General features: G+C 61.4%; 54 protein-coding genes (1 of these 54 only partly in view). 22 read left to right on the forward strand and 32 right to left on the reverse strand.

Features of this window, described 5'->3' with window-relative positions; all coding sequences use genetic code 11:
• Nucleotides 1–182 precede the first annotated feature (182 nt).
• Entirely contained in the window at nt 183–1,523 is a 1,341-nt protein-coding gene (gene rhlE1 / locus AC07YV_RS20420; protein ID WP_015096940.1) for an RNA helicase RhlE1, read from the reverse strand.
• Between the two features lie 78 nt (nt 1,524–1,601).
• A complete protein-coding gene (gene yedA, locus AC07YV_RS20425) occupies nt 1,602–2,534 on the reverse strand; it encodes a drug/metabolite exporter YedA (RefSeq protein ID WP_102700959.1) in 933 nt (310 codons plus the stop codon).
• A 164-nt stretch (nt 2,535–2,698) separates the two neighbouring features.
• Here yedA and AC07YV_RS20430 point away from each other — a divergent pair, with 164 nt between their 5' ends.
• A complete protein-coding gene (locus AC07YV_RS20430; protein WP_007994028.1) occupies nt 2,699–3,154 on the forward strand; it encodes an Lrp/AsnC family transcriptional regulator in 456 nt (151 codons plus the stop codon).
• A gap of 137 nt (nt 3,155–3,291) precedes the next feature.
• Here the strand turns inward: AC07YV_RS20430 and AC07YV_RS20435 are convergent, their stop codons facing one another.
• The 3 genes from AC07YV_RS20435 to AC07YV_RS20445 form a co-directional block, all read right to left on the reverse strand.
• Nucleotides 3,292–3,897: a 3'-5' exonuclease gene (locus AC07YV_RS20435; RefSeq protein WP_007975805.1), complete on the reverse strand. Its 606-nt coding sequence runs from the start codon at nt 3,895–3,897 to the stop codon at nt 3,292–3,294.
• A 22-nt stretch (nt 3,898–3,919) separates the two neighbouring features.
• Entirely contained in the window at nt 3,920–4,399 is a 480-nt protein-coding gene (locus AC07YV_RS20440) for a LabA-like NYN domain-containing protein (protein WP_015096943.1), read from the reverse strand.
• A gap of 198 nt (nt 4,400–4,597) precedes the next feature.
• The gene (locus AC07YV_RS20445) at nt 4,598–5,374 is read right to left on the reverse strand and encodes a DUF2076 domain-containing protein (RefSeq protein WP_102700957.1); all 777 of its coding nucleotides are present in this window, start codon (nt 5,372–5,374) and stop codon (nt 4,598–4,600) included.
• 178 nt (nt 5,375–5,552) lie between these two features.
• On the opposite strand from AC07YV_RS20445, the gene AC07YV_RS20450 reads away from it, so the two are divergent.
• Both AC07YV_RS20450 and AC07YV_RS20455 read left to right on the forward strand, forming a co-directional pair.
• Complete coding sequence (locus AC07YV_RS20450) at nt 5,553–6,227, forward strand: YciC family protein (RefSeq protein ID WP_102673646.1); 675 nt, start codon at nt 5,553–5,555, stop codon at nt 6,225–6,227.
• A 66-nt stretch (nt 6,228–6,293) separates the two neighbouring features.
• Nucleotides 6,294–7,373, forward strand: a complete 1,080-nt coding sequence (locus AC07YV_RS20455; RefSeq protein WP_102700956.1) for an endonuclease/exonuclease/phosphatase family protein — start codon at nt 6,294–6,296, stop codon at nt 7,371–7,373.
• A 144-nt stretch (nt 7,374–7,517) separates the two neighbouring features.
• Here the strand turns inward: AC07YV_RS20455 and AC07YV_RS20460 are convergent, their stop codons facing one another.
• From AC07YV_RS20460 to AC07YV_RS20480, 5 genes are all read right to left on the reverse strand, one after another.
• On the reverse strand, nt 7,518–8,351 hold the full coding sequence (locus AC07YV_RS20460) for an ABC transporter ATP-binding protein (protein ID WP_102700955.1): 834 nt from the start codon (nt 8,349–8,351) through the stop codon (nt 7,518–7,520).
• On the reverse strand, nt 8,339–9,142 hold the full coding sequence (locus tag AC07YV_RS20465) for an ABC transporter permease (protein WP_007975817.1): 804 nt from the start codon (nt 9,140–9,142) through the stop codon (nt 8,339–8,341). Before AC07YV_RS20465 ends, AC07YV_RS20460 begins: the two co-directional genes overlap by 13 nt.
• Nucleotides 9,143–9,150: 8 nt before the next feature.
• Nucleotides 9,151–10,137: an ABC transporter substrate-binding protein gene (locus AC07YV_RS20470; protein ID WP_102700954.1), complete on the reverse strand. Its 987-nt coding sequence runs from the start codon at nt 10,135–10,137 to the stop codon at nt 9,151–9,153.
• Nucleotides 10,138–10,532: 395 nt separating this feature from the next.
• Nucleotides 10,533–11,903 (reverse strand): aspartate aminotransferase family protein, encoded by a 1,371-nt coding sequence (locus AC07YV_RS20475; RefSeq protein WP_102700953.1) that lies wholly within the window; start codon nt 11,901–11,903, stop codon nt 10,533–10,535.
• A gap of 21 nt (nt 11,904–11,924) precedes the next feature.
• Nucleotides 11,925–13,415, reverse strand: a complete 1,491-nt coding sequence (locus tag AC07YV_RS20480; RefSeq protein ID WP_102700952.1) for an aldehyde dehydrogenase — start codon at nt 13,413–13,415, stop codon at nt 11,925–11,927.
• Nucleotides 13,416–13,641: 226 nt separating this feature from the next.
• On the opposite strand from AC07YV_RS20480, the gene AC07YV_RS20485 reads away from it, so the two are divergent.
• Nucleotides 13,642–14,571, forward strand: a complete 930-nt coding sequence (locus tag AC07YV_RS20485; RefSeq protein WP_102700951.1) for a LysR substrate-binding domain-containing protein — start codon at nt 13,642–13,644, stop codon at nt 14,569–14,571.
• Between the two features lie 90 nt (nt 14,572–14,661).
• Here AC07YV_RS20485 and hrpB read toward each other — a convergent pair whose 3' ends face one another.
• Nucleotides 14,662–17,178, reverse strand: coding sequence for an ATP-dependent helicase HrpB (gene hrpB, locus AC07YV_RS20490; protein WP_102700950.1), 2,517 nt, complete (start codon nt 17,176–17,178; stop codon nt 14,662–14,664).
• A 109-nt stretch (nt 17,179–17,287) separates the two neighbouring features.
• Between hrpB and pmcY the strand changes: the two genes are divergently transcribed.
• Both pmcY and AC07YV_RS20500 read left to right on the forward strand, forming a co-directional pair.
• On the forward strand, nt 17,288–17,707 hold the full coding sequence (gene pmcY, locus AC07YV_RS20495) for a periplasmic Zn2+ metallochaperone PmcY (protein ID WP_007975830.1): 420 nt from the start codon (nt 17,288–17,290) through the stop codon (nt 17,705–17,707).
• A 40-nt stretch (nt 17,708–17,747) separates the two neighbouring features.
• A complete protein-coding gene (locus tag AC07YV_RS20500; protein ID WP_102700949.1) occupies nt 17,748–18,644 on the forward strand; it encodes a cation diffusion facilitator family transporter in 897 nt (298 codons plus the stop codon).
• Here the strand turns inward: AC07YV_RS20500 and AC07YV_RS20505 are convergent.
• Nucleotides 18,638–19,699, reverse strand: coding sequence for a DUF6515 family protein (locus AC07YV_RS20505; protein ID WP_102700948.1), 1,062 nt, complete (start codon nt 19,697–19,699; stop codon nt 18,638–18,640). The two genes, AC07YV_RS20500 and AC07YV_RS20505, sit on opposite strands and share 7 nt — an antisense overlap.
• 438 nt (nt 19,700–20,137) lie before the next feature.
• On the opposite strand from AC07YV_RS20505, the gene AC07YV_RS20510 reads away from it, so the two are divergent.
• The gene (locus AC07YV_RS20510; RefSeq protein ID WP_007937367.1) at nt 20,138–20,617 is read left to right on the forward strand and encodes an Lrp/AsnC family transcriptional regulator; all 480 of its coding nucleotides are present in this window, start codon (nt 20,138–20,140) and stop codon (nt 20,615–20,617) included.
• Between the two features lie 208 nt (nt 20,618–20,825).
• Nucleotides 20,826–21,035 carry a DUF2788 domain-containing protein gene (locus tag AC07YV_RS20515; protein ID WP_007975837.1) on the forward strand — a complete coding sequence of 70 codons (210 nt, stop codon included), beginning with the start codon at nt 20,826–20,828 and terminating at the stop codon, nt 21,033–21,035.
• On the opposite strand, the gene AC07YV_RS20520 is transcribed toward AC07YV_RS20515, so the two are convergent.
• From AC07YV_RS20520 to AC07YV_RS20535, 4 genes are all read right to left on the reverse strand, one after another.
• Nucleotides 21,030–21,668, reverse strand: coding sequence for a pseudouridine synthase (locus AC07YV_RS20520; protein WP_095965705.1), 639 nt, complete (start codon nt 21,666–21,668; stop codon nt 21,030–21,032). The two genes, AC07YV_RS20515 and AC07YV_RS20520, sit on opposite strands and share 6 nt — an antisense overlap.
• Before the next feature lie 71 nt (nt 21,669–21,739).
• A complete protein-coding gene (amn, locus tag AC07YV_RS20525; RefSeq protein WP_172435715.1) occupies nt 21,740–23,239 on the reverse strand; it encodes an AMP nucleosidase in 1,500 nt (499 codons plus the stop codon).
• Between the two features lie 187 nt (nt 23,240–23,426).
• Nucleotides 23,427–25,076, reverse strand: coding sequence for an acyl-CoA dehydrogenase family protein (locus tag AC07YV_RS20530; RefSeq protein WP_102700947.1), 1,650 nt, complete (start codon nt 25,074–25,076; stop codon nt 23,427–23,429).
• Nucleotides 25,077–25,150: 74 nt separating this feature from the next.
• Nucleotides 25,151–27,535 (reverse strand): hybrid sensor histidine kinase/response regulator, encoded by a 2,385-nt coding sequence (locus AC07YV_RS20535; RefSeq protein WP_102700946.1) that lies wholly within the window; start codon nt 27,533–27,535, stop codon nt 25,151–25,153.
• Nucleotides 27,536–27,906: 371 nt separating this feature from the next.
• Between AC07YV_RS20535 and AC07YV_RS20540 the strand changes: the two genes are divergently transcribed.
• The 4 genes from AC07YV_RS20540 (at nt 27,907) to AC07YV_RS20555 (ending at nt 31,432) form a co-directional block, all read left to right on the forward strand.
• Complete coding sequence (locus AC07YV_RS20540; protein ID WP_057713171.1) at nt 27,907–28,704, forward strand: hydroxymethylpyrimidine/phosphomethylpyrimidine kinase; 798 nt, start codon at nt 27,907–27,909, stop codon at nt 28,702–28,704.
• Between the two features lie 31 nt (nt 28,705–28,735).
• Nucleotides 28,736–29,359, forward strand: a complete 624-nt coding sequence (gene thiE / locus AC07YV_RS20545; RefSeq protein WP_102700945.1) for a thiamine phosphate synthase — start codon at nt 28,736–28,738, stop codon at nt 29,357–29,359.
• Between the two features lie 10 nt (nt 29,360–29,369).
• Entirely contained in the window at nt 29,370–30,653 is a 1,284-nt protein-coding gene (gene hemL / locus AC07YV_RS20550) for a glutamate-1-semialdehyde 2,1-aminomutase (protein WP_085726051.1), read from the forward strand.
• Between the two features lie 224 nt (nt 30,654–30,877).
• Nucleotides 30,878–31,432 (forward strand): tetratricopeptide repeat protein, encoded by a 555-nt coding sequence (locus AC07YV_RS20555; RefSeq protein ID WP_007975852.1) that lies wholly within the window; start codon nt 30,878–30,880, stop codon nt 31,430–31,432.
• 128 nt (nt 31,433–31,560) lie between these two features.
• Here AC07YV_RS20555 and AC07YV_RS20560 read toward each other — a convergent pair whose 3' ends face one another.
• A complete protein-coding gene (locus AC07YV_RS20560; protein WP_003185742.1) occupies nt 31,561–31,890 on the reverse strand; it encodes a DUF1820 family protein in 330 nt (109 codons plus the stop codon).
• Between the two features lie 133 nt (nt 31,891–32,023).
• On the opposite strand from AC07YV_RS20560, the gene miaB reads away from it, so the two are divergent.
• The 5 genes from miaB (at nt 32,024) to lnt (ending at nt 37,439) form a co-directional block, all read left to right on the forward strand.
• On the forward strand, nt 32,024–33,352 hold the full coding sequence (gene miaB / locus AC07YV_RS20565; protein ID WP_102700944.1) for a tRNA (N6-isopentenyl adenosine(37)-C2)-methylthiotransferase MiaB: 1,329 nt from the start codon (nt 32,024–32,026) through the stop codon (nt 33,350–33,352).
• Between the two features lie 215 nt (nt 33,353–33,567).
• The gene (locus tag AC07YV_RS20570) at nt 33,568–34,575 is read left to right on the forward strand and encodes a PhoH family protein (RefSeq protein ID WP_102700943.1); all 1,008 of its coding nucleotides are present in this window, start codon (nt 33,568–33,570) and stop codon (nt 34,573–34,575) included.
• On the forward strand, nt 34,568–35,062 hold the full coding sequence (gene ybeY / locus AC07YV_RS20575; RefSeq protein ID WP_015096963.1) for an rRNA maturation RNase YbeY: 495 nt from the start codon (nt 34,568–34,570) through the stop codon (nt 35,060–35,062). The genes AC07YV_RS20570 and ybeY overlap by 8 nt, the downstream gene beginning before the upstream one ends.
• Nucleotides 35,063–35,067: 5 nt before the next feature.
• Nucleotides 35,068–35,907 (forward strand): CorC family transporter, encoded by an 840-nt coding sequence (locus AC07YV_RS20580; protein WP_007975860.1) that lies wholly within the window; start codon nt 35,068–35,070, stop codon nt 35,905–35,907.
• An 8-nt stretch (nt 35,908–35,915) separates the two neighbouring features.
• Nucleotides 35,916–37,439, forward strand: coding sequence for an apolipoprotein N-acyltransferase (gene lnt / locus AC07YV_RS20585; RefSeq protein WP_102700942.1), 1,524 nt, complete (start codon nt 35,916–35,918; stop codon nt 37,437–37,439).
• A gap of 118 nt (nt 37,440–37,557) precedes the next feature.
• On the opposite strand, the gene AC07YV_RS20590 is transcribed toward lnt, so the two are convergent.
• Both AC07YV_RS20590 and AC07YV_RS20595 read right to left on the reverse strand, forming a co-directional pair.
• On the reverse strand, nt 37,558–38,337 hold the full coding sequence (locus AC07YV_RS20590; RefSeq protein WP_102700941.1) for a YdcF family protein: 780 nt from the start codon (nt 38,335–38,337) through the stop codon (nt 37,558–37,560).
• A gap of 104 nt (nt 38,338–38,441) precedes the next feature.
• Nucleotides 38,442–38,762 (reverse strand): hypothetical protein, encoded by a 321-nt coding sequence (locus tag AC07YV_RS20595; RefSeq protein WP_015096967.1) that lies wholly within the window; start codon nt 38,760–38,762, stop codon nt 38,442–38,444.
• 281 nt (nt 38,763–39,043) lie between these two features.
• On the opposite strand from AC07YV_RS20595, the gene leuS reads away from it, so the two are divergent.
• The 5 genes from leuS (at nt 39,044) to AC07YV_RS20620 (ending at nt 45,153) form a co-directional block, all read left to right on the forward strand.
• A complete protein-coding gene (leuS, locus tag AC07YV_RS20600; protein ID WP_102700940.1) occupies nt 39,044–41,650 on the forward strand; it encodes a leucine--tRNA ligase in 2,607 nt (868 codons plus the stop codon).
• Nucleotides 41,651–41,737: 87 nt separating this feature from the next.
• Nucleotides 41,738–42,343 (forward strand): LPS-assembly lipoprotein LptE, encoded by a 606-nt coding sequence (locus AC07YV_RS20605; RefSeq protein ID WP_102700962.1) that lies wholly within the window; start codon nt 41,738–41,740, stop codon nt 42,341–42,343.
• Nucleotides 42,344–42,382: 39 nt separating this feature from the next.
• Nucleotides 42,383–43,420: a DNA polymerase III subunit delta gene (gene holA, locus AC07YV_RS20610; protein WP_102700939.1), complete on the forward strand. Its 1,038-nt coding sequence runs from the start codon at nt 42,383–42,385 to the stop codon at nt 43,418–43,420.
• A 184-nt stretch (nt 43,421–43,604) separates the two neighbouring features.
• Nucleotides 43,605–43,769, forward strand: coding sequence for an alternative ribosome rescue factor ArfA (arfA, locus tag AC07YV_RS20615; protein ID WP_015096971.1), 165 nt, complete (start codon nt 43,605–43,607; stop codon nt 43,767–43,769).
• Between the two features lie 61 nt (nt 43,770–43,830).
• Complete coding sequence (locus AC07YV_RS20620; protein WP_102700938.1) at nt 43,831–45,153, forward strand: lytic murein transglycosylase; 1,323 nt, start codon at nt 43,831–43,833, stop codon at nt 45,151–45,153.
• 95 nt (nt 45,154–45,248) lie between these two features.
• On the opposite strand, the gene AC07YV_RS20625 is transcribed toward AC07YV_RS20620, so the two are convergent.
• The 13 genes from AC07YV_RS20625 to AC07YV_RS20685 all read right to left on the reverse strand — a co-directional run.
• Complete coding sequence (locus AC07YV_RS20625; RefSeq protein WP_102700937.1) at nt 45,249–46,196, reverse strand: S66 peptidase family protein; 948 nt, start codon at nt 46,194–46,196, stop codon at nt 45,249–45,251.
• A 174-nt stretch (nt 46,197–46,370) separates the two neighbouring features.
• Nucleotides 46,371–47,369 (reverse strand): lipoyl synthase, encoded by a 999-nt coding sequence (gene lipA / locus AC07YV_RS20630; RefSeq protein ID WP_162130289.1) that lies wholly within the window; start codon nt 47,367–47,369, stop codon nt 46,371–46,373.
• Between the two features lie 25 nt (nt 47,370–47,394).
• Nucleotides 47,395–48,042 (reverse strand): lipoyl(octanoyl) transferase LipB, encoded by a 648-nt coding sequence (lipB, locus tag AC07YV_RS20635; protein WP_007975880.1) that lies wholly within the window; start codon nt 48,040–48,042, stop codon nt 47,395–47,397.
• Entirely contained in the window at nt 48,042–48,317 is a 276-nt protein-coding gene (locus AC07YV_RS20640; protein ID WP_056855803.1) for a DUF493 domain-containing protein, read from the reverse strand. The genes lipB and AC07YV_RS20640 overlap by 1 nt, the downstream gene beginning before the upstream one ends.
• Nucleotides 48,318–48,400: 83 nt before the next feature.
• A complete protein-coding gene (locus tag AC07YV_RS20645; protein WP_102700936.1) occupies nt 48,401–49,558 on the reverse strand; it encodes a D-alanyl-D-alanine carboxypeptidase family protein in 1,158 nt (385 codons plus the stop codon).
• Between the two features lie 185 nt (nt 49,559–49,743).
• Nucleotides 49,744–50,751 (reverse strand): septal ring lytic transglycosylase RlpA family protein, encoded by a 1,008-nt coding sequence (locus AC07YV_RS20650; protein ID WP_102700935.1) that lies wholly within the window; start codon nt 50,749–50,751, stop codon nt 49,744–49,746.
• The gene (gene mltB / locus AC07YV_RS20655) at nt 50,751–51,761 is read right to left on the reverse strand and encodes a lytic murein transglycosylase B (protein ID WP_102700934.1); all 1,011 of its coding nucleotides are present in this window, start codon (nt 51,759–51,761) and stop codon (nt 50,751–50,753) included. Before mltB ends, AC07YV_RS20650 begins: the two co-directional genes overlap by 1 nt.
• Nucleotides 51,762–51,778: 17 nt before the next feature.
• The gene (rodA, locus tag AC07YV_RS20660) at nt 51,779–52,882 is read right to left on the reverse strand and encodes a rod shape-determining protein RodA (RefSeq protein WP_102700961.1); all 1,104 of its coding nucleotides are present in this window, start codon (nt 52,880–52,882) and stop codon (nt 51,779–51,781) included.
• 31 nt (nt 52,883–52,913) lie between these two features.
• A complete protein-coding gene (gene mrdA / locus AC07YV_RS20665; RefSeq protein WP_102700933.1) occupies nt 52,914–54,809 on the reverse strand; it encodes a penicillin-binding protein 2 in 1,896 nt (631 codons plus the stop codon).
• Between the two features lie 12 nt (nt 54,810–54,821).
• A complete protein-coding gene (rlmH, locus tag AC07YV_RS20670) occupies nt 54,822–55,289 on the reverse strand; it encodes a 23S rRNA (pseudouridine(1915)-N(3))-methyltransferase RlmH (protein WP_007937439.1) in 468 nt (155 codons plus the stop codon).
• Between the two features lie 9 nt (nt 55,290–55,298).
• Nucleotides 55,299–55,793, reverse strand: coding sequence for a ribosome silencing factor (gene rsfS, locus AC07YV_RS20675; protein ID WP_007975896.1), 495 nt, complete (start codon nt 55,791–55,793; stop codon nt 55,299–55,301).
• A gap of 73 nt (nt 55,794–55,866) precedes the next feature.
• Nucleotides 55,867–56,556 (reverse strand): nicotinate-nucleotide adenylyltransferase, encoded by a 690-nt coding sequence (gene nadD / locus AC07YV_RS20680; protein ID WP_007975898.1) that lies wholly within the window; start codon nt 56,554–56,556, stop codon nt 55,867–55,869.
• Nucleotide 56,557: 1 nt separating this feature from the next.
• On the reverse strand, nt 56,558–56,733 hold the 3' end of the coding sequence (locus tag AC07YV_RS20685) for a glutamate-5-semialdehyde dehydrogenase (RefSeq protein ID WP_102700932.1). The gene runs 1,096 nt beyond the window's last position; only the last 176 of its 1,272 coding nucleotides appear in the window; its start codon lies off the right edge, out of view; its stop codon occupies nt 56,558–56,560.

The following is a 56,733-nucleotide window of genomic DNA, read 5'->3' on the forward strand; positions in this document are numbered from 1 at the left end:
ACGCATAGCCAAACACCTCAGATTTGGGCGCCATCATAGCGCCCGATTGAAGTGTCCAAAATCATTAGGCCAGTTCAAGCTCGCTCCCACATTAATCTTCAGTGAACACATAATTTGTGTACGACATGGATCCTGTGGGAGCGAGCTTGCTCGCGATGGCGGTCGAACGGTCGCTGAAGCTATTAAGGCTTGCGCTTACGCGGCCCGGTATTGAACACCGGTACCTTGCGCACCGGCTTGATCGAAGGCTCCGCCGGTGCAACCTCTCCGCTATCCACCCACTTGCCAAGATTGCGTTTACCACCGCCACCACCGGAAGCCTTGGGCTTCTTCGGTTTTTTCGGCTTCTTGACGACCTGACCGCTGGCATCGGTGTCCGGTACGCGGTGCTCCGGTTCGAAGTCCGGCTCGTTCTGCCGCTTCAAGGTCTGGCGGGTCAGCATCTCGATGGCCGACAGCAGATTCACTTCATCGGCGCACACCAGGGAAATCGCCTCGCCGGTCGAGCCCGCGCGGCCGGTACGACCGATGCGATGGATGTAATCCTCGGCGACGATCGGCAAGTCGAAGTTGACCACCAGCGGCAGGTCTTCGATGTCCAGGCCGCGGGCCGCCACGTCGGTAGCGACCAGAATCTGCACTTCACTCGCCTTGAAGCGGTCGAGCGCGCGCTGGCGGGTCGCCTGGGGTTTGTCGCCGTGGATGCCGTCGGCGTTGATGCCCAAGCCCTGGAGTTTTTCCACCAGCGCATCCACGCCGTTGCGGGTCTTGGCGAACACCAGCACCTGCTTCCACTTACCCTTGCGCATCAGGTGCACGAACAGTTCCGGCTTGCGCTTCTTGTCCACCGTTACGATCCATTGTTTGACCGTATTGGCCGCCACGTTGCGCGGGCTGACTTCAATGCTCAGCGGGTCGTTGAGCATCTGCCCGGCCAGCAGGCGGATGTCATCGGAGAAGGTCGCGGAGAACAGCAGCGTCTGACGTTTCTTCGGCAGCGCGCGATAAATGTTCGCCAGCTCCTCGGAAAAGCCCAGGTCGAGCATGCGGTCGGCTTCGTCCAGCACCAGGGTTTGCAGCTGGTTGAACTTCAGCGCGTTCTGGCGGAACAGGTCGAGCAAGCGGCCCGGGGTTGCCACCAGCAGATCGACACCGCTGCGCAGCTTCATCATTTGCGGGTTGATGCTGACGCCGCCGTACACCGCGTAAGTACGCAGCGGCAGGTTTTCGGCGTACTGGCGCACGGCTTCGTGAACCTGCTCGGCCAGCTCGCGGGTCGGTACCAGGATCAACGCGCGGACCGAGTTGGCGGTGACTTTCGGCCCTTCCATGGCCAGCAGTTGCAACAGCGGCAGGGCGAAACCGGCCGTCTTGCCGGTGCCGGTCTGGGCGGCGGCCATCAGGTCTCGACCGGCCAGCACCGCCGGAATGGCTTGCGCCTGAACCGGCGTCGGAGTCTGGTAGCCGAGCGTCTCAAGGGAGCGCAGCAAGGGTTCGATCAGGCCAAGGGTGGCGAAAGTCATGGGAGTACCGTAGGAAAATTCAGCGCGGGTTGTTCAAAACAAGTGTGCAAAACAAGATGCAATGCCGCGCAGTTTACCCTAATTCACTCGGGATTCTGTCGGTACTGCCGACGTCACCACCGGCCGCTCTGGCGCGCGACGCCACTGCGGCAGGCCAATCAAGACCACGGCGCTGATGATCACCGCCATCGCCAGTGCTTCTTCGATGCCGATGGTCTCGCCGACAAACACGATCCCCAGCAACACCGCCACCGCAGGATTGACGTAGGCATAACTGGTAGCCACCGCCGGGCGCACGTGTTTCAACAGGTACATGTAGGCGTTGAAGGCGATGATCGAGCCGAACACGGTCAAGTACGCCAGGGCTGCCCACCCTTCGATGGGCGGCACCTTTTCCAGGTGTTCACCGCTGACTGCGCTGGCAAACAGCAACACGACGCCGCCCACCAGCATTTCCACAGCGCTGGCCATCGCGCCCTGAGGCAACGGCAGGTGTTTGCTCCAAACAGAGCCGAACGCCCAGGTCGCCGCCGCAAAGATCAGCAACGCCGCCCCCAATGGACTCGATTGCAGGTTGGAACCCAGGTTGAGCATGGCAATGCCGATCAGCCCGAGCACAATCCCGGCCCATTCGAGACGGGTATTACGTGCGCCCCAGAAATATCCGCACAGCAAGGTAAACAGCGGCACCGTCGCCACCGCCAATGCGGCGACGCCAGAAGCCACCCCGGTGTGCTCGGCGACACTGACTGCGCCATTGCCACAGGCAAGCAGCAACACGCCAATGACCCCGGCGGCTTTCCACTGTGCCCAGGTCGGTGCCGGCGCCCCGCGCCAGCGCAGGAAGGCGTACATCAAGGTCCCTGCAATGACGAAGCGGATCCCGGCGAGCAGCAGCGGTGGCCAATATTCCACACCGATACGGATCACCAGGTAAGTCGAGCCCCAAATTACGTACAAGGCGAAAAAGGCAGCGATCAAAGGTAAGGGAAAGCGACGAAGGCCGGACATGGGGGCAGCTCACAGGCAAGGACAAGTGAACGGCTATTCTAGAAAGGCTGGCGACGGAAAATAAGTTACAAAACCTGTTTAAAGCGCCAGTACACTTTTCAAAACACGGAGTTCAGCGCTATAAACCATGTTTTCGAAAGTCGACCACTTTCAGGAGTCGCCCCATGGACAAATACGACCGCATGCTGCTCAGCGCCCTGCTGGAAAATGGTCGCGCGTCCTACGCAGACCTGGCGCGCAAGGTCAATCTGTCGGCCCCCGCCGTGGCCGAGCGCGTGGCCAAGCTCGAAGCCAGTGGCGTGATCACCGGCTATCAGGCAAAGGTCGACATGGCCAAGCTCGGCCTGCCGATCCAGTGCGTGATCGAACTGCGCCTGAACCAGCACGGCAACCAGAAGGCCTACGACGACCTGATCAAAATCCCGCAATTGACCGAATGCCATCGGGTGACCGGCGATCCGTGCGTGATCATGCAAGCCGCGGTGGGCTCGATGCCGGAGCTGGAAGAACTGATCAACCGGATCGCCACGTTCGGGTTCAGCAAGACGTCGATCGTGTTGTCCAGTGCGATAGAGAAGCGGGTGCCGTTGGGGCATATCGAAGGCAACGGCAAGCTTTGATCCAACGCGGAACCTGTAGGAGCGAGCCTGCTCGCGATGAACCCGAGAACAGTGCGGGGTGTCAGGTTTCCCGCGTTATCGTTGGCGACCATCGCGAGCAGGCTCGCTCCTACAGGGGACTTGTGGTGAGTTCGGGATCAGCGATAGCGCTTGAGATGTTCACCCACCTTCGCCGCCGGCACCTTCTGCAACTTGCACAGCAAGTCATGGGACAGCTCGCGCAGGCCATGCTTCTGCAGCAACTCTTCCTCCAGGTGCGCCGTCAGGTTGGCCGCCATCTCGGCATCGGCCATGGCCCGGTGGGCCTTGCCGGTGTGCGGCAGGTTGGCAAACGTGGTGAGGGTGCCGAGTTTGTGGTTCGGTGCGGCGGGCATCAGGCGGCGGGCCAACAGCAGCGAGCAGGCAAAGTTCTGCAAGCGGGTGCGCTTGATTCGCCCGAGTTCGAAGTCCCAGAATTTCTGGTCGAACGCGGCGTTGTGCGCGAGCAAGGGTGTGGTGCCGACGAACTCATTCACTTCGTTCATCACCTGCTCCGCCGACGGCGCGGTGCGCAGCATGGCGTTGCTGATGCCGGTGAGCTGCTCGATGAAAGCCGGGACGCGCACGCCGGCATTCATCAGGCTTTGGTAACGCTCGACGATGCGCCCCTGTTCAAGGATCACCACGGCAATTTCCGTGGCCCGGCAGCTGCTGCTCGGGGAGATCCCGGTGGTTTCAAAGTCGATGACTGCGATGCGTTCCAAACCTGGTTCAACTCCGTAAAAATCAATTCTTGAGCAGCAACGCGCCTTCGATCGGCACGTAGCGGCTGGCGGCGCGGATCAGCGAGTTGGCGGTCAGCCCCGGTACGCCGTAGGCCACGGCTTGCACGCCATGCTTGCTGATGATCCGCTCGAGCAGCATGTCGAAATCGCCATCGCCAGAAGCCAGGACGATTTCATCGACATGGTCGGCGGCATCCATGATGTCGAGCGTGATGCCCACGTCCCAGTCACCCTTGGCCGAACCATCGCTGCGCTGGATGTACGGCTTGAGTTTCACGGTGAAACCGAGGTTGCGCAGGATCTGCTGGAACTGCTGCTGTTTGCTGTCGCCACGGTCGATGGCGTAGGCGTAGGCTTCGACGATCTCGCCCTGCTGGCTGATGTCAGCCCACAGCGCGGCATAGTTGAAGTGGCAACCATAAGCCTGACGCACGGTGTAGTAGAGGTTCTGGACATCGGCGAACACTGCGATTTTTTTCACCGGCTTTCCTCAAGGCTGAATCAGGCACCAGGCCCGAAAGGTCGCCCAGTATGCCAGCCCAGAGGATTGTTCCGCGAATAATCGGCTATGTGGCGAGGGAGCTTGCTCCCGTTGGGGTGCGAAGCAGCCCCGTTACTTTGGAGTCCGAGGGGGCCTGCTACGCAGTCCAACGGGAGCAAGCTCCCTCGCAACTGGGTGTCAGACGAAGGAATCGTCGTCGCCGCCGAACAGCGAGTCATCGCTGTAGTCAGCGTCGCTGAAGCCGCCCTGATCGCTGCTCCAGGAATCATTGCCGGCCATGCGCTGGTCATCGCCCCAGCCATTGTTGCCCTGGTCGTTGACCTGGGCCGGCTCTTCCTTGATCACTTCGACGACTTCCGGTTGCTGATTGTGATGGAACAGGCTGCTGATGCCTTGTGCCAGCATCACGCCACCCGCCACGCCAGCGGCGGTTTTCAGCGCACCACCGAGGAAACTGCTGCCGGCCGCTGCCGGTGCTTGCTGCTGCGGGGCATAGCCCTGTTGTGGAAAATTCTGTTGCGGAGCACCGAAGTTCTGCTGTGGTGCTTGCGAACCGAACGACGAGCGTCCCGATTCACGCCAGCCACCGCTCGATGGCGCCGAGCTCTGGGTCGGTGCCGGTTGTGGATCACGGGAAGCGCCGCCAAAGATACTCGACAAAAAGCCACCGCTGCCCGACGCCGGAGCCGGGGTCGCCTGGGCCTTGGCCTGTTGCAGTTCGGCCTGCAATTGCTGGACTTGCCGGGTCAGTTGCTGGTTCTGCTCATCGAGGCTCTTGATCGCTGCCTCCTGCACCAGAATCGCCTGGGTCATGAAATATCCTGCCGCAGGCTGGCGCGTCAGGTGTTCCTTGATCCGCGCCTCGGCCTGGGCGTCGCGCGGGGCTGAGTCCGTTTCGGCCTGTTGCAGCCGGGAAAACAGTCCATCGATCAGGGTTTGTTCTTCGCTGTTCATGGCGACCTCGTAGATTGCCGGGAAAATCGTTGCCTTTATCCAATGAGGATAAGGTGCCCGACCTTAATGGAGGCTGAAACAAACTGTTTCAATGACCTTTACTGAACGTTTACGTTTGCGTCTCCCGGCACTTGATCGGTTAAAGTGGACCACTGCTTCCAACCTGCGATACCAACCGATGAATCCGTTAGATGTGCTGCGCGACTCCCTGTATTTCTTCAAGCGCAATCTGGGCCAGATCGTGCAGCTGTGCCTGCCGCTGGTCATTTTTGAGGCGCTGCTGCAACAAGTGGTCGACCACTCCACCGAACCGGACAGCTTCCCCGGCATCAGCGTGATTGTCGGCTTGCTGGTGTATCCGCTGTACACCGCCGCGCTGATCCTGTTTCTTGATGCTCGCAGCCGGGGCGAGTCGCCGCGCAATCGCGACCTGCTGGCGATGGCGGCGAGCCTGTGGCCGCGTTTCGCCCTGCTGACGGCGCTCAATACCGTGCTGATTCTGTTGGGCCTGTCGCTGTATTTCCTGCCGGGTATCTATCTGATGGTGACCCTGGCGTTTGGCGAATACCTGCTGGTGTTGCGCGGCATGGCGCCGCTGGCGGCCATGAAGGAAAGCCTGCGCATGACCCAAGGTCACTTCCTGCGCATCCTGTTGTGCATTCTGTGTGTGATGGGGCCGCTGTGGCTGCTCAAGGGGGCGACCCTGGCGGTGTACCCCGAACCGCAGAACCCGGTGATCTCGCTGCTGATCGACAGCGCCCACAGTTTCCTGCAGCTGTTTACCAGCGTGGTGCTGTTCCGTCTGTTCATGCTGATCAACCCGTTACCTGAGAGCAATGACAGCTCGCTCTGACGTTAGGCGCGCCCATCGCTCTCGGGTATGCTCGGGAACAATTTTGCAACGCCAATAAGCCGAGCCATGACCCGTCTACTGCGCCACACCCTGCTGGGCCTGCTGATCGTGATCGGCCTGATCGCCGTGATGACCTACAGCCTGACCTGGCGCCCCGACGCCAAAGAAGAGTTGCCCGTCAGTTGCAGTCCCCAGGCACCCACCCTGGTCCCCGGCCAGGCACTGAAAGTGATGACCTGGAACGTCCAGTTCCTGGCCGGCAAGCGTTACGTGTTCTGGAATGACCTGGCCGCCGGTACCGACGAACGCCCCACAACGGAAGACATGGCCTTCAGCCTCGACGAAGTGGCGCGGGTGATTCGCGACGAACAACCGGATGTCGTGCTGTTGCAGGAGCTGGACGACGGCGCCAAGACCAGCGATTACCAGCACCAGTTCAAACTGCTGCAGGAACGGCTCGCCGATTTGTACCCATGCAGTGTCAGCGCCTTCGACTGGAAGGCCGACTTCGTACCGGACCCGCATATCTTCGGCAGCGTCGGCCGGCAACTGGCAACCCTGAGCCGTTACCGGATCGAACATGCCCAACGCCTGCAACTGCCCGTCGCCTCGGGCAATCCGCTCAGCCGCCAATTCAACCCCAGAAACGCCTTGCTGGTGAGCTACTTGCCGTTGAGTGACGGTGGGCAGATGGCGGTGCTCAATACCCATCTGGAACGTGCGACACATGCCGACAACACCTTGCAAAACCAGGTGAACGCCGTGGCCAGGACCCTCGATAAACTCGAAAGCCGTGGCACACCGTGGTTGATCGGCGGGGATTTCAACCTGTTGCCGCTGGGTCAATATCGACGCCTGTCCGATGCACAACGCGCACCCTACTCCGCCGACAGCCCGTTGCACCTGCTGTGGGACAAATACCCGATGATCCCGACCAACAACGAAGCCAGCGGGATCGACCGCGAGCGCTGGCTGACCCACTACCCGAACGACCCCGGGCTGAACGGCCCGGACCGGACCGTCGACTACCTGTTCTACAGTCCGCGGATCAAACGGGTGGAGGCCATGGTGCGGCAGGACGATACGTTGCGTATCTCCGATCACTTGCCGGTGATTGCGCGGTTCCTTCTACCCGCAACACCCTAGCCCCTCATTCAAGTCAGATGCAAAACCTGTGGGAGCGAGCTTGCTCGCGATGGCGTCGTGTCAGTCGACATCATTGTTGAATGACAAATCGCTATCGCGAGCAAGCTCGCTCCCACAGGGATAGTGCATGGGCTGGAATCAGGCTTAATGCACCTCTTCCAGATCGTCATGCAGCAGCCCGAAGATCTCGCGCTTCATCTCGATGAACGAGCGCTCCATGACCATGTCCAGGTTACGCGGACGATCGATCGGCACATCGAGGATCTGCTTGATCCGCCCCGGCCTGGCGCCCATGACATAGACCCGGTCGCCGAGCAGAATCGCCTCGTCGATGTCGTGGGTCACGAACAACACGGTCTTCTTGCTGTTGCCCCACACCCGCAGCAACAACTGCTGCATTTGCAGGCGCGTCTGGCTGTCGAGGGCGCCGAAGGGTTCGTCCATCAGCAGGATCTGCGGGTCGTTGGCCAGCGCGCGGGCGATGGCGACGCGCTGCATCATCCCGCCGGACAGCTGCTTGGCGTAGTTGTCGGCAAAGCCGCTCAGGCCCACTTCATTGACGTAGTAGTCGACAATATCCTTGCGCTGCGCCGCCGGCATGCCGCGCCGCTTGAGGCCGAATTCGACGTTCTGCCGCACGGTCAGCCACGGGAACAGCGTGTAGCTCTGGAACACCATGCCGCGATCCGCGCCGGGGCCCTCCACCTGTTGGCCGCCGACGTAGATCGCCCCCGACGTAGGTTCGGCCAGGCCGGCGGTGAGGTACAGCAGGCTCGACTTGCCGCAGCCCGAAGGGCCTACCAGTACGGCGAACTGCTGGTCCGGGACCTCGAACGACACTTCTTCCAACGCGGTAAAGGTCCCGCCATCCGGCTTCTTGTAACGCAGGCTGACCTTGTCCACCTGCAGCCGAGGCGCGTTCACCGGGGCAGCCTGAGGGGCGAAAAAACGATGAGTGGCGGCGGTTACTGAGCCCATGCGGTAATCCTCAGACGAAGGAAACGGAACAGTTGATCGGTGACCAGGCCCAGCAGGCCGATGATCGCGATGGCGAGGAAAATCACATCCACCTGGAAGCCGCGCATGGCCTTGAGGCTCAGGTAACCCAGGCCACTGGAAGCGGCGACCAGTTCAGCTACCACCAGGTAAGTCCAGGCCCAGCCCATGGTGACGCGCAGGGTATCGAGCACGCCGGGTAGCGAAGCTGGAGCGATCACGTGTAGCACCGCGTCACGACGGTTCGAACCGAGGGTATAGGAGGCGTTGATCAGGTCCTTGGAGATGCCTTTGGACACGTCCGCGATCATCACCAGTTGCTGGAAGAACACGCCGAAAATGATCACCGAGACCCGCTGCTCCAGACCGATGCCGATCCACAGGATGAACAGCGGTACGAACGAAGTCACCGGCAGGTAGCGAATGAAGTTGACCATCGGCTCCAGGAACGCCTGGACGATGCGGAAGCTGCCCATCAACAGCCCCAGCGGCACCGCCACCAGGGACGAGACAATGAAACCGACCATCACCACTTCAACGCTGGCCCACACGTGCTGGCCGAGGGTGCCGTCGCGACCGAGGCGCACGGCGGCCTCGACCACCGCGCCCGGGGTCGGCAGGAACATGCCCGGCACCACACCGCCGTAGGACAACCCGGCCCACAGGCCGACCAACAGCACCCAGGCCAGGCCGCTCGCGCTCCAGATCACCGAGACCGGCAAACCGGTCTTGGGCGTGATGCAGCGGCTCAGCCACGAATTGCGCTTGAACATGCAGCCTCCTAGAGCGGGGTGACGAAGCGGTTGTCGATCAGGTCGTCATTGCTGACGTTGTAGGGCTTGCCTTGCAGCTCGCTGGCGGTCTCGTTGGCCAGTTTGATCAGCGGTGCGCTGTCACCCGGCTTGCCCGGCGAACCCAGCAGCTTTTCGCTCATGGCCTGATCGTAGAAGCGCACGCCCTGGGCGGCCGCTTCCATTTCCTTCGGATCGGCCAGGTAACCGCCGACACCCTTGGCCATGATTTTGTAGGCTTCCTGCGGATGATCCTTGGTGTACTGCACGGCTTTGTACAAACCGGCCACCAGTGCCTTGACGTCTTCCGGCTGTTTCTCGATGACGCTGCAGTTCAGCGCCACCACGTCGACGATCACGCCCGGCGTGCTGCTGCTGTCGATCAGTACCTTGCCCTGCTGCTTGTCGCGCACCATCGACAGGTGCGGCTCCCAGGTCACGGCAGCGGGTACGCGACCGGCGATGAACGCGGTGGCGGCATCGTCGGCCGTCATGTTCTGCACGGTGATGTCGCTCATTTTCATGCCGTTCTTTTTCAGCAGATACGACAACCAGAACTGCGAGGTCGAACCTTCGTTGACCGCAACGGCCTTGCCTTTGAGCTCTTGCAGACTCTTGACGTCCTTGCCCACCAGCACGCCGTCACCACCATGGCTGTCGTCCAGCGCGGCCACGGCCTTGAAGCAGAATTGCGGACGGTACTTGAGCACCTCGTCGATGGTCGACGCCGAGCCGGACAACTCGCCGGACGCTTGTGCGGCCATGTACATCGCCGCTTCTTCGACCACCGGCAATTCGACGGTCAAACCGTTTTCCTTGAAGTAGCCCAGGTCCTGGGCCAGGTACAGGGTGCCGTAGCCGACCCAGGTGGTATGGCCGATGGACAGGGTGCCGGCCTGGGCGCTGGTAGCGACCGTCGCGGCGATGGCGGTGACCGCCAGTGGATGGACAACGCGCGTAAGCAAGGACTTGATCATGGAGCACTCCCAAAGCTGTTGATTTAGTTTTGTCATGGGCAGTACGGCGAGCCCTGAATCAGCTGCAACCTGTGGTCTCTGAGGGACCCTTCGGCGGGCAGCATTCGGCGGGCTGGCGAGATCGATGTTGGCCCAAGGGCGGGATTAGGAAAATGAGGAAATTTGTGGATGCGAGTGATGAAAAAACTGGTTAGCGCGCACCGCCAAAAGGCGGCAATGGCGAGGATGCACAAGGTCAGTGCAAGGCATGAAAAATGTGTCGAATGGTCAATAGCATTCGCGAGCAGGCTCGCTCCCACAGGGGGTCTACGCCGACCCTATTACTGAGATCGACATAAATCCAATGTGGGAGCGAGCCTGCTCGCGAATAAGGTCCGCAGGACCTTCAGGTGATGTCAGAGCCGGCCGTATTCCTGCGCCGTTCGATCCACCGCTTTCAAGGTCTTGGCAATCAACTCGTCAATCTCTTCACGGCTGGCAATCAACGCCGGCGCCATGATCATCCGCCCCAGTGTGGAGCGAATGATCACCCCCTCTTCAAAACCAATCGTACGGCAGCGCCACGCAATGTCGTTCTCGTTGGCAAAACGCTTGCGGCTGTTTTTGTCTTCGGCCAGCTGCAGCGCCGCGACCATGCCGGTACCCTGGATATCGCCCACCAACGGATGCTTACCGAACACTTCGCGCAGGCACTGTTGCAGGTACGGGCCGATGTCGTCCTTGACCCGCGTCACCACGCCTTCATCGCGCAGGGCCTTGAGGTTGGCAATCGCCACCGCCGCCGCCACCGGGTGCCCGGAATAGGTCAGGCCGTGGGCAAACACACCGCCCTGCTCCACCAGCACCGAGGCCATTTTCTTCGACAGGATCAAGCCGCCCATGGGGATATAGCCCGAGGTCAGGCCCTTGGCGATGGACAGGGTGTCCGGCTCGAAACCGAAGTACTCGTGGGCGAACCATTCGCCGGTGCGACCGAAGCCGCCGATCACTTCATCGGCGCACAGCAGCACATCGTACTGGCGGCAGATGCGCTGGATTTCCGGCCAGTAGCTTTCCGGCGGGAAGATCATCCCGCCGGCACCCTGGAACGGCTCGGCGATGAAGCCTGCGACCTTGTCCGCACCCAGTTCGAGAATCTTCGCTTCCAGTTGCCGGGCCGCGCGCAGACCGAATTCCGCCGGCGTCAGGTTGCCCTCGTGAGCGAAGAAGTACGGCTCGTCGATGTGCTCGATGTCCGGAATCATGCCGCCCATTTCGTGCATGAACTTCATGCCGCCCAGTGCCGTCGCGGCCAGGGTCGAACCGTGGTAACCGTTCCAGCGGCCGATCATGATTTTCTTCTCGGGCTTGCCGAGCACCTGCCAGTAACGCCGCACCGTGCGGATCAACACCTCGTTGGCCTCGGAGCCGGAGTTGGTGTAGATCGCGTGGCTGTAGTGACCCGGCAGCAGGCTGAACAGCAGCTCGGACAGCTCGATCACCTGCGGGTGGGTGGTGTGGAAAAACATGTTGTAGTACGGCAGCTGTTCCAGCTGCTGGCTCGCCGCGGCCGCCAGGTCCTTGCGCCCGTAACCGAGGTTGGTGCACCACAGCCCGGACATGCCGTCGAGGTAACGGCGGCCATCGTTGTCCCACAGGTGCAGGCGCTCGCCACGGACCATCACCCGTGGTCCCTCGTCGTTGAGGGCTTTCTGATCGACGAACGCATGGATGTGGTGCGCAGCGTCGGCGGCCTGGTAGTCGCGGGTTTCACGTGGTGTGGTCATCGCCTGTTCTCCGTTTTGTTATCAGCGCAATTGAAACCAGGTGGTCTTCAACTGGGTGTATTTATCGAATGAATGCAGGGACAGGTCGCGGCCGAAACCGGACTGCTTGCCGCCGCCAAAAGGTACGGTCACGTCCAGTGCATCGACGCTGTTGACCGACACCGTACCCGCTCGCAATTGTCGCGCCACGCGGTGGGCGCGGTTGAGGTCGTCGGTCCACAGCGAAGCCGCCAGACCGTAGACGCTGTCGTTGGCCAATTGCAACGCATGGGCCTCGTCGTCGAACGCCGTGACGGCCAGAACCGGGCCGAATACTTCGTCGCGAAACAGCGGCATGTCCGACGTCACGCCGGTAAAGATCGTCGGCTGGATGAAGTTGTCGGAGCCGTTGAAGATCGACTGTCGACCGCCACAGATCCTGGTCGCACCTTGCTGCTCGGCCTGCTGGATGAACTTCATGATGCGCGCGGTCTGACGGCTGTCGACGATGGCACCGGCGGCGCTCGACGGGTCCAGCGGATCGCCCGGCAACCAGCGTTCGGCCTGGGCCTTGAGGCGTTCGACGAACGCGTCATGAATCGAGCGCTGCACCAGCAATCGCGAGTTGGCCGAACAGACTTCGCCCTGATTGAAAAAGATGCCGAACGCGGCTTTTTCGGCAGCCAGATCCAGGTCCTGACAATCGGCGAACACCAGGTTGGCACTCTTGCCGCCGCACTCCAGCCACACCTGTTTCAGGTTCGATTGTGCCGAGTACTGCATGAAATATTTGCCGACCTCAGTGGAGCCGGTGAACACCAGGCAGTCGACGTCCGGGTGCAGGCCGAGGGCCTTGCCGGTTTGCTCGCCCAGGCCCGGCAGTACGTTCAACACACCCGCAGGCACACCAGCCTCAAGCGCCAGCTCCGCCAGACGCAAGGCCGAAAACGGCGACTGCTCGGCCGGCTTGAGAATCACCGAGTTACCCGCGGCCAGGGCCGGGGCGAGTTTCCACGCGGCCATGTCCAGCGGAAAATTCCACGGCACCACGGCAGCCACCACGCCAAGGGCTTCGCGGGTGATGGTCGCCAGCACGTTCTGCGCGCTCGGTGCGACCTGGTCGTAGAGTTTGTCGAGGCTTTCGGCGTACCAGCGGAACACCCCGGCGGCACCCGGCACATCGATGTTGTAGGCGTCCGTGACGGGCTTGCCCATGTTCAGCGAATCGAGCAGCGCCAGTTCTTCACGGTTTTCGAGGATCAAGTCGGCCAGGCGCAGCAGCACTTGTTTACGTTCAGTCGGCGAACGTGCCGACCAGGTGCCGGCTTCAAACACTTGCCGCGCATTGCGCACCGCCGCGTTCACATCTTCCTCGCCACAGGCTGCGACATTGGCCAGGCATTGCCCGGTGGCGGGGTTGATCGCGGCGAAAGTCTGCCCCGACTGCGCCGCACGGCGCTGGCCATCGATCACAGCCTGGTCGGGAAACCGCAGGGAAGCGGCCTTGCGTTGCCAATACTCAAGCTCGAACACGATCGGATGCTCCAGAGGACATTCTTGTGTATTGGATAGTCGCTCAGGCCCGAGCGGTGGAAAACCAGTAAAAATGTGTTCGCAGGCCAAGAAAAAACTACGTAGCCAATCTCCCTTCTGGCGCAGCATGTGGTTATTGTTCAACCACAACAAATCGCTACCCGAGCGGATAGGGGTGGCGCGCAAATTGCCTGGATGCCTGATTCGTTCTCCCCCGAGGTTTGCTGTGGCTGCCTACAATCTGCGTCAACTGAAATACTTCATCACCACCGTCGAGTGCGGCAGCGTCGCCGAGGCCTCGCGCAAGCTGTACATCGCCCAGCCGTCGATCTCCACGGCCATCAAAGGGCTGGAAGACAGCTTCGGTGTGCAACTGCTGATTCGCCATCACGCCCAGGGCGTGTCATTGACGCCCAGCGGTGCACGCTTCTACCGCAAGGCCCAGGAACTGCTGCGCATGGCCAAGGAGTTCGAGCAGAACGCCCTGGCCGACAACGATGTGGTGTCCGGGCAGATCGATATCGGCTGCTTCGAAACCGTCGCGCCGCTGTACCTGCCGCAATTGATCGCCGGGTTTTCGGCGTTGTACCCGGGGGTGGAAATCCGCATCCGCGACGGCGAACAGCAAGAACTGGTGCAGGGCCTGACCTCCGGTGCCTTCGATCTGGCGATCCTCTATGAGCACGATCTCGACGGCACCATCGCAACCGAACCCTTGATGCCGGCGCAACGGCCTTACGCGCTGCTACCGGCCGATCACCGTTTTGCCCAGCAGGCACAAGTCTCACTGCGGGACCTGTGCCTGGAGCCGATGATTCTTTTGGACGTGCAGCCGAGCCGGACCTATTTCGTCAGCCTGTTCGAAGAGCTGGACCTGACCCCGCGCATTGCCTTCAGCTCGCCATCGATCGAGATGGTTCGCGGCATGGTTGGACAGGGGTTCGGCTTCTCGATCCTGGTGACCAAGCCGCATTCGGAGTGCACCTACGACGGGCAGAAAGTGGTGTGCGTCGACATCGCCGAAGACGTAACGGGCTCCGGGCTGGTGGCGGCCTGGCTCAAGCGCGGGCAACTGACCAAACCGGCGCAGTTGTTTGCCGACTATTGCCGCGAACAACTCACGGCGAAATCCGAACGATCACACCGCCCTCTGTAGGAGCTGCCGCAGGCTGCGATCTTTTGCTCTTGAAAAAATCAAGATCAAAAGATCGCAGCCTGCGGCAGCTCCTACGTAATCGCGATGCGATTACTTCCTCGGCTTGATCCGCGCAGTCGCTTCGGCCACCAGCGGATCATCCGGCCAGTAATGCTTGGGATAACGTCCCTTCAAATCCTTCTTCACTTCGGCGTAGGTGCTGCGCCAGAAGTTCGCCAGGTCCTGCGTCACCTGCACCGGCCGCCGCGCCGGGGACAACAGATGCAGCTTGACCACTTGCCGCCCTCCGGCGATGCGCGGGGTTTCGGCCAGGCCGAACAACTCCTGCAGCCGCACCGCCAGAATCGGCGGCTGTTCGCTGTAGTCCAGGCGAATCGATGAGCCCGACGGCACACTCAAATGATGCGGCGCCAGCTCGTCGAGTCGCTGCGGCAACGGCCACGGCAGCAAGTTGTGGACGATGCTCGACAGGTCCAGATTGGCGAAGTGACTGAGACGCGAAACCTTGCCCAGATACGGCATCAGCCAGTGTTCCAGGCTTTTGAGCAACGCTGCATCGCTGACATCCGGCCACTCGCTCTCGCCCTTGCCGGCGAGGTCCAGTTGCCGCAACAACGCGACCCGCGCCTGCCACTGACGCAGTTCCGGGGTCCACGGCAACAGCTCCAGGCCTTTGCGTCGCACCAGGTTCACCAGTGCCTGGCTGCGGGCAGTTTCGTCGAGGCCGGTGAGCGGTTCACGGCTGAGGATCAATTCGCCAACCTTGCGCTGACGCTCGGCCCGCAGCACGCCCTCGCGCTCGTCCCAATCCAGTTGATCGACACAGCGAACCTGCTCGGCCAGCACTGAGTCGAACAGCGCCGGATCGAAATCCGTCGCCAGGTAAATCCGCTCTTCACGTTGCCCCTGGCGACTGCCTAGATCGGCGATCACCAGCCACGGTTGCTTCATCAGGCTGTCGGCCTCGGCGAACAGCGCGGCACGTCCGTTGGCCAAGCGATATTCCGCACCACCGGCGCGCCGTTGTTGGGCGACGCGGTCGGGATAGGCCAACGCCAGCAATGCACCGAGCCAGCGCGGGTGATCAGGATCGCTGACCGGCTCCGAGGCTTTGCCGCGCAAGTAACCACGGTATTGCCGCGCCAGTTGCCGTGCGCGTTGCACGCCACCCTGCGCGCCACGTGCGGCGCGTTCTTCGCCAGACAGCAATACCAGGCGGCTGTGCAAGTCCGCCCCGGCGCCACGCAAGATATCGCGCTCGCCGAGCAGTGCGGCGACGTCGCAAGCCATATCCGCCAGTCCCAGCGCCTGGCCGCGCAACAGCAAATGCGCGATACGCGGATGGGCCGGCAGTTCGGCCATGGCCTGGCCGTGACGGGTCAGCGCTTCGCCGTCCAGTGCGCCCAGGCGTTCGAGCAGATCCTGAGCCTGTGCATAAGCAGCGGCCGGTGGCACGTCAAGCCACACCAGTTGCCCGGGTGTCACACCCCAGCGCGCCAATTGCAGGGCCAGCCCGGCAAGGTCCGCCGAGAGGATTTCCGCGCTGCCATAAGCCGCCAGTTGCTCGTGCTGGTCCTGGGACCACAGGCGATAACAAACACCGGGCTCCAGACGCCCGGCCCGGCCCGCACGCTGGGTCGCACTGGCCTTGGAAATGCGCTGGGTGTCGAGACGGGTCATGCCGCTGCCCGGGTCGAAACGCGGCACCCGCGCCAGCCCGGCATCGATCACCACGCGCACGCCGTCGATGGTCAAACTGGTTTCGGCGATGTTGGTGGCCAGCACCACTTTGCGCTTGCCCGGCGGCGCCGGATCGATCGCCGCCCGTTGCGCCGTCAGGTCCAGTTCACCGTGCAACGGACACAGCAGAACCTGTGGGTTGTCACCCAAGGCATCGGCCAATTGCTGATGCACGCGGCGGATTTCCGCTTGCCCCGGCAGAAACACCAGCACGCTGCCGGTCTCGTCGTTCAAGGCTTCGAGGAGGGTCTGCACCAGGCGCGGCTCGATGAATTCACCGGCCTGGAACGGCCGGCCCCAGCGCATCGCCACTGGGTACATGCGTCCTTCGCTGCGCAGGATCGGCGCGTCGTCGAGCAACCCGGCCAAGCGTTCGCCTTCAAGCGTGGCGGACATCAAGAGGATTTTCAGCGGCTGGTCGTCACGGAACAGTTCGCGGCCATTGAGGCTCAGGGCCAAGGCCAGGTCAGCATCGAGGCTGCGCTCGTGGAATTCGTCGAAGATCAGCAGGCCAACGCCTTCCAGCGCCGGGTCATCCTGCAGGCGCCGGGTGAGTATGCCTTCGGTGACCACTTCGATTCGGGTATTGGGGCCGACCTTGCTGTCGAGGCGAATGCGATAGCCCACGGTTTCGCCGACCTTTTCCCCCAGCTCACTGGCCAGCCGCTCCGCCGCTGCGCGTGCGGCCAAGCGGCGGGGTTCGAGCATCAGGATGGTCTGCCCGGTGAGCCACGGCTCGTTGAGCAAGGCCAAGGGTACGCGGGTGGTTTTACCGGCACCGGGCGGTGCTTCGAGCACGGCTTCGTGGCGTGTAGCGAGGGCTTCACGCAGGGCGGGTAAAACTTCATCGATCGGCAAAGAAATCATGCTGGCTCCAAAACAGAGGGCCGAGTATAACGGCGAACTGCCAGGCGTTCGTCAGGGTCTTAATTCATACCGACGACGTTTCGTTTCGAGATTACCCAGGAGATTTCATATGCGTGCTCCCTTTCGCCTGATTGGCGGTGTTCTGGTCGCAACCCTGCTGACTCAAGTGACCGCCTGCGGGTCGATTTTCTATCCCGATCGCCGTGGCCAGATCGAAGGCAAGATCGACCCGGCCATCGCCGCGCTCGATGCCGTGGGCCTGCTGTTCTACATCATCCCCGGCCTGATCGCGTTTGCCGTGGACTTCGCCACCGGCGCGATTTATTTCGAGCCGGGCAAGACCGCCCAGGTCGATCCGCAAAAACTCAAGGACGCCATCGGCCCCGACGGCCAGGTCGATAACCGCAAGTTGCAGACTATTCTGGAAAGCGAGCTGGGCCGCAGCTTCCCGCTGGACGATCCACGCCTGATCCAGAGCAAAGGCAGCGCCCAACAACTGGCGATGTTCGGCCTGCAACCGGCCGCGTAATCCCTGCGCACGAAGGACTCTTCAAGGAACGATGACCACTATGACCTCCAGCTCCGAACACGCCCGCCTGCTGCGGCTGGCGACCCGTGCCTCGGTGGCGGTGGCGTGCACGTTGATCATCGCCAAAGCCATCGCCTGGTGGCTGAGCGGCTCGGTGAGCATGCTCGCCGGGCTTACCGACTCGGCACTCGACGGCGTCACGTCATTGCTCAACCTGCTGGCGGTGCATTACGCCCTGCGCCCCGCCGACAATGATCATCGCTACGGGCACGGCAAGGCCGAGTCGTTGGCGGGCATGGCCCAGGCGTTGTTCATTGGCGGCAGTGCGGTACTGATTGCGTTGCAGGCCTATGATCGGCTCAAACACCCCGAACCGGTCGGCGCGCCGTGGATCAGTATCGGCGTGATTGTGTTCTCCCTCGTACTGACCCTGGGGTTGTTGATGTTTCAACATCGGGTGGTCAAGGCCACCGGCTCCAACGCGGTGCGCGCCGACTCCCTGCACTACCGTTCGGACCTGCTGCTCAACGGCAGCATTCTGATCGCGCTGGTGCTGGCCGGGTTTGGACTGCATCAGGTCGACCCCTGGTTCGGTCTGGGAATCGCTGCCTACATTCTGTGGAGCGCAGTGCAGATCGCCCGGGAGAGCTTTGCGGTGTTGATGGATGAAGAACTGCCGCAGGAGGTCAGCCAGCACATGCTGGAATTGGCGTGCAGCGTGCCCGGCGTGCTGGGTGCCCATGACCTGCGCACGCGGATCTCCGGCAACCAGTGGTTTGTGCAATTGCATCTGGAACTGCCGGGGGAATTGACGCTGTCAGTGGCCCACGGCATCAGCGATCAGGCTGCCGCGGCCATTCACGACGCCTACCCGCGAGCCGAAGTGCTGGTGCACGCCGACCCGCAGGAAGTGGTGAAAACCGCTCGGACTCAGTAGTTCACCTGATAACCACGACTGCTCAGGCAACTGCCCTGGGCCTGCCGGTAGGCTTGCACCACCGACGGGTCTGGCTGGTAGGTGGCGGTACGTGGATCGAAACCACTCTGCTGCACCGCGTATTGATAACACTCGTAGCCATCGCGATTGACCTGCTCCGGCGACTGGCCGTTGGCCGGGTACGCCTCCACGTCATAACCATTGCTGGCGGCCAGTGGTGGCGACTGTGGTTGGCCAACCGGCGGCTCGACCACGACGTAATCCCGGGTGCTCTCCTGATAGGCGTAATACGAACCGGCCGCGAGGAACAGCAGCGCCCCGCCGATCCACACCTGCTCGGCATAATCAGGAAGGTAGCTGACGCGAATCCCGCGGGGTGGCACTACCACCTCATAACGCGGGCCCAGCGGGCGATACCAGTAGCCACCGGAATAGTAGTAATCCATGCCACGGTAAGGCACGCGGAAGTTACGCTCGGGGAAGCGGTCGATCAGCTGGCCGGGGCGATACCTGGGACCTGGCCCCCAGCCGTTACCGTGTCCGCTCGGGCGTCCGTCCCAGTGATTGTCATTGGTCGGCGCACCGACATAGCCCTTCCAGCGCTGATTGTAATCGTTGCGATGCGGCTGATCCTGATAGTCACCGCGCCGCGGCGGCTGGGTCTGGCGCACGGTGTCCGGGCGCGGCTGGATCGGCATGTCAGTGGCCGGTGCCTGCGGCGGTGGCGGCGGTGAGCGAACCGGGCTGTTGAAATCCGGCGCTGGACGGGGCTGCCGCTGGCTATTGTTCTGATGTTGATTCTGGCCGTTGTGCTCGTACTGGCGGTTGTCGTTGTTCTGCGCACGCGGCGGGTTCTGTGGCGGGCCGTTCTGCGGGCGTGGCTGGTTGTTGCCACCATGGCCCTGACTACCCCCCTGGTTACCACCCTGATGCCCATCCTGGCCGTGCTGCCCGCCATCATGGCCACGGTTTTGCTGCTCATCGGCCAGCGTTTGCGCAGTGACACTGACACACAGCAAACCAACACCGGCCAAACGCCAGAAGCGCGATTTCATGCTTATCCTCATTGCGGGTCAGGGCCTGTACGTAAGACTGGGAAAGCAGTGGCCGGTTCTGCGACAGGTTATCAGTCACGAAACTTATTTATTGAGGCCAGGAGGGTCAAATTCCACGCAAGAAAAAGGGGAGACCCGTCGGCCTCCCCTTGGAGAACTTCGTCCTGGCTCAACGCTTGTGGCGCCGGCTCACCTCACGCCGTCTTCTGGACAGTGTGTAGCTCGGGGGCCGGCACATCCCCGGTGGGGGTGGCGACCGCGGCGGGCCTGATTGGGCGAGCCGCACTGGACTGTTTGTCCGAGCAGTGATTCTGGTGATAAGAATAGGCCGCAAGCGCCGACAGAGGATTGCGAAGATTGCTCAATTAAACACCACTTGCGCAATTTTTAACCCCGGATACATAATCCGCCGCAATAGTTACGACAAAGGACTGATTGATGAGCAAGCTCGATCGTTACGACCTGAGTATTTTGGCGGAATTGCAGCGCGACGCACGCATCTCCAACCAGGAGTTGGCCGAGCGCATCGGTCTGTCGCCTTCGCCGTGCTCGCGGCGGGTCAAGCAACTGGAAGACGACGGCTACATTTCCCGTCAGGTCGCCCTGCTCGACCGCAAAATGCTCGGCCTGAGCCTGACGGCCTACGTGCTGATCGGTATGGACCGTCATACGCCGGAACGTTTCGAGAACTTCGAAGCAGCCATTCGCACCTTGCCCCAAGTGCTCGAATGCAGCCTGGTGACCGGGATGGATGCCGACTATCAACTCAAGGTCGTGGTGCCGGACATGGATCACTACCAGAAACTGCTGCTCGGGCATCTGACCCGGATTGAAGGCGTGACCAGCGTGCGTTCGAGTTTTGTGCTGAACCAGGTGCTCAACAGCACCGAACTGCCTTTGACTCACCTGCGCAGTTAAGACACCCCACCCTGTAGGAGCTGCCGAAGGCTGCGATCTTTTGATCTTGATTTTTTTAAGATCAAAAGATCGCAGCCTGCGGCAGCTCCTACAGGACGGACCGGGCGACGAATGACTGCGACACACCGACGCAGGTCAATACTGCACGCAGCCAGCGAGGCGTATACTCCCCGCGCCCTTTTAGCCTCGCCCGCGCTGGAGATGTTCGATGGATCCTGCAGTCTTTGAAGAGTGGATGATGACCGGCCTGGTCACGATCCTGATCATTTTCATGGGTTTCATCGTCTGGGATCTGGCGAAGAAGTCCAAGGCCGGGCGCTTTGGCTCGTTCATCCTGTTCTTCGTCCTGGGCCTGGGCGTGGCCGCGTTCATCATCAAGAGCGTGGTGATCGGCCTGATCGAATCCGGCGCCTTATAAGCGCGCCGGTACTTCTTTCCACTGACCCTGATCGAGCCCTTCGATCGTCCAGTCACCGATTCTGACCCGCACCAGACGCAAGGTCGGCAAACCGACCGCAGCGGTCATGCGCCGCACCTGCCGGTTGCGCCCTTCGCGAATCACCAACTCCAGCCAACTGGTCGGCACGCTTTTGCGAAAGCGCACCGGCGGATTGCGCGGCCATAGCTCGGGCTCGTCCAGTTGCCGCGCCTCGGCGGGCAAGGTCATGCCATCGTTCAATTCAACGCCGTCACGCAGACGCTGCAACTGCTCGGCGCTCGGCTCGCCCTCGACCTGCACCCAATAGGTCTTGGCCAGTTTGTGCTTCGGGTCGGCGATCCGTGCCTGAAGCTGGCCGTCGTTGGTCAACAGCAACAAGCCTTCGCTGTCGCGATCCAGCCGTCCCGCCGGATAGATTCCCGGTACATCGATGTAGTCCTTGAGCGTCGCGCGCCCTTCGCCGTCGCTGAATTGCGTCAGCACATCGAAGGGTTTGTTGAACAGGATCAGCTTCGGCTCGGCCGGTGGTGCCTTGGCGACACGGCGCGGGGCTGCAGGCGACGGTTTCGTGCCAGGGCGGCGGGAAACGGGACGTTGAGGAGGACGAGACATGAGAAAGGAAACATCTAACGGTCAGGGCTGCCAATGCTAGTGCCCCAACCGTCAAATGACCATGACAACCGTTAGCGGAACGGTGGCTCGTCGAAGCTGCGCAGTTTGCGCGAGTGCAGTGAGTTGAGCTCGGTGCGCAACAGATCCACCGCCTCGATACCGATTTTCAAGTGCTGGCTGACCGCGCGCTCATAGAAGGCGTTGGCCGAGCCCGGCAACTTGATTTCGCTGTGCAGCGGTTTGTCCGAGACGCAGAGCAGCGTGCCGTACGGCACCCGCAAACGATAACCCTGGGCAGCGATGGTGCCACTTTCCATGTCCACCGCCACAGCGCGGGACAGGTTGATCAGCGGCCGTTCCTGCGCCCAGCGCAGCTCCCAGTTACGGTCGTCGTAGGTCAGCACGGTGCCGGTGCGCAGGCGCTTTTTCAGCTCGTCACCCTTCTCGCCGGTGATGTTGGCCGCCGCCTGCTGAAGCGCAAGCTGCACTTCGGCCAGGGCCGGAATCGGAATGTTCGGCGGCACGACCCGGTCGAGAATGCCGTCGCGGCGCATGTAGGCGTGGGCCAGCACGTAGTCGCCAATCGTCTGCGACTGACGCAGGCCGCCGCAGTGGCCGATCATCAGCCAGCAATGCGGACGCAGAACGGCGAGATGGTCGGTGATGTTCTTGGCGTTGGACGGGCCGACACCGATGTTGACCAGGGTCACGCCGTGGCCGTCACTGGCGATCAGGTGATAGGCCGGCATCTGGTAACGGTGCCAGACCACGCCGGCGGCAATCGCCGACGCTTCGCCGTGATCCATGCTCTTTTCGATGATCACGTTACCCGGCAGCACCATGCGCACGAAGCGCGGGTCCTGGCGCAACTGTTCCAGGCCGTGGACGATGAACTGGTCGACATAGCGGTGGTAGTTGGTCAACAGAATCCACGGCTGCACATGGCGCCAGTCGCTGCCGGTGTAATGCACCAGTCGGCGCAGGGAGAAATCCACCCGTGCGGCATCGAAAAGGGCCAGCGGTAGCGGATCGGTGTTTTCCCAGTCGTATAAACCGTCGGCAATGCCGTCGGTCGCGGCCGACAGGTCGGTACTCGGGAATACCCGCGCCAGCACGGCGGCGGTGACGCCGGAACCTCCCAGCTCATCGCCCTGCTCGACCACATACGGATACGGGATGTTCTGCTGGCTGACACCGACTTCCACCGTGACGGTGAAGTCGTGCATCAACGGAACCAGTTGTTCCAGCAGGTACTTACGGAAAGCCGACGGATGGGTGACGGTGACGCTGTAGGTGCCCGGCAGCTGGACCTTGGCATAGGCACGGGTGGTCTGCGGGACTTCGCCCTGACAGTGGTAGGTCAGGCGCAGCTCGGGATAACGGAACAACGCCCGCTGCTCGGCATCAGGCTCGACGCGATCCTTGAGGTAACGCTTGAGCGCCTGACTCAGCGCGGTGGTTGCACGATTGTGCAAGAGTGCGAGCCGATCCACGGCTTGCTCGGCGGTTTGAACGACAATAAAAGCTTCGGTCACGATCAGCATCCTGTGTTCTGACTTGCAGACCTTCATCTTGCCTGCATCGTCGCTTCACGGGAACAGTGATTACTACACAAACCCCGGGGCGCGCCGCCGATCAAATGTGGGAGCGGGCTTGCTCGCGAAAGCGGCCAGTCAGTCACATCAAGGTTGAATGTGAAACCGTATTCGCGAGCAAGCCCGCTCCCACATTGGCCCAGTGGTGACCTCGCACCTGGGATCAGAAACCTTGCGGGGTCGAACGGGCGACAATGGCTTCCACATCCAACCCACGTGGCAACGCGCCGTACACTCGCCCGCCACCGTCCAGGCGACTGGCGATGAAGGCATCACTGACCACCGAATTCCCGGCTTCCAGCAGCAACTTGGCCTGCAATCCCAAGGCAATGTCTTCAGTCAGTTGCCGGGCGCGGTACTGGATGTCGCTGGTGTCCTTGAAGGCTGCCTGCAATTGCTGGATGTGCGCGGCAAGGCGCTTGTCGCCATGGCCGTCGCCCAACTCGCTGAACAGTGCATCGAGAACACCCGGTTCTTTTGACAGGGCACGCAACACGTCCAGGCACTGCACGTTGCCGGATCCTTCCCACGTCGAATTCACCGGCGCCTCGCGGTAAAGCCGCGGCAGAATGCTGTCTTCGACATAACCCGCGCCGCCCATGCATTCGGCGGCTTCATTGATCATCGCCGGCGCGCGCTTGCAGATCCAGTACTTGCCCACCGCCGTTACCAACCGGGCGAACCTGGCTTCCTGCGAATCATCCAGATGATCCAGCGCCCGGCCCATGCGCAGGCTCAAGGCCAGGGCGGCTTCGCTTTCCAGCGCCAGGTCCGCTAGCACGTTCTGCATCAACGGCTGTTCGCTGAGCACTTTGCCGCCGACCGAACGATGAGCGCAATGATGACTGGCCTGGGTCAGCGCCTGACGCATCAGCGAACTGGAACCGACCATGCAATCGAAGCGGGTCATGGCGACCATCTCGATGATCGTCGGAACGCCACGCCCCTCTTCACCGACCATCCACGCCAGTGCGCCGCGGAACTCCACTTCGCTGGAAGCGTTGGAACAATTGCCGAGCTTGTTCTTCAGGCGCTGGATGTAGAACTGATTGCGTGTGTCGTCCGGGCGATGGCGCGGCAGCAGGAAACAGGTCAGGCCCTTGTCGGTCTGCGCCAGTGTCAGGAAGGCGTCGCACATCGGCGCCGAGCAAAACCATTTGTGCCCCACCAACTCATAGGCCTGGCCCGGACCGCTGGCTCCAACCGGATACGCCTTGGTGGTATTGGCCCGCACATCGGTGCCACCCTGTTTCTCGGTCATGGCCATGCCAATGGTGACCCCGGCCTTGTGGGCCATGCCGACGTTGCGCGGGTCGTATTCGGTGGCGAGGATTTTCGGCAACCACTTTTGCGCCAGGTCCGGTTGCAGACGCATGGCCGGAACGCTGGCGAAGGTCATGGTCAACGGGCAGCCGCTGCCGGCTTCGGCCTGGCTGTGCAGATACGACATGCTGGCGCGGGCCACATGAGCGCCGTCCTGCGGGTGCGCCCAGGGCAACGAGGTCAGGCCGTGCTCGACTGCCGTGCGCATCAGTTGGTGATAGGCCGGATGAAATTCCACCAGATCGATGCGATGACCAAAGCGGTCATGACTGTTGAACACCGGCTTGTTCTGATTGGCGAGGAACCCGGCTTCCATCAACGGGCCACCGGCCAGCGCCCCGTAAGCGTCGATCCGCGATTCGGCCCAACCGGCCCCGAACCGTCGCGACCATTCCTGCAACGGCAAGTCGATGCGGTACAGGTTGGCGCCGTCCAGTGACGGTGGCTGGTTGGTGACTTCGTGGGTTTCGGCAAACTGATGCAGGTTCATGACTGGGCTCCTTTGGTCGGCCAAGGGACTTCAGTTAAGCACCGCCCCTCAGCCGAACAAAGTGTCATATCCGCCTAACTGTCGGCGCTTTCGCCCTGTTGCGAGCAGAGCACCCGACGGTAGAGCGCGGCCTGCAAGTCTTCGAATTTCACCGGTTTGCTCAGGTAATCAATCAATGCGCCGGTCGGGCAGCGTTCACGGTCACCCCCCAGGGCGATCATGAACAACGGCAGCTCGCCATAGCCCGGCAACGCACGGATCCGGCAGCACAGCGACTCACCGTCCTGACGCGGCAACTGGCAATCGACCAGCACCGCGTCAAACACTTCGCGTTGCAGAAGATCGAGCGCGACATCGGCTCCGTCGGCCGTACGCACGCGGAAACCCAGCTTGAGCAACATGCCGCGCATCACCAACTGGCTGATGCTGTTGTCATCCACCAACAACACGGCACAATCCTGAGGCAGGCGCAGGCGCGGAAAATCCCGGGTCATCAACGGCGTCACCGGACGTTCGGCCACCGGCAGCCCGACTTCCACATCCAGCTGAAACCGGCTCCCGCGTCCTGGCTCGGAGCGATGCGTCAGGCGTCCACCGAGCAATTCGACCAACTGTCGGCAAATCGCCAGGCCAACACCCAGACCACCGTATTCACGGGTCATCGAGCCATCGACCTGGAAGAACCGTTGATACATCGTGGCCTCTCCCAGATCGGTGAAGCCAATGCCCGTGTCGATCACCGCAAAGCTCAACGCCAATCGGTCGGGCTCAATGGCCTTGCCGGTCACCCGCAAGGCCAGGCCGCCGATCCGGGTGAACTTGATGGCGTTGTCCAGCAGGCACTCCAGGCATTGCGCGATCTTGGTGTTGTCGCCGTGCACGCGATCCGGCACGCCGGATGCGATGTCGACCTTGAAGTCCAGCGACTTGCTCGAAGCGTTGCCCTCGAACTGCGTGCGCAGTGCCTCGACCATGCCGCGCAAGCTGAAGGTGTCGGCCGAGGCCTGGAGTTTGCCGGCCTGCAGTTCGGTGAGGGTCAGGATGCCGTTGACCATGCGCATCATGTCCCGCGCCGACCCCGAAGCCGTCTGCTGATACTGCTCAAGCTCCGGGTCCATTTCGACCGTCTGCATCAGTTCCAGGGAACCGATCACACCGTTCATGGGCGTGCGCAATTCGTGGGTCAGGGTGGCCAGGAATTCGTCCTTGAGCTTGTTACTGCGAGCCAGTTGCTGGTTGAGGATTTCAAGCTTCTGGCCGGCGTCGAATAGCGTTTGCGCCTGCTGCTCGCGCATGTCGTTGATGCGGTCGGCCAGGGCCAGGGACAACAACGCCACTTCGATGGCCGAGCCGATCTGGCTGGAATACATGGTCAGGAACACATTCGGCAGGTATCCCAGCACCATCAACGTATTGACGATGCCACCGAGCAAAAACGCCGACCAGGCAATGATGAAATACCGCGCGACGCGCAGGCCCCGCAGCCAGGCAAAGATCCCGGCGGCAAAAATCACCACCGTGAACGTCAGCGCCAGGGCCGTGGCCAGGCGCAACGCCAGGGCGTAGCTGGTCATCAAAGACAGGCCGACCACCAGCGCACCGAAGGCAACCAGCGCCAGCAACAAGCGGTCGAGCCAGCGACTGTGGGTAGCCATTTGCAGGAAGCTGCGGGCGAACTGACTGCCGAACAGGCCCGCGCAGCCGATGAAAAACGGCGTCGCGGCGTTGGCCCACCAAGGGTTGTCCGGCCAGAAATACTGCACCGCCGCGCCGTTGACCGACAGCTGATACAAGCCGAACGAGGCGATATAGAAGATGTAGTAGAGGTAACTGGTGTCGCGCACACTCAGGTAGATGAACAGGTTGTAGACCAGCATCCCCAGCAACACGCCGTAGATCAGCCCCAGTACGTAGAGGCGCACGGGCTGCTCTTCGAGGTAGGCGGTGCTCGACCACAAGGTTACCGGTGCCTGGATCGAGCCTTCGCTTTGCAATCGCAGGAATAGTGTTTCGGCCTGCTCAGCTTTGAACGTCAGGTCGAACAGATAGTTGTTCTGACGAATCTCGCGGCTGGCGAAGGGCAAGGCATCGCCGGTCTGCCTGACCAACTGATAGTTGCCGGCCGCATCGGGCAAATAGAGATCGAGATGATCGAGGGGTGGATAGGCCAGTTCCAGCAGCCAGGTCCGTTGCGCCACCGGATCGGTCGGGCGGTAATGCAGGTCGATTTTCAGCCAGAACACCGAGCGCGAGTACCCGGCGTTGAGCGTGTCTTTGTTGTGCGCCTTGAAGTTGCCGGCCGCCGCTTGCGCGCGGATATCCGCGATGGTTGCCTGACCACCCGCGTCCTCATAGACCTGCAGGGTTCGGCCCAAGGGGAGGCTCTGAGTGAACTCATCGAACTCGACGGCGTTTGCCAGGAGGGGCAAACACAACAGCAACATCAGCAAATAGCGCATTGAAGCCCCAGCGTGGCCTGTCCGGTTCTGTCAGGAAGCCCCCCATTCCTTTTGAGCAGACGTAAAACCGGTATCACCTGTTATTGGTTTGGATCCACTCTAGCATAGCCGTTGATGGCCATTAAACACCATTGAAATTTTTCATGAAAAGGCTCTAGGACGGGCGTTCCGGCGAAGATTATTGAGATAGAGCTGTTTGTTTTTTTGCAAAAGATCAAAAGATCGCAGCCTTCGGCAGCTCCTACAAGAAGGGCGGATCAACGCAAACCTGTAGGAGCTGCCGAAGGTTGCGATCTTTTGCCTTTTTCCACACCTCACACCAACGTGCACGCACACCCGAAAAACGTTGTTTGGTGGTAAGCTCGCGCACCATGAATATCTACAGCTCTCGCCCCGTTGTCCTCTGTCTCTCCGGCCACGACCCAAGTGGTGGCGCCGGCTTGCAGGCAGATATCGAAGCCCTGCTCGCTCAGGGTTGCCATGCGGCTCCGGCCGTCACCGCCCTGACCGTGCAAGACACCGTCAATGTCACTGACTTCCGCGTCCTCGACCGTGAGTGGGTACTGGCCCAGGCCAATGCCGTGCTCAACGATTCCGAAGTCGCGGCGGTCAAACTGGGCATGCTCGGTTCCCTGGAAATGGTCGACACCGTGGTCGAACTGCTTTCGGCGCACCCGCATTTGCCAGTGGTATGCGACCCGGTGCTGCGCGCCGGCGGCGGCGGACGCCTGGGCAAGGACGAAGTCGGCTACGCCATGCGCGAACGCCTGCTGCCCTTGTCGATCATTGCCACCCCCAACCTTCCCGAAGCCCGGATCCTCGCCGAACTGCCCGAAGGCACCGCGGACGAGTGCGCTGAAAAACTCTTGCCGTTCGTCAAACACCTGCTGATCACCGGCGGCCATGGCGACGAAACCGAAATCCACAATCGCCTGTACAGTCGCGACGGCCTGCGCGAGACCTTTACCTGCCAGCGCCTGCCCGGCAGTTATCACGGTTCCGGCTGCACCCTGGCCAGCGCGCTGGCCGGTCGTCTGGCCCAGGGTGAAAACCTCGCCAGCGCCGTGCAGACCGCGCTTAACTACACATGGCGCACCCTGCGTGACGCCGAGCAGCTGGGCAAAGGCCAGTTTGTGCCGCGCCGCCTGCCGCTGGATTTCTGTTCGTAACTTCCATTTGTAATGCGGTGAGGCTTGTCCGATGAAACTACGTGGCCTGTACGCCATTACCGACAGCCATTTGCTGGACGGTAAGTTGCTCAAGTACGTGGAGGCGGCGCTGGAAGGCGGCGTCACCTTGCTGCAGTACCGCGACAAAAGCAGCGACGAGGCCCGCCGCCTGCGTGAAGCCGAAGCCTTGCGCGAGCTGTGCGAACGCTACAAGACCCAGCTGATCATCAACGATGATGCCGAACTGGCCGCGCGCCTCAATGTGGGCGTGCACCTGGGCCAGACCGATGGCCCACTGTCACCGACCCGCGCCCTGCTCGGTTCCAAAGCCATCATCGGCTCGACTTGCCACGCGCAACTCGAACTGGCCGAACAAGCGACAAAAGAAGGCGCCAGTTACGTCGCCTTCGGTCGTTTCTTCAATTCCAACACCAAGCCCGGCGCACCGACCTGCAGCCTCGAACTGCTCGATCAGGCGCGCCAGCAACTGCACTTGCCGATCTGCGCGATCGGCGGCATCACCCTGGACAACGCCGCCCCGCTGGTGGCCCATGGGGTCGATCTGCTGGCCGTGGTGCATGGCCTGTTCGGCGCCGAGAGCACGGCTGAAGTCACCCGCCGTGCCCGCGCCTTTAACGAATTACTTAAAATCTGAGAGCCCGATCATGTCTCGTTCCGAAACGCTGTTTGCCAATGCCCAGAAACACATTCCCGGTGGCGTGAACTCGCCGGTTCGCGCGTTCAAGAGCGTCGGCGGCACGCCGTTGTTCTTCAAGCACGCCGAAGGCGCCTACGTCACCGACGAAGACAACAAGCGCTATGTGGATTACGTCGGCTCCTGGGGCCCGATGATCCTCGGCCACAGCCACCCGGATGTGCTGGACGCGGTGCGCAAGCAGCTGGAGCACGGCCTGTCCTACGGCGCGCCGACCGAGATGGAAACGCAGATGGCCGACCTGGTCTGCTCCCTCGTGCCGTCGATGGAAATGGTGCGCATGGTCAGCTCCGGCACCGAAGCGACCATGAGCGCCATTCGCCTGGCCCGCGGCTTCACCGGCCGCGACAGCATCATCAAGTTCGAAGGCTGCTACCACGGTCACTCCGACAGCCTGCTGGTCAAGGCCGGCTCGGGCGCACTGACCCAGGGCGTACCGAGCTCGGCCGGCGTACCGGCGGCATTCGCCAAACACACCCTGACCCTGCCGTTCAACGACATCGACGCCGTTGAATCCATGCTCGCCGAAGTCGGCCAGGACGTGGCCTGCATCATCGTCGAGCCAGTGGCCGGCAACATGAACTGCGTGCCGCCGGCACCGGGTTTCCTCGAAGGCCTGCGGACCCTGTGCGACAAGCACGGCGTGGTGCTGATTTTCGACGAAGTGATGACCGGTTTCCGCGTCGCCCTCGGCGGTGCCCAGGCGTACTACGGCGTGACGCCGGACCTGACCACCTTCGGCAAGATCATCGGTGGCGGCATGCCGGTCGGCTGCTTCGGCGGCAAGCGTGAAATCATGCAGCGCATCGCCCCGCTGGGTCCGGTCTACCAGGCCGGCACGCTGTCCGGCAACCCGCTGGCGATGGCCGCCGGCCTGACCACCCTGCGCCTGATCAGCCGTCCGGGCTTCCACGCCGAGCTGACCGACTACACCACTCGCCTGCTCGACGGCCTGCAACAGCGCGCCGATGCGGCGGGCATTCCGTTCGTGACCACACAAGCCGGCGGCATGTTCGGCCTGTACTTCAGCGGCGCCGACGACATCGTCACTTTTGATGACGTGATGGCCAGTGACGCCGCCCTGTTCGGCCGCTTCTTCCACCTGATGCTCGAAGGTGGCGTGTACCTGGCACCGAGTGCCTTCGAAGCCGGTTTCACTTCGATCGCCCACGGCGAAGCCGAACTGAAACTGACCCTGGACGCCGCCGAGCGTGCCTTCGCTGCCTTGAAATAACGCTGTAGCGCTGACGTTGGCCATTGCCAGCGTCAGCTTTCACCTACACGCCCGCCTGCATTCCTACACTTTCAGCAAAAATCCTCCGCAAAACGGGAGATATATTTCCCGCGCAGCAGAAAAACGAGTAAAGACTTTGTAAGGTTGGCCCTGCTTATTTCATAATGCGCGCTTATTGGATCCCTCGATGGGTCCGCGCGCCCTTCAGAGGTAAGTCGATTCCCATGAACCGCACCGGCCGCACCCTTGCACTGGGCTGCCTGTTGCTTCTTCAGCCCCTGCTCGCGCACGCACAAGCAGGCGGCAACTCGTTGTTGATCCCAGCGATGGGTCGCTGCACCCTCAATACCCAGCCGCAAGACCTGGAACAGGCGATCGCCGCCTGCCAGAAAGCGTCGGATGAAGGGGATGCGCAAGCGCAATACGAGTTGGGTGAGTTCTACTACGAAGGCAAAAACGCACCGCGCGACCTCAATCAAGCCCTGAGCTATTTCGAAAAGGCCTCGCTGCAAGGCCACGCCCAGGCGCAATTCAAGCTCGGTACCATGTTCTTCCACGGCGAAGGTGTACCGGCCAATAACGTTCAGGCGTATATCCTGCTGAAGATGGCGGCGGTCAACGGCGCCGAAGATGCACTGGACACCGCTGACGAAGTCACCGAAAAAATGCCCCGCGAAGAACTGGAAGTTGCCACCCAGGTGCTCGGGCAAATTTTCCGTAAGTATCTGATGGAGCTGCAGAGCGCCGATGGGCGTACGCCTTTCGCGCCGCTTCCCTGATTTTTGCGTGATCTGACTGGCCCCATCGCGAGCAAGCTCGCTCCCACAGTTAACCGAGTTTTCTCATGGAAATACGGTCAAATGTGGGAGCGAGCTTGCTCGCGATAGGGGCGACTCGATCTTGAGCCTTACTTCTCAGGCATCGGCATCGGAAACGGCATGACATTGCCGACCGCGCCGCGGGCTTCGCTGATTTTCGGGGTCCCCAGACGCTCGACTTCGTCGATACGCACGATCGAATGCATCGGCACAAAACTGCGCACCACGCCTTCGAACTGAGCCTTGAGCTTTTCTTCGCTCGGATCGACTACCACTTGCGTGCGCTCGCCAAAGACGAACTCTTCCACTTCCAGAAAGCCCCACAGATCACTTTGATAGATCTGCTTGGCGTACATTTCGAACACCTGGCCCTGGTTGAGGAAAATCACCTTGTAGATTGGAGCTTCACGTTTGGTCATGGTGGGCGGGTAACACATCGGGGTAAAAATGAGGGCGCAAACTATAGCACAGCCGTCGGACGCGCAATGGTAGGAACCACGGGACATGTTCCCTATAATGCGCGGTTCTTTGAATCACGTGATGACTCTTTCCATGGCCAAGAAGCTTTACATCGAAACCCACGGTTGCCAGATGAACGAGTACGACAGCTCGCGCATGGTCGATCTGCTGGGCGAACATCAGGCCCTGGAAGTCACCGCGCGCGCTGAAGACGCCGACGTCATCCTGCTCAACACCTGCTCGATCCGCGAACGTGCGCAGGACCGCGTCTACTCCCAGCTCGGGCGCTGGCGCGAACTGAAGCTGGCCAACCCGGACATGGTGATCGCCGTCGGCGGTTGCGTGGCCAGCCAGGAAGGTGCGGCCATCCGCGATCGCGCACCGTACGTCGACGTGGTGTTCGGCCCGCAAACCCTGCACCGCCTGCCGGAAATGATCGACGCCGCGCGCATCACCAGGCTGCCGCAAGTCGACGTCTCGTTCCCGGAAATCGAAAAGTTCGACCATTTGCCCGAGCCGCGCATCGACGGCCCGAGCGCTTACGTGTCGGTGATGGAAGGCTGCAGCAAGTACTGCACGTTCTGCGTGGTGCCCTACACCCGCGGCGAAGAAGTCAGCCGACCGTTCGACGACGTGATTGCCGAGATCATTCACCTGGCCGAAAACGGCGTGCGCGAAGTGACACTGCTGGGGCAAAACGTCAACGGTTATCGCGGCCTCACCCATGACGGGCGCCTGGCGGATCTGGCCGAGCTGATCCGCGTGGTTGCCGCCGTCGATGGCATCGACCGCATCCGCTACACCACGTCGCATCCGCTGGAGTTCTCCGACAGCCTGATCCAGGCCCACGCCGATGTGCCGGAACTGGTCAAGCACCTGCACTTGCCAGTGCAGTCGGGCTCGGACCGCATCCTCGCGGCGATGAAGCGCAACCACACCGCACTGGAATACAAATCCAAACTGCGCAAGCTGCGCGCCGCCGTGCCGGGCATCTGCATCAGCTCGGACTTCATCGTCGGCTTCCCGGGCGAGACCGAGAAAGACTTCGAACAGACCATGAAGCTGATTGCCGACGTCGGTTTCGACTTTTCCTACTCGTTCGTCTATAGCCAACGCCCGGGCACTCCGGCCGCCGACCTGGCCGATGACACGCCGGAAGAACTGAAAAAAGAGCGCCTGAATGCCCTGCAACATCGCCTGAACCAGCAAGGTTTCGAGATCAGCCGACAAATGGTCGGTTCGATCCAGCGGATCCTGGTGACCGATTACTCGAAAAAAGACCCGGGCGAGCTGCAAGGCCGGACCGAGAATAACCGTATCGTCAACTTCCGCTGCGACAATCCGACCCTGATCGGCCAGTTCGCGGACGTGCACATCGATGCCGCGCAGCCGCATTCGCTGCGGGGTTCGCTGATCCAATAACACCGAATATCCCTGTGGGAGCGGGCTTGCTCGCGAAGGCGGTCTGTCAGCACCATTGATGTCGACTGACACTCCGTCTTCGCGAGCAAGCCCGCTCCCACAGGTACAGCGCCAGAGGCGGGAATCGGGTTGCCTCATTTAAGAGCTTTCGCACCCAGCCCTCTGGCGTTATCCTTGATTTCATCTCAATTGCCCCAGGGCGGCTAAATACGACCTTGAACGCACCCATAGAACCACATCGTTTCATCCTCGAGCCTTTTGAAGCTCGCCGCTTCGCCAATCTGTGCGGGCAATTCGACGAGCATTTGCGCTTGATCGAACAACGCCTGACCATCGAGATCCGCAATCGCGGCAATCAGTTCGAGCTGATCGGCGAGCCCAAACACACCACCTCCGCGGAAAACCTCCTGCGCCGCCTGTACCGGGAAACCAAGGGTACCGAGCTGTCGCCGGACATGGTGCACCTGTTCCTGCAGGAATCTGCCGTGGAACAGCTGGACAACCACTCCCCCGCCGAACCGTCCGTGGCGCTGCGCACCAAGAAAGGCATGATTCGCCCCCGCGGCTTGAATCAGCTGCGCTACGTGAAAGAAATCCTCGGCAACGACATCAACTTCGGCATTGGTCCGGCCGGTACCGGCAAGACCTATCTGGCCGTCGCCTGCGCGGTGGATGCACTGGAGCGCGAGCAGATTCGCCGCATCCTGCTGGTGCGCCCGGCGGTCGAAGCGGGTGAAAAGCTCGGCTTCCTGCCCGGCGACCTGTCGCAGAAAATCGACCCGTACCTGCGCCCGCTCTACGACGCGCTCTACGAAATGCTCGGCTTCGAATACGTCGCCAAGCTGATCGAGCGCCAGGTGATCGAAGTCGCGCCGCTGGCCTACATGCGCGGCCGTACGCTGAACAACAGCTTCATCATTCTCGACGAAAGCCAGAACACCACGGTCGAGCAAATGAAGATGTTCCTGACCCGGATCGGCTTCGGTTCCACGGCCGTCATCACTGGGGACATCACCCAGGTCGACCTGCCACGCGGCACCAAGTCCGGCCTGCACCATGTGATTGAAGTGCTCAAGGAAGTGCCGGGGATCAGCTTCACCCATTTCCAGCCCAAGGACGTCGTGCGCCATCCGCTGGTACAGCGCATCGTTGAAGCCTACGAGCGCTTCGAAACCCGTGCGGCCGATGAAGCAACCGCCAAGGATAGCCGCCGCGATGCTTGAGCTTGACCTGCAAATCGCTACCCAAGCCCCTGCCCCCAGCGAAGCCGAGTTCCGCCAGTGGTGCGAACTGGCTTTGCGCCAGCGCAGCGCCGACTCGGAGATGACCATTCGCCTGGTCGACGAAGCCGAAGGACGCGAGCTGAACCACACCTGGCGGCAAAAGGATTACGCAACTAACGTCTTGTCATTCCCGGCCGATGTGCCGGATGAGTTCCTCGACATCCCGCTGCTGGGCGATCTGGTGATCTGCGTCGCCGTGGTCGAGCGTGAAGCCGCCGAACAAGGTAAGCAACTCAAGGCCCATTGGGCACACCTGGTGATTCACGGCTGCTTGCATCTGCTCGGTTACGACCATATTGATGACGACGAAGCCGAAGAGATGGAAGCACTGGAACGAACGTTGCTTGCAGAACTGGGCTTTCCCGATCCGTATGCGGACGACGAAACCGATTTATCCCCCACAGAAACAACAAAGGATTCAGAGTAATCGCTATGAGCGAAGATCGATCGAGCAACGGGCAGAAGTCATGGCTGGGTAAGCTCACCCAGGCTTTTGCCCACGAGCCGAAAAACCGCCAGGAGCTGCTGGAGCTGCTGCGCGATGCACACCAGAACAAACTGTTGGACAGCGAAGCGCTGGCCATCGTCGAAGGCGCCATCCAGGTGGCTGACTTGCAGGTGCGGGACATCATGGTCCCGCGCTCGCAAATGGTCAGCATCAAGGCGAACCAGACACCCCGCGAGTTCCTGCCTGCCGTGGTCGACTCGGCCCACTCCCGCTACCCGGTCATCGGCGAAAGCCACGATGACGTGATGGGCGTGTTGCTGGCCAAGGACTTGCTGCCGTTGATCCTCAAGGAGAACGGCGACAGCTTCAACATCAAGGATCTGCTGCGTCCAGCCACCTTCGTGCCGGAATCCAAGCGCCTTAACGTGCTGCTGCGCGAGTTTCGCGCCAACCACAACCACATGGCCATCGTCATCGACGAGTACGGTGGCGTGGCAGGCCTGGTCACCATCGAAGACGTGCTGGAACAAATCGTCGGCGACATCGAAGACGAACACGATGTCGAAGAAGACAGCTACATCAAGCCGCTGCCGAGCGGTGATTTCCTGATCAAGGCCCTGACACCGATCGAGAACTTCAACGAGTTTTTCGACAGCGAGTTCTCCGACGATGAATTCGACACCGTTGGCGGTCTGGTGATGAGTGCGTTCGGGCACCTGCCAAAACGTAACGAAATCACTGAAATCGGCCCATACCGCTTCCGCATCCTGAACGCCGACAGCCGTCGGATTCACTTGCTTCGCCTGACGCCCATTGCTCGCTAAGGATTGAAATGCGCTGGACAACCCGCCCCGGCTGGCCCGGTAACCTGCTGGCCGTGGCGGCCGGTGCAATCACCACCCTGGCCCTGGCGCCGTTCGATATCTGGCCACTGGCACTGCTCGCCGTCGGTCTGTTCTATGCCGGCCTGCGCGAACTGAGCCCACGTCAAGCCTTGGGTCGCGGCTGGTGTTTCGGTTTCGGCCTGTTCGGTGCCGGCACCAGCTGGATCTACTACAGCATTCACCACTTCGGCGGCGCTTCGGTAATGCTGGCCGGTTTCCTGATGCTGCTTTTCACGGCGGCGATTGCCTGGTTCTTTGCCCTGCCCGCCTGGATTTGGGCGCGCTGGCTGCGCCGCAATGAGGCGCCACTGGCCGACGCCCTGGCCTTCGCTGCGCTGTGGGTCGCCCAGGAAGCCTTCCGCGGCTGGTTCCTGACCGGTTTCCCGTGGCTGTATTCCGGTTACAGCCAGCTCGACGGCCCGCTGGCCGGGCTCGCGCCCCTCGGTGGGATGTGGCTGATTTCCTTTATCCTGGCGCTGACAGCGGCGCTGATCTACAACGGCTTGCGCCTGGTTCGCACGGGACGCAAAGGCTTCATCGCTGCCGGTGTATTGCTGCTGGTCGGCCCATGGCTGGTCGGCATGGCGCTCAAGCACCACGCCTGGACCAGCCCTTCGGGCCCGCCACTGAGCGTCGCCGCCATTCAGGGCAACATCGAACAAAGCATGAAGTGGGATCCGGCGCAGCTCAACGCGCAGTTGGCGCTGTACCGCGACATGAGCTTCAGCTCCAAACGCGTCGATTTGCTCATCTGGCCGGAAACGGCGATCCCGGTGCTCAAGGAGTCCGCCGAGGGCTACCTGAACATGATGGGCAACTTCGCGGCCGAACGTAAATCGGCGTTGATCACCGGTGTCCCGGTCCGCATGGAGGTACGCCACGAGAAGCGTTTCTTCAATGGCATCACCGTGACCGGTGAAGGCGACGGCACTTACCTGAAGCAAAAACTGGTGCCCTTTGGTGAATATGTTCCCTTGCAGGACATCCTGCGCGGGCTGATCGCCTTCTTCGACCTGCCAATGTCGGACTTCGCTCGCGGCCCGGCTGACCAGCCGCTGCTGCAGGCCAAGGGTTATCAGATCGCGCCGTTCATCTGCTATGAGGTGGTTTATCCGGAGTTCGCCGCCAGCCTTGCCGCTCGCAGCGACCTGTTGCTGACCATCAGCAACGACACCTGGTTCGGCACCTCCATTGGCCCGCTGCAACACCTGCAGATGGCACAGATGCGCGCACTCGAAGCCGGCCGCTGGATGATCCGCGCCACCAATAACGGCGTGTCCGGCCTGATCAACCCGTTCGGTCAGATCACCGATCAGATCCCGCAGTTTGAACGCGGCATTCTGTATGGCGAAGTGGTGCCGATGCACAACCTGACGCCGTACCTGGAATGGCGTTCATGGCCATTGCTCATTCTCTGCGTGTTGTTGTTTGGCTGGGCACTGATTGCGAGCCGGATGGCTAAAACCGTTTAAAAGCTTCGCGAGCAAGCCCGCTCCCACATTTGATCGGCGTCTTACACAAATACTGTGACCGACTTAGATCCAGTGTGGGAGCGGGCTTGCTCGCGAAGGCGGCATCACAGGCACCGCATCAATCAGTGCCGACATCACCTCGATAGAACAACGAATAACCGACCTGCCCCACCGCCTCGTTCATCAACTGCCCGTTCTGCCAGATTGCCTTGAACTCCGGCATCCAGCCACCCAGAGGTCGCGCGTTATCGCCGCCCAGAAACCCTACCGGCGCCGGCACCACCTCGAAACCGGCCTTGCGGAAACTCCAGGCCGCCCGTGGCATATGCCAGGCCTGAGTCACGAGCACCACACGCTTGATGCCCTGGGGAAGCAACACCTCGGCGCTGAACTGCGCATTTTCCCAGGTCGTGCGGCTGCGCCCTTCCTGCCAGCGCACGCTCAAGCCGAAATCGTCACGCAAGGCGTCAGCCATCATCTGCGCCTCGCTGGGCGGCGTGCCGTAATGCAGGCCGCCGCTGGTCAGTACCGGCAACCCGGAAGCCTTGGCCAGTCGCGCGGCAAAGCGCTGGCGCTCCAGACCGACGCCCGTGGGCTGGTCGGCGCCCCAGGCCACATCACCGCGCTCGCGCCCCGAACCAAGGACCACGATCGCGTCCGCACGCTGCCCCAGGACTGCCCATTCATCGCGGGCCAGCGGTGGCTCCCGCTCGAGCAGGCCGGCACCCCACTGCACAACCACCGGCAGGCTCATCAGCCAGAAACCACCCAGTCCCAGAGCAAAGCACACACCGGCAAGCCTCGGCCTTGAGCGGCGCAACCACCAGGCAAGCAAAAGCAGCAGCAATAGAATGCCGGGCGGCAATAGAAGTTGTTTTACGAAATAACGGAACGGCATCGAGCATCTCCTGGAGATGCCCGAAGCCTAAGTGGGTTGGCGCAATGCGACAATCAATATGGAAGGACTATGCTTCAAAAACTCATGGAGCATGGCACCGTGTCCTATTTGAACTGCAAAGACCGGACCTTTACCGCGTCTCTGCCGGGAACCTTGTCCTTGAGCCAGATGATTTTGGCTGAACGTGGTGCGTCGAGTTGCTTTACCGCTTCTGACAAGCATCCGTGCGTCTCACGCTCACTGCGATCCAGATACGCCTTGACCAGTGCAAACTCTGCGGGGCTCAGGCCTCGCAGTTCCAGCTCCAGAGGGCGTTCGTCGCGCAACCGGCCAGCGGTCCTTGCCGCTTCCAGGGCCAAGGCCAAACGATCGATCAGCCTTTCGTATAGCTCCGGTTTTGTAGCTTTTTGCTGTGACTCAACCATCCCTCACCTCATTGGAAGATATGACCTACTCCCCAGTTAGAGCTTAGCTTCCATGAACAAACCGGCTGAACGCCGCGACCAACGGCCCTCGCAGCGGTTTTCGCAGGACGTGTGGCAACAATCAGGGTTTCCCTCGGTAGAGCGCGGTCATGTATGCTACGGCGCTTCCTGTAACTCCACTTCCAGCTCGGCTGGCCAGCGAAAACGCCAATGAGGCGGCTTCAACGTCCAGCGTTGCATTGAAGAGGATTAGGCCACCCCTATTCAGTTCAAAAGTAGCCATGCACGAACAATATCAGCCCCGTGAAATCGAAGCCGCCGCCCAGTCGTTCTGGGACGAGCAAAAGTCCTTTGAAGTCAGTGAACAGCCAGGCAAGGAGACTTACTACTGCCTGTCGATGTTCCCTTACCCCAGCGGCAAGCTACACATGGGGCACGTGCGCAACTACACCATCGGCGACGTGATCTCCCGCTACCAGCGCATGCAGGGCAAGAACGTTCTGCAACCGATGGGTTGGGACGCCTTCGGCATGCCGGCGGAAAACGCCGCGATGAAGAACAACGTAGCGCCCGCCAAGTGGACCTACGAAAACATCGCCTACATGAAAAACCAGCTGCGCAGCCTGGGCCTGGCGGTGGACTGGTCGCGCGAAGTGACCACCTGCAAGCCCGATTACTACCGCTGGGAACAATGGCTGTTCACCCGCCTGTTCGAAAAAGGTGTGATCTACAAGAAAAGCGGCACCGTGAACTGGGACCCGGTCGACCAGACCGTCCTGGCCAACGAACAGGTGATCGACGGTCGCGGCTGGCGTTCCGGCGCGCTGATCGAGAAGCGCGAAATCCCGATGTACTACTTCAAGATCACTGCCTACGCGGATGAACTGCTGGAGAGCCTCGACGAACTGACTGGCTGGCCTGAACAGGTCAAGACCATGCAGCGCAACTGGATCGGCAAGTCCCGCGGCATGGAAGTGCAGTTCCCGTACAACGTCGACTCCATCGGCGAAACCGGTGCACTGAAAGTCTTCACCACCCGTCCGGACACTTTAATGGGAGCGACTTATGTCGCCGTGGCCGCCGAACACCACCTGGCCACCCTCGCGGCACAGAACAATCCCGAGCTGCAAGCGTTCATCGCTGAATGCAAGGGCGGCAGCGTGGCTGAAGCCGACGTCGCCACCCAGGAGAAAAAAGGCCTGCCGACCGGCCTGTTCGTCGAGCACCCGCTGACCGGCGAAAAGCTGCCGGTCTGGGTCGCCAACTATGTGCTGATGCATTACGGCGACGGCGCGGTGATGGCAGTTCCGGCCCACGACGAGCGCGATTTCGAATTCGCCCACAAATACAACCTGCCGGTCAAATCGGTCGTGCGCACCAGCTCCGGTGACAGCAACCCGGCGCCATGGCAAGACGCCTACGGCGAGCACGGCACGCTGATCAATTCCGGCGAGTTCGACGGCCTCGACTTCGCGGGCGCCTTCGACGCCATCGAAGTCGCGCTGATCAAGAAAGAACTGGGCGCCTCGCGTACCCAGTTCCGCCTGCGCGACTGGGGCATCAGCCGCCAGCGCTACTGGGGCTGCCCGATCCCGATCATCCACTGCACCACCTGCGGTGACGTGCCGGTACCGGAAGATCAACTGCCGGTCGTGCTGCCGGAAGACGTGGTGCCGGATGGCGCCGGTTCACCACTGGCGCGCATGCCCGAGTTCTACGAGTGCAGCTGCCCTAAATGCGGCGCGCCGGCCAAGCGTGAAACCGACACCATGGACACCTTCGTCGAGTCCTCGTGGTACTACGCCCGCTACGCCTCGCCACACTTCGAAGGCGGCCTGGTGGAAAAATCGGCGGCCGACCACTGGCTGCCGGTTGACCAGTACATCGGCGGTATCGAACACGCGATTCTTCACCTGCTGTACGCGCGCTTCTTCCACAAGCTGATGCGCGACGAAGGCCTGGTGAGCTCCAACGAGCCGTTCAAGAACCTGCTGACCCAGGGCATGGTGATCGCCGAGACTTACTATCGCCGCGAAGCCAATGGCGCCTACACCTGGTTCAACCCGGCGGACGTCGAGCTCGAGCGTGACAGCAAGGCCAAGGTCATCAGCGCCAAGTTGAAAGCTGACGGCCTGCCGGTGGAAATCGGCGGCACCGAGAAGATGGCCAAGTCGAAGAACAACGGCGTCGACCCACAGTCGATGATTGACCAGTTCGGTGCAGACACCTGCCGCCTGTTCATGATGTTCGCCTCGCCACCTGACATGAGCGCGGAATGGTCCGACTCCGGCGTAGAGGGCTCGCACCGATTCCTCAAGCGCGTCTGGCGTCTGGCTCAAGCACACGTCACTCAGGGCCTGCCGGGCAAACTGGACGTCGCCAGCCTGAATGACGAGCAGAAAGCCGTTCGTCGCTCGATCCACCTGGCCATCAAGCAGGCCAGCCAGGACGTCGGCCAAAACCACAAATTCAACACCGCCATCGCCCAGGTGATGACGCTGATGAACGTGCTGGAGAAAGCCGCACAAGGCACCGAACAGGATCGCGCGCTGGTTCAGGAAGGCCTGGAAACCGTGACCCTGCTGCTCGCCCCGATCACACCGCACATCAGCCACGAGCTGTGGCATCAACTGGGCCACGCTGATCCTGTGATCGACGCCGGTTGGCCGGTGCAGGACGACAGCGCACTGGTGCAGGACAGCCTGACGCTCGTCATCCAGGTCAACGGCAAGCTGCGTGGTCAGATCGAAATGCCGGCCAGTGCCAGCCGTGAAGAAGTCGAAGCCGCCGCCCGCGCCAACGAGAACGTCCTGCGCTTCGTCGACGGTCTGACCATTCGTAAAGTGATCGTAGTGCCCGGGAAACTGGTCAATATCGTCGCCAGCTAATTGGATCAGGCGCCAGGTGAGCCTGGCGCCGAGTAAAACCTTTCGGGCCGCTTGATCGGCCCACATGGTTTCAAGGGGAGCAACAAGATGATCAAACGCAATCTGCTGGTGATGGGCCTCGCGGTTCTGCTGAGCGCCTGCGGTTTCCAGCTGCGCGGCACCGGCACCAACCAACTGGCGATCAAGGAACTCGACCTGAGCGCCCGTAACGCTTATGGCGAAACCGTGACCCAGTTGCGTCGCGTACTGGAAGGTAGCGGCGTCAAAGTCTATACCGGCGCACCGTACAAACTGGTGCTGACCAATGAGCAGGAAAGCCAGCGCATCCTCAGCTACGCAGGCGCCAGCAGTACCGGCGAGTACCAGCTCACCACCGTGCTGAGCTACGACATCCGTGGTAGCGGTGATCTGCCATTGTTGAGCGACAAGCTTGAAGTGCAGAAAGTCTTTATGCACGACGGCAGCAATCTGGTGGGGTCCGACCAGGAAGCCGCAACAGCCCGTGCGGAAGGCCGCCGGGAAATGGTTCAACGCATGATGCTGCGTCTGGAGCAACTGACCCCGGGCCAACTGGATCAGTTGCAGCAGACTGCCGAAGCCAAGGCCAAGGCTGACGCCGCGGCACTGGAAGCGGCAAAAAAGGCTGAAGCGGAAACCCCGCGTCAGTCGCCTGTCGAACTGCCGCAGCAGTAAGACTTACGGGGCGCTCAGGCGCCCCGTTCGCCCTTTCTTATGAAGCTCGCCCCCGCCCAACTCGCCAAACACCTGCAAGGCGCCCTTGCGCCCGTCTACATCATCAGCGGCGATGACCCGCTGCTGTGCCAAGAAGCGGCCGACGCCATCCGCACGACTGCCCGTCAGCAGGGATTCGATGAACGCCAGGTGTTTGCCGCCGACGCCAATTTCGACTGGGGGACCTTGCTGCAAGCCGGTGCCAGCATGTCATTGTTCGCCGAAAAGCGCCTGCTGGAGCTGCGCCTGCCTTCCGGCAAGCCCGGCGACAAAGGCGCCGCCGCGCTTATCGAGTACTGCTCGCGTCCGGCCGACGACACCGTGCTGCTGATCAGCTTGCCGAAACTCGATGGCAGCGCACAGAAAACCAAGTGGGGCAAAGCGCTGGTCGAAGGACAGCAGACCCAGTTCGTGCAGATCTGGCCAGTCGATGTCGCCCAGTTGCCCAGCTGGATCCGCCAACGCCTGTCCCAGGCCGGGCTGTCCGCCAGCCAGGACGCCGTTGAGCTGATCGCAGCACGGGTCGAGGGCAACCTGCTGGCCGCCGCCCAGGAAATCGAAAAGCTCAAACTGATGGCCGAAGGGGGACAGATTACCGTTGAAACCGTGCAGGCGGCAGTGGCCGACAGTGCGCGCTTCGACGTCTTTGGCCTGACCGATGCGGTGCTCAATGGTGAAGCAGCCCATGCATTACGCATGCTTGAAGGCTTGCGCGGCGAAGGCGTCGAGCCGCCGGTGATTCTCTGGGCCCTGGCCCGGGAGCTGCGCCTGCTGGCCAATATTTCCCTGCAATACAGCCAGGGGACGCCGCTGGACAAGGCCTTCAGCCAGGCCAAGCCCCCGGTCTGGGACAAACGTAAACCGTTGATGAGCAAAGCCCTGCAACGCTACTCGGCACAACGCTGGGCGCAACTGCTGCTGGAAGCGCAACGCATCGACGCGCAGATCAAGGGCCAGGCGGCGGGTTCGCCGTGGATGAGCTTGAGCCGGTTGACGTTGTTGATGGCCGGCCAGAGATTGTCGTTGCCCGCCGAGTAAATCAAAAGATCGCAGCCTGCGGCAGCTCCTACAAGTGAACGCAATCCCCTGTAGGAGCTGCCGCAGGCTGCGATCTTTTGATCTTTCTTCCCACAAACCCGACCGACCTCTGCCCTATAGACAGAACCCCGACTTCGGCAGATTATTTCCCCCCGCAAAACCCACCTACCCGTGAGACCCGACCATGAGCAAAAAGCCATCAACGCATGGCCCCAACAAGGCCAAATCCATCATCGCCCAGCCATTGTTCCGCAGCCGCCAGGAACGTCCCGCCAAGGGCAAAGGCAGTTACCGCCGCGAAGCCTTCCAGTCTGACAACTGGGAGGCTTCTTACTTTCTGGCTGCGTAAAGCAGAACACCCCTTCAACATGTTAAGGTCTGTACCTGATTCGTACTCCCTGGACCCGTGCATGCCCTTTTGTCTTCCCCGTCGTTGGCACCTACGCCAATTGATCGCTGCCTCCAGCCTTGTTTTGCTTGTCGCCTGTGCGGAAAAACCGACCGCAGCCGACGCTCAGCCGCTTCAGACGCTTCCTGTCGCCACCGCCCCAGCGGTTGTTCCGCCTGTGGTTCCGACGGGTGAGAACCTCGACATCCAGCCAACCCAGACCTTCGCCGAATGGCAGGCAGGTTTCCGCAAGGATGCCCTGGCCGCGGGTATCCGAGCCGATCTGTTTGATCGCGCTTTCGCCAATGTCAGCTTCGACCCCAGCGTGATTAGTGCCGACCGCAGCCAACCGGAATTCGCAAAACCGGTGTGGGAATACCTCGATGGCGCCCTGTCGCCGCTGCGGGTACGTAAAGGCCAGTCGCTGGTCAACCAGTACGCCGACGTCCTGCAAAGCATCGAACAGCGTTATGGCGTTGATCGTCAGGCGCTGGTAGCTGTGTGGGGCATGGAAAGCAACTTTGGCCAGTTCCAGGGCAACAAGTCGGTGATCAACTCGCTGGCGACCCTGGCCTACGAAGGCCGTCGCCCCGGTTTCGCCCACGCGCAATTGATTGCTGCCCTGCAAATCCTGCAACAAGGCGATATCGAGCCCGAGAAGATGCTGGGATCCTGGGCCGGCGCCATGGGCCAGACCCAGTTCATCCCGACCACCTACAACACCCATGCCGTGGACTTCGATGGTGACGGGCGTCGCGATATCTGGAGCAGCTCGGCCGATGCCCTGGCGTCTACCGCGCACTACCTGCAGAGTTCTGGCTGGCAGAGAGGCCAGCCATGGGGCTTTGAAGTCCAGCTGCCGAGCGGGTTCAACTACCTGCTGGCCGACGGCACGATTCGCAAGAGCGTCGCTGAATGGCGGCAACTGGGCATTACCCTGCCCAACGGTGGCCAGGTCCCGGCCGACTCCGAGCAGTTGTCCGCCGCCCTGCTGCTGCCGGCCGGTTACCGTGGCCCGGCGTTCCTGGTGCTCGATAACTTCCGGGCAATCCTCAAGTACAACAACTCGTCGTCCTACGCCCTGGGGGTGAGCTTGTTGTCCGAACGCTTCAATGGTGCGGGCTTGATCAGTGGCACATGGCCAAAGGATGACCTGCCACTGAGCCGTACCGAGCGGATCGAGCTGCAAAACCTGTTGAGCGCACAAAACTACGACGCCGGCACCGCCGACGGGATCATCGGCGCCAACACCCGCAAGGCGATCCGCAGCGCCCAGCAGTCGTTTGGCTGGCCAGCGGATGGGTATCCGACGCACAAGTTGCTGGAAGGGTTGCGTAACCGCTAAAAGCAAAAGATCGCAGCCTTCGGCAGCTCCTACGGGTGTACACAAAACCCCGTAGGAGCTGCCGCAGGCTGCGATCTTTTCGAGATGTTCGCGTCTTACCTGATTACCACATCCTGCTCCAACATCAATTCCTGATTCCCCGCATCCAGCCTGACCAACGCCCCCATGGGCAGCGTCAGATTCGGGTCGCAATGCCCACTTCGCCACCCGGACAACACCGGAATCTTCAATGGCGCGAAGGTCTGTTTGAGCAACCTGTCCAGCGCGGCCACCTCCACCCCCGCCACATCCCCGACCAACACGCCGCGCAGCTTGTGCAACGTGCCTGCCAGCCGCAGTTGGGTCAGCAACCGGTCGATGCGATACAGCGGCTCGTTGATGTCCTCGATCAACAGAATGACGCCCTCCGCATCAATCTCGTAGGGCGTACCCATGGTCGCGGCGATCATGGCCAGATTGCCACCGAGCAAGCGCCCATGAGCGACGCCCGGCTCGATCGTGGTCAGCGGGTAGGCCACCGGATGAGCCAGCACCGAGCCCGCCCTCACCTGCCCGCGCAGCATGTTGAAAAAGGAAGACTCCGTTGGTATTTGCTTGCCACCCAGCAGGTCGGCGTTGAGCAACGGGCCATGAAATGTCACGAAGCCGGCATAACGACTGATTGCCAAATGCACGGCAGTGATGTCGCTGTAGCCGATGAATGGCTTGGCGTTGTCGCGCAGCAATTGGAAATCGACGCGATCAAGCAACCGGGGGGTGCCGTAACCTCCGCGCAGGCAGATGATGGCATCGACTTCACGATCCGCGAACGCAGCGTGCAGGTCATTGAGCCTCACGTCGTCGCTGCCGGCCAGGTAGCCATCTTTCTCGTAGACCCCGGGAAACACTTTCAGTGAGTAGCCTCGGGCACACATCCATTGCACCGCCTTGTCGGTGTCCAGCGTCGCGGGACCGGCGGGTGCGATAACGCCGATCCTGCCTTCCGACGGCAGTGCCGGGACGGGAGCATGAGGGCAAAGGGTGTGGGTCGGTCGAGCGGTCATCCGTGAATCTCCCTGGGTGAGAACTTCAGCACACAGTAGTCAGGAACGGGGACAAACTGAAGAGGGTCAGTCGCCCCGCAGGTTGCAGGAAAAAGCGGCCAGCGCCGTAGGCCAGGCAAAAAAACGCCCGCAAGGCTGAATACCGTGCGGGCGTTTTTCATTTCCGTGCGCAGATCAGGACGACATCAGCTCGGCCTTGACCAGCTTGGCCTGCTCGTCGGCGTGATACGAGGAGCGCACCAACGGACCCGAGGCAACGTTCTTGAAGCCCATCTTGTAACCTTCCTCGGCGAACCAGGCGAAGGTGTCCGGGTGCACGAAGCGTTGCACCGGCAAGTGGCTGCGGGACGGTTGCAGGTACTGGCCCAGGGTCAGCATGTCGATGTCGTGCTCGCGCATGCGCTTCATGACTTCGATGACTTCTTCGTCGGTCTCGCCCAGGCCCAGCATCAAGCCGGATTTGGTCGGAATGTGCGGCATCATCTGCTTGAAGCGTTGCAGCAGGGTCAGCGACCACTGGTAGTCCGAACCCGGACGCGCAGCCTTGTACAGGCGCGGCACGGTTTCCAGGTTGTGGTTGAACACATCCGGCGGCTCGGCGGCAGTGATTTCCAGGGCGATGTCCATGCGGCCACGGTAGTCCGGAACCAGGGTTTCGAGCTGCACGTTCGGCGACAGCTTGCGGATTTCGCGGATGCAGTCGGCAAAGTGCTGGGCACCACCGTCGCGCAGGTCGTCGCGGTCCACCGAGGTGATCACCACGTACTTCAGGCGCAGGTCGGCAATGGCGATGGCCAGGCTTTCCGGTTCGTTGACGTCCAGTGGCTTCGGACGGCCGTGGCCGACGTCGCAGAACGGGCAACGACGGGTGCAGATGTCACCCATGATCATGAAGGTCGCGGTGCCGCCCGAGAAGCATTCGCCCAGGTTCGGGCAGGACGCTTCTTCACACACGCTGTGCAGCTTGTGCTTGCGCAGCAGGGCCTTGATGCGGTCGACTTCCGGCGAAACCGGGATGCGCACACGAATCCAGTCCGGCTTCTTCGGCAGTTCGGTAGTCGGAATGATCTTCACCGGGATGCGTGCAACCTTTTCGGCGCCGCGCAGCTTGACGCCGGCTTCAACCTTGGGACGCGGGGCCGGGCGCTCGGTGACATCGAGCGTCGGGATCATGGTTTGCACTGCATCAGTAGTCATATCAGTCGATTCCGCCCGTGAGGGTCGTCTGCTCAGCATAGTCGAGGTGTTTGACGAGCTGCGCGCGCAGCCGGGCACTTACCTCGGCAAATTCAATCGATCCTGCGTGATCGCTCAGCTGGGTCATCGCCAGCCCGGCGTAGCCGCAGGGATTAATCCGTCGAAACGGTTCCAGGTTCATGTCCACGTTCAAGGCCAGGCCATGAAAGGAACAGCCATGGCGGATCCGCAGACCCAGGGAGGCGATTTTCGCCCCGTCGACGTAGACACCCGGTGCATCGGGCTTGGCCGCGGCGGTGACACCGTAACTGGCCAACAGCTCGATCAGGCATTGCTCCATCCGGCTGACCAGATCGCGCACGCCAAACCCGAGCCTGCGTACGTCCAGCAGCAGATAAGCCACCAACTGACCGGGGCCGTGGTAGGTCACCTGCCCCCCACGGTCGACCTGCACCACCGGAATGTCACCGGGAAGCAGCAGGTGTTCGGCCTTGCCGGCCTGGCCCTGGGTGAACACCGCCGGGTGTTCCACCAGCCAGACCTCGTCGGCAACATCAGTGCCGCGTTCGTTGGTAAAGCGTTGCATGGCATGCCAGACCGGCTCGTAAGCCATCTGGCCGAGCTCGCGAAAGCCCAGCGTGCCGGACATCACAGCACCATGTGCACGAAACCGGTGGCCCGCAGTTCGCTGTTGATGTTGTACAGCTGGTCCTGGTCGGTCGCGACGATGTGCAACTGAATGGTGGTGTATTTGCCGTTGCTACTCTGGCGCTCGTCAACACGCTCATCGTTGATCTTGGCGTGCTTGCGGACGATGTCGATGATCTTGTCCTTGTTGCCCACGCCGGTGTCGCTGATCACCTTGACTGGATAATCAGTGGCAGGGAATTCGATCTTTGGCGCCTTTACTTCGGTATCGGTCATGGCGTAACGGCCTCGTAAGCGTAAGCCGTGGCGACGGCAAAGCCCCGCGCCGGATCAGCACGGGGCCTTGCAGGAGCACACTATCAGTTGAACAAGCCGTAGAAGAATAGACGGATGCTATCCCACATGCGACGGAAGATACCACCCTCTTCGACGCCATCCAGAGCGATCAGGTCGGCGCTGTGCACCACCTTGTCTTCCAGTTTGACTTCCACTTTACCGATCACGTCGCCCTTGGCGATTGGCGCAATCAGTTGCGGGTTCATGGTCATGCTGGCGGCGAGCTTTTTCAGCTGGCCTTTCGGCAGGGTCATGGTCAGGTCTTCAGCCAGACCGGCCTTGACCTGGTTGGTGGCGCCTTTCCAGACAGGTGCCTGGGCCAACTCGGTACCCTTCTGGTAGAAAGTCTGGGTTTCGAAGAAACGGAAACCGTAGGTCAGCAACTTCTGGGTTTCGGCGGCACGGGCCACTTCGCTGTTGGTGCCGAACACCACGGCGATCAGACGCATGCCATCACGTACGGCCGAGGACACCATGCAGTAGCCGGCTTCGTCGGTGTGACCGGTCTTCAAGCCGTCGACGGTCTTGTCGCGCCACAGCAGCAGGTTACGGTTGGGTTGCTTGATGCCGTTCCAGAAGAACTCTTTCTGCGAGTAGATCGCGTAGTGAGCCGGGTCTTCGTGGATGATCGCGCGGGCCAGCACAGCCATGTCGTGAGCCGACGAATAGTGCTCAGGATTCGGCAGACCGGTCGGGTTCATGAAGTGGCTGTTGGTCATGCCCAGGTCGCCAACGGTTTTGTTCATCATGTCGGCGAAGGCGTCTTCGCTGCCGGCGATGTGCTCGGAGAGCGCGACGCTGGCGTCGTTGCCCGACTGGATGATGATGCCGTGCAGCAGGTCGCTGACGGTGACTTGCGAACCCACCTTGATGAACATCCGCGAACCACCGGTGCGCCAGGCGTTTTCGCTGACAGTCACCGGGTCGTTTTCACCGATCTGGCCACGACGGATTTCCAGGGTCGCAATGTACGCGGTCATCAGCTTGGTCAGGCTGGCCGGTGGCAGACGCTGGTCACCATTGTTTTCGACCAGCACGTTGCCGCTGCTGGCATCCATGAGCACGTAGGCCTTGGCGGCCAATTGTGGTGGCGAAGGCATCATCTCGACCGCAAATGCAGCGGGTGAGAGAAGCAGCGGTACTAACAGGAACAGGCGTTTGGCAAAGGTGGTGATGTTCATCCGTCTCTCGAAATCGCTAATGGAAACTGCCCGAAGGCAAAACTAATCAGATGACTTTCTAACGAGTCATCGCGTGTTCAGTTGCTCACTCCAATCACCCTTTGCCGGGCTTTTGTTCTTCGAAGAGCCAACAACCTGGTTCACCCCCCAAAACCGCAGATGAACCGTCAATCAAGTCCTACGTATTACTCAGTCACAACGCTCGGCGAACCGAGATTGGCCAGGCGCACACTGTTCTGCACCTGCTGGATTTCACCCGGCGATCCGATCGGGCCCAGGCGAACCCGATGCAGGGTTTGCTGATTGCGCACGATCGAGCTGATGAACACCGGAGCGCTCACCATCCCGCTGAGCTTGGATCTCAGGAGTTCTGCAGCGTCCGGGTTGGCGAACGCGCCCACCTGCAGATACTGGCCAGAGGCTGGTACAGAAGCGTTTTTTTTTGCATCGAGCTGAACCGGCACGACCGCAGCGGCGTGTTGCTGCGGCGGAGGTGTCCATTGCTCGACGGTGCCGGCCGAAGCCGTGATCACCGGGGCGCTATTCTGCGCGACTTTCGGTTCGTTGAGCATTAATGGTGCCGGACGGCCTTTGGCCGCCCAATACGCCTGTGGATCGATGCCTTCGACCTTGACCCGTGCCGTGCCGGTTTCGGCGTAACCGAGCTTCTTCGCGGCAGCGTAGGACAAGTCGATGATCCGGTCCGAGTAGAACGGACCGCGGTCGTTGACTCGCAGGATCACGCTCTTGTTGTTGTCCAGGTTGGTCACCCGGACGTAACTCGGCAGTGGCAATGTCTTGTGCGCGGCACTCATGCCGTACAGGTCATACACTTCGCCGTTGGCGGTGTTCTGACCGTGGAACTTGGTGCCGTACCAGGACGCCGTACCCGACTGCACGTAGGTCTTGGATTCTTGCAGCGGGAAGTAAGTCTTCCCCAGCACAGTGTACGGGTTGGCCTTGTACGGGCCGGTGTGCAGGGTCGGCGTGGCGTCCGGGATACGCGAAACATCGACGTCCCACCATGGCGCGCCATCCTTGTGGGCGCGGTTGATGTCCAGCCCCGGCGTCGTGCGCACGGTGGTGGTGGGCTTCTGGGCCGGCGCACGGCTGGTCGAACAACTGGCGACCAGCACTGCCAGCGCGGCGCATGCCATCAGCTTCAGGGGTTTATTGATAGGCAATGCCCGCATTACTTGACGCCCCGTGCTTGGACCAGCTGTTCAGACAGTTGATGTACGGCCATGGCGTACATCACGCTGCGGTTATAACGCGTGATCGCGTAAAAATTCTTCAGGCCCATCCAGTACTCGGGGCCATTGTCGCCTTCCAGGCGGAAAGCAGTAACCGGCATATCATCGCGCAGCGCATCATGACTTGACCACCCCAGGGCTCGCAACTCCCCGACGGTTTTCGTCGGTTCGATGCCTGCGGTCAAACCTTCGTCAACCTGATCGCCACGGACATCGGCGCGGCTGACCACCGGTTCGCCGGCGACCCAGCCATGACGCTTGAAGTAACTGGCGACACTGCCGATGGCATCGTCCGGGTTGGTCCAGATGTTGATATGGCCATCACCGTCGAAATCGACCGCATAGGCGCGGAAACTGCTCGGCATGAATTGCGGCAAGCCCATTGCGCCAGCGTAGGAGCCTTTGAGCGTCAACGGATCGACCTGCTCTTCGCGGGCCAGCAGCAGGAACTCACGCAATTCCTTGCGGAAAAACTCGGCACGGGGAGGATAGTCGAAACCCAGGGTCGACAAGGCATCGATCACCCGGAAATTTCCGGTATTACGGCCGAAAAAGGTTTCAACGCCGATGATCGAGACAATCACCTGGGCCGGCACGCCGTATTCCTGCTCGGCACGGGCCAGCACCGCTTCGTGCTGACGCCAGAAGTCCACCCCGCGGGCGATGCGCGCATCGGTGATGAACATCGGGCGATACTCGCTCCACTGCTTGACCCGTTCGGCGGGTTTCGAGATGGCGTCCAGAATCGACTGCTTGCGCTCGGCTTCGCGGAACACGCCCATCAATTGTTCACCGGCGAAACCGTAGTCGCGGGTCATTTCACCGACGAATTCGGCCACCTGGGGTGAGCCTTCGTAGTCGCCGGCCAACGCGTCCTGCACGCTGCCAAGGATGCTTACCAGGCCGACCCATGGCGCAAATCGAGTCGCCCAGCCACGCATTACTTGCATTGAAAATTTCACCTTATTCAAACCTGCGCGATCCACTTGCGATGGGTATGGATCGACATCAAAACCCCAAACGCTGACAGCAGCGTCACCAGCGAAGTTCCTCCGTAGCTAATGAACGGCAACGGCACCCCCACCACCGGCAACAGGCCACTGACCATACCGATGTTGACGAAAACATAAACAAAAAACGTCATGGTCAGGCTGCCCGCGAGCAACTTGCCGAACAATGTCTGCGCCTGGGCGGTAATCACCAGGCCGCGGCCGATCAACAGCAGGTAGATCAGCAGCAGCGCACAGATCCCTACCAGGCCGAACTCTTCACCCAGCACGGCAATGATGAAGTCGGTATGGCTTTCCGGCAGGAAGTCCAGGTGCGACTGGGTGCCCAGCAACCACCCTTTGCCGAACACACCACCGGAGCCGATGGCGGCCTTGGACTGGATGATGTTCCAGCCCGTGCCGAGCGGATCGCTCTCCGGGTCGAGGAATGTCAGGATTCGCTGCTTCTGGTAGTCGTGCATGATGAAGAACCACATGGCAACCGCCACGGGAACGGCGGCAGCCAGCACGCTGAGGATCCAGCGCCAGCGCAAGCCCCCCATGAACAGCACGAAAGCGCCGCCGGCCAGGATCAGCAGCGAAGTGCCAAGGTCCGGTTGCCGCACGATCAGAATGAACGGCACGCCGATCAGCATCAGGCTGACGCCCACATGCTTGAGCTGGGGCGGCAAGGTGCGTTTGGACAAATACCAGGCGATAGTCGCTGGCATCAGGATCTTCATGAACTCCGAGGGCTGGAAGCGGATCACCCCGGGAATGTTGATCCAGCGGGTGGCGCCCATGGCGTTGTGGCCCATGATGTCCACCACCAGCAACAGCATCACCCCAACCACGTAGCCCAGCGGCACCCAGCGCGCCATGAAGCGCGGCTCGAACTGGGCGATGACGATCATCGACACCAGGCCGATGCCGAACGAAGTCGCCTGCTTGCCCAGTAGATCCCAGCTCTTGCCACTGGCCGAATACAGCACGAACAGGCTGCCGGCGGCGAGGGTCAGCAGCAGGATCAGCAGCGGGCCGTCGATGTGCAGGCGTTGCAGCAGCGTCGCACGGCGACGCATCACATCCTCACTGGAGAGCATGCGATCGAAGTTATTCATCACGGGCGGTAGCCTCTGCACTGATAGGGCTGGCGTATTCGGGCTTCAACCGACCGTCCTGGTCCAGGAGCCAGGCATCCATGACTTGACGCACCACTGGCGCAGCGACACCGGAACCGGACTCGCCGTTCTCGACCATCACCGACACCACGATTTTCGGATCGTCGGCCGGCGCGAAGCCGACGAACAAGGCGTGGTCGCGATGGCGCTCCTGAACCTTGGAACGGTCATACTTCTCACCCTGTTTGATCGCGACCACCTGGGCCGTACCCGACTTGCCGGCGATTCGGTATTGCGCACCGATCGAGGCTTTGCGCGCCGTACCACGGGCACCATGCATAACCTGCTGCATGCCGTGGTTGACCTTGGTCCAGTCCGACGGGTCGCGCAGGATGATGTCCGGCATCGGATTCTCATCCACCGGCTTCACACCCTCGATGGTCTTGGCCAGGTGTGGACGATTCCAGATGCCTTTGTTGGCCACCAGCGCGGTGGCCTGGGCCAACTGCAACGGAGTCGACTGCATATAGCCCTGGCCGATCCCCAGAATCAGCGTCTCGCCCGGGAACCATGCCTGGCGACGGGTCGCACGCTTCCATTCGCGGGACGGCATCAGCCCCGGCGACTCTTCGAACATGTCCAGGGAGACTTTCTGGCCAATGCCGAACTTGGTCATGTACGCCGACAGCCGATCGATCCCCAGCTTGTGCGCCAGGTCATAGAAGTAGGTGTCGTTGGAACGCATGATCGCTGTGTCGAGGTCGACAAAGCCGTCGCCGGTGCGGTTCCAGTTACGGTATTTGTGATCGTAGTTGGGCAGCATGTAGTAACCGGGGTCGAACACTCGGGTCGATGCCGTCACCACGCCGGCATCCAGACCGGCAATCGCCACCGCGGGCTTGATGGTCGAGCCCGGCGGGTACAGGCCACGCAGCACTCGGTTGAACAGCGGCCGGTCGATGGAGTCGCGCAGCTCGGAATAGGCCTTGAAGCTGATGCCGGTGACGAACAGGTTCGGGTCGAAACTCGGCTGACTGACCATCGCCAGCACTTCGCCGGTTTTCGGGTCCAGCGCGACCACCGCCCCACGACGACCACCGAGCGCAGCTTCGGCGGCCTCCTGCAATTTGATGTCCAGGCTCAGGACGATGTCCTTGCCGGGAATCGGATCGGTACGCTTGAGCACGCGCAGTACACGGCCCCGGGCGTTGGTCTCGACTTCCTCGTAACCCACCTGGCCGTGCAGCTCGGGCTCGTAGAAGCGCTCAATGCCGGTTTTGCCGATGTGGTGGGTGCCGCTGTAGTTGACCGGGTCCAGCGACTTGAGTTCTTTCTCGTTGATCCGCCCCATGTAGCCCACCGAGTGCGCAAAGTGCGCGCCCTGCGGGTAGTGACGAACCAGTTGCGCGACCACTTCCACGCCCGGCAGGCGGAACTGGTTCACGGCAATCCGGGCGATCTGCTCTTCGGTCAGCTCAAACAGGATCGGTACCGGCTCGAACGGCCGGCGCCCCTGACGCATGCGCTTCTCGAAGATCACCCGATCCTCTGGCGTCAGTTCCAGCACTTCGACGATCACGTCGAGCACCTGCTGCCAGTCGCCGGACCGCTCGCGGGTCATGCTCAGGCTGAAGCTGGGCCGGTTATCGGCGATCACCACGCCATTGCGGTCGAAAATCAAGCCACGGGTCGGCGGAATCGGCTGCACATGGACGCGGTTGTTTTCCGACAGGGTCGAGTGATACTCGTACTGGATTACCTGCAGGAAATACAGGCGCGCAATCAGCACGCCAATCAGCGCCACCACTGCAATGGCCCCGAACACGACGCGGCCACGCACCAGACGGGCGTCTTTTTCGTGGTCCTTGATGCGGATCGGCTGGGTCATGAGAGGGCAGAACTACTTGTGGTAAGGGTGACCGGACAGCACGGTCCAGGCACGGTACAACTGTTCGCCGATCAGAATCCGCACCAGCGGGTGCGGCAAGGTCAGCGGCGACAACGACCAGCGCTGGTCAGCCCGGGCACAGACTTCCGGTGCCAGCCCTTCGGGGCCGCCGACCATGAAGTTGACGGTGCGCGAGTCCAACCGCCAGCGATCGAGCTCGACCGCCAGCTGCTCGGTGCTCCAGGGCTTGCCGTGGACTTCGAGGGTGACAACGCGCTCGTTCGGCCCGACCTTGGCCAGCATGGCTTCGCCTTCCTGACGGATGAAGCGGGCCACGTCGGCATTCTTGCCACGGGTATTGAGCGGTATTTCCACCAGTTCCAGCGCCAGCTCGGACGGAAGACGCTTGGCATATTCATGCCAGCCTTCTTCCACCCATTTGGGCATGCGTGAACCGACGGCGATCAGTCGCAGTCGCACAGCGGTCCCTTATTCCTGGTCTTTGTTGAGCTTGTTGAAGTGCTCGTGACCAACTTCAGGGCTGTGGTGCTTGCCATCGGCCGCACGGCTCTGTTCGGCACCTTTCCACAGGCGCTCCAGGTCGTAGAACTGACGGGCGTTGGAAGTCATCATGTGGACGATCACGTCGTCCATGTCCAACAGCACCCAGTCGCTGTCGCCCTTGCCTTCTTCACCCAGCGGCTTGATGCCCAGGGCTTTGACGGCCTCGCGGACCTTGTCCAGCATCGCGCCGATCTGGCGGTTGGAGGTACCGGTGGCGATGATCATGTAGTCAGTGATGCTCTGCTTGTCGCGAACATCAATCACCAGTACGTCCTGGGCCTTGACGTCTTCCAGGGCGGCTACGGCGATCTTGACCAGCTCATCGCCCTTCGGCGGCTCGGCGGCGAGGACCTTTTCCGGCAGCGGGGCGCTCTTGAATGTGCCTTTGCGTTTTACTTTGCTTTCGTTGTTGCTCGTCATATAAAACTCGTTTTGCTCATTTGTTCGGGCGCTTCAATACACGTTGTTGCCACGTGCCTTGAGGCACTCCTATTCAGTTCGACGCACGGTAGAGCCCGTGCGCATCGATGTAGGCCAGGACCGCGTCGGGCACCAGGAAACGTACCGACTTACCGCTGGCCAGCAGTTGACGGATCTGGGTGGCGGATACCGCGAGCGGTGTCTGCCAGACGAATGCAATCTGTCCGCTCGGCCCTTTGAGGGCCAGCGGGTCGCTCACCGAGCGCGCTGCCAGCAGGTTGCGCAAGGCATCCGGCGGTTCGCTGTCGGCATCCGGGCGTTGCAACACCAGGATATGGCAATGCTGGAGCAACTCTTCCCAGCGGTGCCAAGTGGGCAGGCCGCAAAAAGCGTCCCAGCCCAAAAGCAGAAAAACCTGGTCGGATACGGCCAGTTCGGCGCGCATCAGTTCCAGGGTATCAATGGTGTAGGACGGTTTGTCCCGCTGCAATTCGCGGGCGTCCACCACCAACGGTGCCACACCGGCCACCGCGCACTCGACCATTGCCAGTCGGTCTTTTGCCGACACCTGCGGCTTGTCCCGATGGGGCGGCCTGGCACTGGGTGTCAGGCGCAGCTCATCGAGCGCCAGGGTTTCGGCGACTTCCAGCGCACCGCGCAAATGGCCGATGTGCACCGGATCGAACGTTCCGCCCAGCACGCCAATGCGGCGAGGCGCTGGCTCGCTGACGGTGACCGGGGCTGACGGGTCGAAGTCGCCCAAGTCAGACCGGCTCCTGTCCGCGCAGCTGCCCGTCGCCGACCACGATGTACTTCTCGCAGGTCAGTCCTTCGAGGCCCACCGGGCCACGGGCGTGCAGCTTATCAGTAGAAATGCCGATCTCGGCACCCAATCCGTATTCGAAGCCATCGGCGAAGCATGTCGGGGTGTTGATCATCA

Source organism: Pseudomonas sp. GW456-E7 (assembly GCF_059424105.1).

What these genes read in the sequence shown, in the direction of transcription:
- thiE (WP_102700945.1), top strand. Translation starts at nt 28,736, where the DNA reads ATGAAACTACGTGGCCTGTACGCCATTACCGACAGCCATTTGCTGGAC.
- hrpB (WP_102700950.1), bottom strand. Translation starts at nt 17,178, where the DNA reads ATGATTTCTTTGCCGATCGATGAAGTTTTACCCGCCCTGCGTGAAGCC.
- hemL (WP_085726051.1), top strand. Translation starts at nt 29,370, where the DNA reads ATGTCTCGTTCCGAAACGCTGTTTGCCAATGCCCAGAAACACATTCCC.
- rsfS (WP_007975896.1), bottom strand. Translation starts at nt 55,793, where the DNA reads ATGACGAGCAACAACGAAAGCAAAGTAAAACGCAAAGGCACATTCAAG.
- AC07YV_RS20460 (WP_102700955.1), bottom strand. Translation starts at nt 8,351, where the DNA reads ATGGGCTCAGTAACCGCCGCCACTCATCGTTTTTTCGCCCCTCAGGCT.
- AC07YV_RS20520 (WP_095965705.1), bottom strand. Translation starts at nt 21,668, where the DNA reads ATGTCTCGTCCTCCTCAACGTCCCGTTTCCCGCCGCCCTGGCACGAAA.
- AC07YV_RS20620 (WP_102700938.1), top strand. Translation starts at nt 43,831, where the DNA reads ATGCCCTTTTGTCTTCCCCGTCGTTGGCACCTACGCCAATTGATCGCT.
- AC07YV_RS20430 (WP_007994028.1), top strand. Translation starts at nt 2,699, where the DNA reads ATGGACAAATACGACCGCATGCTGCTCAGCGCCCTGCTGGAAAATGGT.
- AC07YV_RS20505 (WP_102700948.1), bottom strand. Translation starts at nt 19,699, where the DNA reads ATGAAATCGCGCTTCTGGCGTTTGGCCGGTGTTGGTTTGCTGTGTGTC.
- AC07YV_RS20515 (WP_007975837.1), top strand. Translation starts at nt 20,826, where the DNA reads ATGGATCCTGCAGTCTTTGAAGAGTGGATGATGACCGGCCTGGTCACG.
- rhlE1 (WP_015096940.1), bottom strand. Translation starts at nt 1,523, where the DNA reads ATGACTTTCGCCACCCTTGGCCTGATCGAACCCTTGCTGCGCTCCCTT.
- AC07YV_RS20465 (WP_007975817.1), bottom strand. Translation starts at nt 9,142, where the DNA reads ATGTTCAAGCGCAATTCGTGGCTGAGCCGCTGCATCACGCCCAAGACC.
- AC07YV_RS20555 (WP_007975852.1), top strand. Translation starts at nt 30,878, where the DNA reads ATGAACCGCACCGGCCGCACCCTTGCACTGGGCTGCCTGTTGCTTCTT.
- ybeY (WP_015096963.1), top strand. Translation starts at nt 34,568, where the DNA reads ATGCTTGAGCTTGACCTGCAAATCGCTACCCAAGCCCCTGCCCCCAGC.
- yedA (WP_102700959.1), bottom strand. Translation starts at nt 2,534, where the DNA reads ATGTCCGGCCTTCGTCGCTTTCCCTTACCTTTGATCGCTGCCTTTTTC.
- AC07YV_RS20470 (WP_102700954.1), bottom strand. Translation starts at nt 10,137, where the DNA reads ATGATCAAGTCCTTGCTTACGCGCGTTGTCCATCCACTGGCGGTCACC.
- AC07YV_RS20595 (WP_015096967.1), bottom strand. Translation starts at nt 38,762, where the DNA reads ATGGTTGAGTCACAGCAAAAAGCTACAAAACCGGAGCTATACGAAAGG.
- AC07YV_RS20605 (WP_102700962.1), top strand. Translation starts at nt 41,738, where the DNA reads ATGATCAAACGCAATCTGCTGGTGATGGGCCTCGCGGTTCTGCTGAGC.
- mrdA (WP_102700933.1), bottom strand. Translation starts at nt 54,809, where the DNA reads ATGACCCAGCCGATCCGCATCAAGGACCACGAAAAAGACGCCCGTCTG.
- AC07YV_RS20540 (WP_057713171.1), top strand. Translation starts at nt 27,907, where the DNA reads ATGAATATCTACAGCTCTCGCCCCGTTGTCCTCTGTCTCTCCGGCCAC.
- AC07YV_RS20455 (WP_102700956.1), top strand. Translation starts at nt 6,294, where the DNA reads ATGACCCGTCTACTGCGCCACACCCTGCTGGGCCTGCTGATCGTGATC.
- lipB (WP_007975880.1), bottom strand. Translation starts at nt 48,042, where the DNA reads ATGTCCGGCACGCTGGGCTTTCGCGAGCTCGGCCAGATGGCTTACGAG.
- AC07YV_RS20500 (WP_102700949.1), top strand. Translation starts at nt 17,748, where the DNA reads ATGACCTCCAGCTCCGAACACGCCCGCCTGCTGCGGCTGGCGACCCGT.
- leuS (WP_102700940.1), top strand. Translation starts at nt 39,044, where the DNA reads ATGCACGAACAATATCAGCCCCGTGAAATCGAAGCCGCCGCCCAGTCG.
- AC07YV_RS20590 (WP_102700941.1), bottom strand. Translation starts at nt 38,337, where the DNA reads ATGCCGTTCCGTTATTTCGTAAAACAACTTCTATTGCCGCCCGGCATT.
- AC07YV_RS20645 (WP_102700936.1), bottom strand. Translation starts at nt 49,558, where the DNA reads ATGAACATCACCACCTTTGCCAAACGCCTGTTCCTGTTAGTACCGCTG.
- amn (WP_172435715.1), bottom strand. Translation starts at nt 23,239, where the DNA reads ATGAAGGTCTGCAAGTCAGAACACAGGATGCTGATCGTGACCGAAGCT.
- AC07YV_RS20510 (WP_007937367.1), top strand. Translation starts at nt 20,138, where the DNA reads ATGAGCAAGCTCGATCGTTACGACCTGAGTATTTTGGCGGAATTGCAG.
- lipA (WP_162130289.1), bottom strand. Translation starts at nt 47,369, where the DNA reads ATGATCCCGACGCTCGATGTCACCGAGCGCCCGGCCCCGCGTCCCAAG.
- mltB (WP_102700934.1), bottom strand. Translation starts at nt 51,761, where the DNA reads ATGCAAGTAATGCGTGGCTGGGCGACTCGATTTGCGCCATGGGTCGGC.
- AC07YV_RS20535 (WP_102700946.1), bottom strand. Translation starts at nt 27,535, where the DNA reads ATGCGCTATTTGCTGATGTTGCTGTTGTGTTTGCCCCTCCTGGCAAAC.
- lnt (WP_102700942.1), top strand. Translation starts at nt 35,916, where the DNA reads ATGCGCTGGACAACCCGCCCCGGCTGGCCCGGTAACCTGCTGGCCGTG.
- holA (WP_102700939.1), top strand. Translation starts at nt 42,383, where the DNA reads ATGAAGCTCGCCCCCGCCCAACTCGCCAAACACCTGCAAGGCGCCCTT.
- AC07YV_RS20560 (WP_003185742.1), bottom strand. Translation starts at nt 31,890, where the DNA reads ATGACCAAACGTGAAGCTCCAATCTACAAGGTGATTTTCCTCAACCAG.
- arfA (WP_015096971.1), top strand. Translation starts at nt 43,605, where the DNA reads ATGAGCAAAAAGCCATCAACGCATGGCCCCAACAAGGCCAAATCCATC.
- rodA (WP_102700961.1), bottom strand. Translation starts at nt 52,882, where the DNA reads ATGCGTCGCCGTGCGACGCTGCTGCAACGCCTGCACATCGACGGCCCG.
- AC07YV_RS20445 (WP_102700957.1), bottom strand. Translation starts at nt 5,374, where the DNA reads ATGAACAGCGAAGAACAAACCCTGATCGATGGACTGTTTTCCCGGCTG.
- AC07YV_RS20475 (WP_102700953.1), bottom strand. Translation starts at nt 11,903, where the DNA reads ATGACCACACCACGTGAAACCCGCGACTACCAGGCCGCCGACGCTGCG.
- AC07YV_RS20650 (WP_102700935.1), bottom strand. Translation starts at nt 50,751, where the DNA reads ATGCGGGCATTGCCTATCAATAAACCCCTGAAGCTGATGGCATGCGCC.
- pmcY (WP_007975830.1), top strand. Translation starts at nt 17,288, where the DNA reads ATGCGTGCTCCCTTTCGCCTGATTGGCGGTGTTCTGGTCGCAACCCTG.
- AC07YV_RS20580 (WP_007975860.1), top strand. Translation starts at nt 35,068, where the DNA reads ATGAGCGAAGATCGATCGAGCAACGGGCAGAAGTCATGGCTGGGTAAG.
- miaB (WP_102700944.1), top strand. Translation starts at nt 32,024, where the DNA reads ATGGCCAAGAAGCTTTACATCGAAACCCACGGTTGCCAGATGAACGAG.
- AC07YV_RS20450 (WP_102673646.1), top strand. Translation starts at nt 5,553, where the DNA reads ATGAATCCGTTAGATGTGCTGCGCGACTCCCTGTATTTCTTCAAGCGC.
- AC07YV_RS20640 (WP_056855803.1), bottom strand. Translation starts at nt 48,317, where the DNA reads ATGACCGATACCGAAGTAAAGGCGCCAAAGATCGAATTCCCTGCCACT.
- AC07YV_RS20530 (WP_102700947.1), bottom strand. Translation starts at nt 25,076, where the DNA reads ATGAACCTGCATCAGTTTGCCGAAACCCACGAAGTCACCAACCAGCCA.
- AC07YV_RS20625 (WP_102700937.1), bottom strand. Translation starts at nt 46,196, where the DNA reads ATGACCGCTCGACCGACCCACACCCTTTGCCCTCATGCTCCCGTCCCG.